Source organism: Tahibacter sp., assembly GCF_032229445.1.
Taxonomy (GTDB): Bacteria; Pseudomonadota; Gammaproteobacteria; order Xanthomonadales; family Rhodanobacteraceae; genus Tahibacter.
Genome location: NZ_JAVTWC010000085.1, coordinates 1 through 45,125, shown reverse-complemented (window position 1 = coordinate 45,125; position 45,125 = coordinate 1). Strand labels below are relative to the sequence as shown.

Below are 45,125 nucleotides of genomic sequence, written 5' to 3'. Positions count from 1 at the left end.
AAGTAGCGATCAGAATATCGCTTCTTGGCCTCCGGCCGTGCGGGGCAGCTTCAAGCTGTCCGAAGAAGTTGTTCCAGCCCGCACGGGGCCGGCCTGTTGGCATAAGGTCAGGTCGAAATATGCCCTTAGTCAAGTAACGAAGATACTCGTTCTGGGTCGATTGCCCGTGGCGAATCGGGAAGCTGCTGCCATCGGTGTAGCCCTTAGAGAGATTTAGGCCAAGCGCTAGGTAGCGGGCGAAGAGCGGTGCGTCGATAATGGAAAGGTCTAGGTCAGACTGGCCGACGGAGAAGTCGGTCTTCTTATGGATGCTGTAGCCAAGCTTCGCGGAGCCGGCTACCTGTACAGATGTAATTGGTACGCTAAAGTGCTGCGCAACTTGATTGAGGATGTCGAATTGACGTTCCTCGTGCCCTACGAACGCCTTGGTCGGGTATGTGAGAAAGACCTTTCTTGCGACTTCATTGTATGGGTGCTTGGCCGCGACCCCTGCGTCTATGGCTTCAAGGTGATTCATCTGGTAATCGCACTGTTAAGTGAGGCCGCTACAGTTCATACCCCAACTCGGGGCGTAATGGATTCAGTACTGCCTGAACATCAAGAGCTTTCTTACCCCACCGCTGCGTCGTTCTCCGATGCCGTCCAGCGCGTGCTCGTCCGAGCTACCGCCGTTACTTCGGCAATGCGGGGTCGTGTTAGTTGCGTACGGCAAGATGAAGGTGGAACGCGCGAGGCGGCGGTCACGCGCAAGCCTGGGGTTTCTCGCGGTTGTTGCCGGTATGAAGAAAGAGCCGTTTGCGCTGGTGTCGCTGCTTGTGTCGGATCATGCGCGGGATTGCGCTGAGGTCGATGTCGGTGAGGGTGTGCGCCACGTGCCCTGCGCGTGTTGGTGTCGGGGGGCGTCTGGTCAAGGGATGGGGTGTGCTGTGCGCTGCTGGCGGCGTTGGATGCATGCATGCGCCGCTCCGACGTAGGTGGCCTCTGCGCGCGCTTCCGCTGACCGCAAATGCTGTCGCCGCAGCCGGTGCGCTGAGTCGGTCCAGCGGTAGGCTCTGGCTTGTTTCACAGAACGCGCCTGTGCAGTGGCCATGACGCGAAGAAGCTAGTGTTAGCCCCACGTCCCATATGGCCCCCTGCCATGTGATGGCGGACGGCTTGGCCGCCCGCGCGACGTTGTGTGGGTCCGAGTGTAGCCGCAAGGTGGGCGGGTAAACCAATATGCATCGGAACAATTTTGTTTCTACGAAAGTGGAAAGCTGTTCACGTTCGTCAATTCGGTTTGACGCGCCGCACAAATTCGGGCGCTTTGGCTTGGCCCAGTGGTGAACGCCGTCCATGGCTTCTCGTTCTGCCGCGACACGGCGAAACCTCTCACCTTGCTGCGTGATTGCCGGCGGCGTTGGCGGGTTATGCCGCGCGGGCGCGCGGCGGCGAAACGGAGGGGCGTCGATCCTCATCGACTATCGGACAGCGTAGGGCGCACGGGCGAGGGTGGGTGTATGCCCGGGGAGAAATCCAGGCCCTTGACGCTGATCGCGATGCGGTCAGCAACCCGAGCGTTAAGGTCGCGCTGCACGGGGCTGGGCGCCTACCGCGGCGAGGTCTTTTCACGCGCGCCTCGAGCCCGACGCGTGGCCGCTATGGGGCACAGCAGTTCGACGACAGTCTGCGGCAGATCGGTGCACGCGGCGCGCACGCGTCAAGCACGCAACAGGCCTCCGACGGGTGGCACTCGCAAGGGTGGCGCAGCCCGACTGCCGTTCGCTTGACGGCACGGGCCGGCTACGTATGCTGGGCGAAATGCATTGTTGGATTTCCTGCCGTTGTTGCTTTTGCAGGTCATTAGACGGTGGCGGTCACCTGGGGCAAGCCAGTGTCCGCCAGCCTGCAACCGGCGGGAGCAAGCATCCGAGGTGCATACCGTCCGTGCCCGGCAGCGTGATCCCTGGCGAGCACGACTACACGAGTGCGCAGGCGATTTCCGCCTTGCGCTGAGGAGAACGCTGTATGAAACGCTCCGGATGGTATTCCTCGTTGTACTTCTGTGCGGTCCTGGTTTCGCTGGTGCTGGGTGCGGTAGTTCCGGGCTTGGCCAATGCGACCACCGGCATCATGACGATTACCAGCACGACCACGCTGACGGAGAACCACACCGGACAGATCCGGTTTGGTGCCAGCAACATCACCCTGGACTGCGCGGGCTATGAGATCCGCTTTGCGGCGCGCCAGCCGGCGGGCGGCTGCGGGGTCAGTGGCACGCAGACCTGTGGTATTCGTTCGCTCAACCGCACGGGCATCACGATACGGGGCTGCGATGTGGTCGGTGCCTACAGCTATGGCATTTGGATCCAGGGCACGAGCACGACGTCCACCGTGCGCGACAGCTCGGTGACCGACGCCATGGTCGGATTCCGTGTGGACGCTGCGTCGAATCTGCAGTTCTTCAACAGTGCCGCCGTTTCCAATAACGCGGGATTTGAGATCCGCGACAGCACCGACGTCATGTTCACGAGCACGGATGCCGTGTATTCGACCGGTGATGGTTTCGACATCAACGATTCCACCGATGTACGGATTCAATACGGGTTCGTGTTCGCCAATGGCGTCAACGGCATCGAGTTCGATGACAGTCCGGGTTCTTCGGTGCTGAACACCGAAGTGCTGAACAACGGCCAGCATGGCGTGAGTCTCGACAATAGTTCGGCGATCTACATCAGTGCCAACGAAATTCACGGCAACGTTGAAAACGGTTTGCGGCTCCAGAACTGCGACAACGGTACCGTTCGTTACAACCTGGTCGACAACAATGGCACCTGCAACGCCAACCAGGATGCGGCTTCGAGCGGAAATACCTGGACGGGCAACACGCTGCAGAACTGGTGCGGCACCGTGCCCAATCCGCACTGAAGCTATTCAGTGCGATCGCGTCACGTTGCTCACTCCTTGCGTTCTGCGTGCGCGGGCACGGGTGGCACGTTGGCTCCAGGCAAATCGGTTGCTGCGTCTCTTGTGAGTTCCGGCGACGACTTCACTGTGTGTCGGCATTCCACGCCGACACCAGCCCCGGCGCCGCGACATACATCCGGAACAGCGCAGCGCGCACCGGCGAATCGCCGGCAAAGCGGCGGTGCCAGTCGGCGAGGTCGATTGCGGTGCGTGCCGCATCGAGGTCGAGGCCGCGTGCGCGCAGATCGCGCATCTGCCGTGTGATATCGGCGAACAGGTCGCGCAGCTGGGTGACATAGACGGTGTCGTGCTGCACCGGGCCGTGACCGGGAACGATCAACGCCGGCTTCAGGGCGAGCAGCGCGTCGAGTGCAGCCGGCCAGTCGACGACATGCGACTGGTCGCCACCGACCAGCGGTACCGGCCAGACCACGAGGTCGCCGCTGGCGAGGATGCGTTCCTGCGGCAGCCAGACGACAAGATCGGCCTCGGTATGGCCGCGACCCACGCGGCGGATCTCGATGCGCCGCGTGCCGCGCTGGAGGATCAGGTCGCCGCCCGTCGGCAAGTCGGGCAGCACGTCGGGCGTGCCGGGCACCACGTTCATGTAGTGCGCGACGAGCGCGATGTCACTGGCGTAGCTCGCGCGCTCCTCGTCGCTGATCGGTTCGCCGGCCAGGGTCTTGCCGGCGTCGAGCTGCTTTTTCATCTGCGCCGCCGCCTGCGGTGCGCCTTCGATCATGCCCTGGCGGTTCTTCGCACCGGTGCCGGGCAGGTAGTCACGCAGGCTGGGGTGGGCGATGAACCGTATGCTGGGCCAGGCCTTGCGCCAGGTGGCGTTGCCGATGACATGGTCGTCATGCCAGTGCGTATTCACGAGATGGCTGACCGGCTTGTCGGTGATGCCCTTGAGCGCGGCAATCAGCTCCGCCGACGCCTCGGGCGCGTCGACCACGACGACGTCCTCGTCGGTGACGATGAACAGGCAGTTCGCGTCGACCATGAGTCCGGGCGGATCGGTGCGGATCGCCGCATGCACGCCGGGGGCAAGGGTTTCGACGCGAAAGCCCGGCGCGGCCGCGGCTGCGCCGGCCAGGGCCAGTAGTGCGAGCAAGGTCAGGATGGCGAGGGCAGGGCGCATGTTCGACTCCGTCGGAGCGCCCACGATCGCGGTTCGCGGTGCGGCGCCGCAAGGCCGCACCGTCGCAGCGGCTGCGCATTCGGGTAGGCCGGACGGCAGGGGTGGCGGCCGGGCCGGCGCAGGCGAACAGCGGCTGCGGGCGGACCGTCTGTGCGGGAGTCGGCAGTTATGGAGCCGTCTCACCGAATCGCCTATGATCCGGCCAGATGAGTCAGCGCCAGCCCCTCACCATCCTATTCGCCGACGTCTCGGGCAGCACCAAGCTGTTCGAGAGCCTGGGCGATGAAGCCGCCCGCCGCATCGTGTCCGGCGTGCTGCAGGTACTGGCCGAGATCACTCAGCGTCACGGCGGCCGCCTGATCAAGACCATCGGCGACGAAGTCATGTGCACCTTCCCGGGCGCGCTGAACGGCCTGCTCGCGGCGGCCGACATGCAGAAACGCGTGTCGTCCGATCCGGTCTTCAGCCGCGACAACCTCGGCATTCGCGTCGGACTGCATCACGGCGACACGCTGGTCGAGGAAAGTGATGTCTACGGCGACGCGGTCAACACTGCCGCGCGCATGGCCTCGCTGGCCAAGCGCGAGCAGATCGTCACAACGGCGTCGACCGTCAGCGGCGTGACGAATGCGGGGCCGCTGCGTACGCGCTCGCTGGGCACGGCGCGCGTCTCCGGCAAGCTGCAGCCGATCGAGATCGTCGACGTCATGTGGCAGGACGACACCTCGAACGTGACCATGGTGCAGCGCGTGGTGAAGCTCGTCGAAGCGCAGCGCAAGGCACGTCTGCTGCTGCGCTACCGTGGCCAGGCCATTGAACTCGACGAGATGGCGCCGTCGTTCTCCCTGGGGCGCGAAGCGAGCAACAACCTCATGGTCGATGCGGAATGGGTCTCGCGCACGCACGCGACCATCGAGTACAAGCGCGGCTATTGGGTCGTCGGCGACCGTTCGACCAACGGCACCTGGGTACGCCTCGGCGAAGCCGAGGAACTGCGCCTGCATCGCGACGAGATCCAGCTACGCAGCAAGGCCGGGACGATCAGCCTCGGCCAGGAAACCAGCCTCAATCCGGACTACGTGCTGCAGTTCCAGTGCGTCGAAGCCTGAGAGCAGGAAACAGGGAAGAGGAGTGAGGAACGAGTGGAGGCGCGACGCGCTCTCGCTCCCACTCATTTCTCACTTCTTTATTGATTCTTGCTTAAGCGCTTACCGCGCGAACGGATTGCGCAGGCGACCGCGCGCGTCGTTCGGTTCGTAGCGATTGCGATCGTTCTCGACGAAGCCAACCGCGGTATAGGCGTTGACGTAGTCGATCACGTCGGGCAGTGCTGCGCCGCTGGCCTCGGCGATGTCTTCGAGGCTGGCGAAGTCCTTCAGCATGAAGGTGCCGATGCGGAAATGCTTGGCGAACTCGCGTTCGCTCTGCGGATAGCGCGCGAGCTTGAAGCGGGCCTGGCGGTCGAGTCCGGGCAACAGTTCGCCCTGGGAGCGGTTCAGCACGTAGAACCAGAGCAGGCGCGAGAACGGCTGCGCGGTCAGCGTGCCCTTGGCGGCGGCGAAATCCGCCGCGTTCAGGAGTTGCCAGTCGGATAGCTGGAGGCTGCGGCCGCAGTGCGGGGCAAGCGCGCGCAGGCCGGTCGAGCTGCTGTACCAGGTCTGGCTCGCCGGATCGACCACCAGGTCCTGGGCTCCGGCGGTGACGAGGCGAGCCGGGCCGGGCAGGGTGATTCCGGTCAGGAAATCCGCGACGCTGAGCTCGCGCGCCGGGGCGGGCGGCGGCGGAGGCGCGACGGGCGGCGGAGGCGCGACGACGGGTGGCGGCGCGGGTATGGGGCGCGGCGGGGGAGGCCGCGGCGCTTCGACGGCCGGTGCTTCGACCGGAGCCGGCGCGACGCGCTGCGGGCGTGCATCGCCGGCGCGGTATTCGCTGGCATAGGCCTCGCGTTCGGGCGCGGCGGCCGCAGCCGGCGGCGTGACGCCCGACGGCAGGTTGAACATCAGCAGCAGCTTGACGACAGCCTCGAGGCTCAGCGGCCGGCCGAGCAGCAGGTCGGACTCGCGCGCCGAGTCGCGCCCGGTGAACGCCGCCGTGCGCTTGCCGGCACCGTTCGCCTTGAGCCAGGCCATGTGGCCGAATACCGAGTCGACGTCCACGACGACCAGATCGGCGTCGCGCTCGTTGCTGACTTCCCAGGACTGGCGCAGGCGCTGCGCCGCCGGTCCCAGGAAGTTGCGGAACTCGGTTTCCTCGTCCGGACTCGCGCCCACGAGCGCGATCTTGTAAGCCATTTGCGATGCTCCCCCTGAGCGTGCCGCGGTCCTGGCTGGCCCGGGCGGATGCGTGATGTTGCAATGATTGTCGCGAACGCCCCCTGGGCGTCAACTGCCGGCTGTCACGGTCGGTCATGCCGGCGCATCCCAGGGCACCTCCGGCCGCGTCGCACCCGCAGTCCGGTTGGGGTCCGGCCTGCTTCACCACGGGATCATTCAGGCCGCCGCCGGAGCCGGTGCCGTCTCGTTCTGCTGCAGGGTCCACAGCGTAGCGTAGCGTCCGCCCGCGGCCAGCAACGCCGCATGGTTGCCGCGCTCGACGATACGGCCGTGCTCGAGCACGAGGATCTCGTCGGCGTCGACGATGGTCGACAGCCGGTGCGCGATGACCAGCGTGGTGCGGTCGCGCGCGATGTCCTCGAGTTCGGCCTGGATGATTTTCTCGGTGCGCGTGTCCAGCGCGCTGGTCGCTTCGTCGAACACGAGCAGGGCCGGATTCTTCAACAGCGTGCGCGCGATCGCGACACGCTGCTTTTCGCCGCCGGACAGCTTGAGGCCGCGTTCGCCGACGGCGCTGTCGTAGCCCTGGGGCAGTGACTCGATGAAGGCATGGACGTGCGCGGAGCGCGCCGCGGCGAAGACTTCCTCCCGGGTCGCGCCCGGGCGGCCGTAGGCGATGTTGTAGTAGATGCTGTCGTTGAACAGCACCGTGTCCTGCGGAACGATGCCGATCGCCGCGCGCAGGGAATCCTGGGTCACCTCGCGGATGTCCTGGCCGTCGATGAGGATGCGTCCGCCGCTGACGTCATAAAAGCGGTACAGCAGCCGCGCCAGCGTCGACTTGCCCGCGCCGGTGGTGCCGACGACGGCTACGGTCTTGCCGGCCGGTACGAGGAAATCCACGTCGCGCAGGATCGGCCGGGCCGGGTCGTAGTGAAAATCCACATGCTCGAAGCGCAGTTCGCCGCCGCGCACGCTGAGCGCGGCCGCGCCGGGCGCGTCGCTGACTTCCTGCGCCTCGTCCAGCAGCGCATACATGCGCTGGATGTTCGACAGCGCCTGTTTCACTTCGCGATAGACCATGCCGAGATAGTTCAACGGTATCGACAGCTGGATCAGGAACGCATTCACCAGCACGAGGTCGCCCAGGGCCATGCGCCCCTCGGTCACGCCGACCGTGGCGCGCCAGAGCACGAGGGTCAGACCGACCGCGACGATGCCGGCCTGGCCAATATTCAGCACGGCCAGGGTCTTGAGACTCTTCACGGTCGCGTCTTCGAGGCGCACGAGGCTGCTGTCGAAGCGGCGCTGCTCGTGGTCCTCGTTGTTGAAATACTTGACTGTCTCGTAGTTGAGCAGCGAATCGACGTTGCGCGCATTCGCCTCGGTGTCGGCCTCGTTCGCTGCGCGGTAGTAGCGCAGGCGCCATTCGGTCACGGCGAAGGTGAAGGCGATATAGGTCACCAGCGTGCCGAGCGTGATGACGGCGAAGGTCCAGTCGTAGCGCACGATCAGGATGGCGCTGACGACGACGACTTCGAACAGCGTCGGCAGGATGGTGTAGAGCGTCCAGTCGAGCAGGTCGGAAACGGCAGTCATGCCGCGCTCGACGTCGCGCGCGACGCCGCCGGTCTTGCGGTCCAGATGAAAGCGCAGGCTCAGCGCGTGCAGGTGGCGGAACACCTTGAGCGTGATCATGCGCGAGGTGCGCGCGAGCACGCGCGCGAAGACGATGGTGCGCAGCTCCTGGAACAGCGACGAGGCCAGGCGCAGCGCGCCGTAGGCGACCAGTGGGACCAGCGGCAGCAGCAACAGGCTCGGCGCGACGTCGAGGCCGTCGATGAGCTCTTTCAACGCCAGCGGCACCGCGATCGTCGCGAGCTTGGCCGAGACGAGGAAGATCAGCGCCAGCACCACGCGGCCGCGGTACGGCCAGACCTGCGGCAGCATCAGACGCAACGTGGCGAAGACAGAACGGTCGGGTGCGGCGGCGGGTTCGGTCATAGCGAGCAGCGCGGTCGTGGGCCGCAACAGATGGGGCCGGCGCCGCCGCTATCAATCGATCGCGGTGCGAATCGCCGAACCGGTGTTGCGCTGCGGCAAGCGCGGGCATCGATGCGCGCTGGCTGCGGAAACGCCGGGCGGTGCAACCGAGCGCGTCAATGTTGTCGCGGGCAGGGAAATGCGCGCGCCAGAAGCCTGCGCCGGGCCGGATGTGCGCCGTGTCAGCGCCGGCAGCAGGTGTTCGCGCAACAGATCCGCTCTGCCCCCGAAGTGGCGGCCCGGGCGCAGCCGTGCCGCGACGTCCTCGGCGGTTCGCCGCGGGTATGATCGGGCTCCCCCTGTTCCCGAGGTCATCGTGATGAAGCACGCTCTCCTGTTTGCTGGCACGCTGCTGCTCGCCGGCGTCGCCCAGGCCCAGCAACCGGCCGCTGCACCGCAGCCGACAACGCTTCCCGCCGCTGCCGCCGCGCTGCCGCGCACCGCCGCACCCGCTGGGGCCGAGCTGTATTTCATCGCGCCCGCCGACGGCGCGATGGTCGACAAGGAGTTCACGGTGCGCTTCGGCCTCAAGGGCATGGGCGTCGCGCCGGCCGGTATCACGCTCGCGAAGACCGGCCACCATCACCTGCTGATCGATGTCGCTGAACTGCCGCCGATGAACCAGCCGCTGCCGATGGACGACAAACACAAGCACTTCGGCGGCGGCCAGACCGAAGCCACGATCACCTTGTCTCCGGGCAAGCACACCCTGCAGCTGATCCTTGGCGATGCGCTGCATATTCCGTTTGATCCGCCCATTCTGTCGCCGAAGATTACGGTGACGGTGAAGTAGTCAGCCAGCGCACGTATGGCGTGGCCGCGATGTTGTCCGCGTTGCTGCTAACCCGGTCGTAGGGGCGTGTATCGCTCTGCACCAGGCAGGAGGCAGCGTCTCACCGGGAGCGCGCAGGTACCGGCAGCAATCCCCGCTCCACGAGCCACGCACGCGCATCTTCCGCGTCGTGCTCGAACCAGGCGAGCGTGGAGCCCAGGCGGTAGGAGTAGCCCCACGCGTCCATGTCGAGCATCAGCCGTGCGCTGCCCACGCCGGGCAGGGTGTCGGCGAGCACGATCTGCAGGTAACAGGTCGCGTCTTCCTCGGCGACGGAGTCGGTGGCGTTGGTGTGGACCTGGGCGCGGCGCTCGGGCGGCTGCACGATGAGGTGACAGGCTTCGTGCAGCGCGGAGTGCACCGGCGTGTCGGGGCGTACGTAGACGGTGCTGCCGATCAGGCCGGCTTCGGGCTCGCCCCAGTAGCTGCCGGGGATGGGCGCCTCGGGCTCTACGTCGACCAGCTCCAGCGCATGTGCGGCCAGTAGCGCGCGCAGGGCGTCGCGGTCGATCTCGCCGATCGTCAGCACCCCCGCCATCGCCTCGGGCGCCGCCGCTTCAGTTTGTGCTGACGCTGCTTTGTGGAGTTTGTCGGAATGTGCAGGTGTCATCGCTGCGGTCTGCGGGCCGATTTCTCCGGCGCGGCGGTCTTCGGTCCTGCGATCTGCGGGGCGGCTGAGCCGTTGCCCGCAGATCGGGTTTCAGCCTTCGCGCGCCGCCGCGGCGGCGGCGGCCGCCGCGCTGGACTTGTCGGGCAGGGTCACGGTGAGGTCGAGCACTTCATGATCGCCGTCGCGCTTGACCTGTATGTCGACCGCTTCCTGGTCGACGTTGACGTACTTGCGGATCACTTCGAGCAGCTCGCGCCGCAGCAGCGGCAGATAGTCTGGACTGCCGCGTGCACTGCGTTCTTGCGCCACGATGATGCGCAGGCGTTCCTTGGCGATGCTTGCGGTCTGCTTGGGGCTGCCGCGCAGGAAATCGAACAGGCCCATGCTCAGCTCCCGAACAGTCGCGACAGGATGCCTTTCTTCGGTGCATCGAGGAAACGCATGGGACGCACATCGCCCAGCAGGCGCGCGACGGCATCGTCGTAGGCATGTCCGGCGTTCGAGGTTTCGTCGAGGATGACCGGCACGCCGGCGTTGGACGCGGCCAGTACGCCTTCGGACTCCGGAATCACGCCAAGCACTTCGATGCCGAGGATTTCCTTGACGTCGTCGATGCTCATCATGTCGCCGGCGGCAACACGGGTCGGGTTGTAGCGGGTCAGCAGCAGATGCTGCACGATCGGCTCGGCACCGGTTTCGGCGCGCCGTGTCTTGGACGACAGCAGGCCGAGGATGCGGTCCGAATCGCGCACCGAGGAGACTTCCGGATTGACCACGACGATCGCACGGTCGGCGAAATACATCGCCAGGAACGCGCCTTTCTCGATGCCGGCCGGCGAATCGCAGATGACGTAGTCGAAGCCCTCGTCCTTCAGCTCGTTGAGCACGCGCTCCACGCCGTCCTTGGTCAGCGCTTCCTTGTCGCGGGTCTGCGAGGCGGCCAGTACGTGCAGGTTGTCGTAGCGCTTGTCCTTGATCAGCGCCTGCTTCAACGTGCACTCTTGGTGGATCACGTTGACGAAGTCGTACACGACGCGGCGCTCGCAGCCCATGATCAGGTCGAGATTGCGCAGGCCCACGTCGAAGTCGATGACCGCGACCTTCTTGCCGCGTTTGGCCAGTCCGACCGCGACCGATGCGCTGGACGTGGTCTTGCCGACTCCGCCCTTGCCGGAAGTGACGACGATGAATTCAGTCAAGTTGCTCTCTCCACAATGGCTCTTGTTGCTTTTACGCTAATGGCCGAGCCTGGCCAGCAGCAGCTTCTCCCCCTCCAGCCATACCTGCACGGGCTTGCCGCGCAGATCGGCCGGGATGTCTTCGAACACGCGGTAATGCCCGGCGATGGAAACGAGTTCCGCCTGGAAGTCCTGGCAATAGATGCGTGCGGTCGTGTCGCCCTGGGCGCCGGCAATGGCCTTGCCGCGCAGCGCCGCGTAGACGTGTACCGATCCGTCGGCGATGACTTCGGCCCCATGGCCGACGACCGCGGTAATGACGAGGTCGGTATTGCGCGCATAGACCTGCTGCCCCGAACGTACCGGTTGCGCCTGCATCTGGCTCGCCGCGCCGCGCGTCGCGCTGGGCGGCGGCGGTGTGGCGCGCGCCGGCGGCGCCGGTTCGGCCACTGCGCCAGCGGGCGCGGCCGCTTCCACGGCGGCCACCGCGGCGTTCTCGTAGGCGGCGCGGAATTTCGCGAACAGCGGCAGATCCAGCGTCTGAGCCAGCGCTTCGTTATCGCTCGTGCCGTAGGCCAGGCCGACGGGGAGCATGCCGCTCGCGCGGATGGTCGCGAGAATCTCGCGCACGCGTCCGGCGTCGGGCAGTTGCGGCAGGTGGCTCAGGTCGAGCACGACCGGCGCGCGTTGGAACAGTTGCGGCGCGGTGTCGAGCTTGTGCCTGAGTTCCTGCGCGAGGGTGTCGTCGTCGAGGCTTTTCAGGCGCAGGTTGGCGATGCCGACCTGGCCGAACTTGAGTTCAGCCACGGGTTCGAAACTGGGCAGGTTTCGGGCCATGCCTTCAGGTCCCGACCGCGGCGCGGCGCGGCGAGGCCATGCCCTTGCGCTCGCGCTGCGCCAGCCAGGGCTGGTTCGGCAGCTGGCCGGTGGAGCTTTCGAGGTAGGTCGCCCGCACGAACTCGAAGCTGGGCAGGTTCTTGGCCAGCAGGCTCACGCGCTTGTCCAGGCCCGACATGATCTGCTGGCCGACTTCCTGGAAACCGTAGGTGCCGTGGAACAGCACCGAGACGTCGTCGCGCGGTTCGAGGAACACCTCGCACGACAGCACGGGCACGCGCACTTCGGCATAGCTGGTCACGTCTGCATAGAACACGCGGCCCAGGCCCAGGCCCCGGTAGGGCTTGGCGATGACGATGCGATCGATGTAGACGAAGGCCGGATAGTGCTCGCGAAACCAGCGATAGTTCGAACTGTCGTATTCGCTGCCTTCGCGCATCGCCATGAGGAAACCAGCGATATGGCCGTCGACGTCGGCGATACGGAAATAGTCCGCATTGTCAAAAAACCAGCGGATTCGCGTCGAATCCAGGGCAAGGATGGTCGGGCCGGCGGCGTTGTTCAGTGCAAGGACGGAATCCAGCTCGTGCTCGCGCACGTCGCGGATGGCGATGGCCATTCGTTGCTCCAGCGGTGTTGCGAGGCGGCCTACCGATGGCGCCCGCGGATTGCGGAAGTATCGCATGGGCCTGCGGCAGTGGCCATGATGCGGGGCGGCAGCGGCGCCCCCCGCCGTCAACGGCCGGTGACTTCGGGCAGATACACCGGCCGCGTCGCGGGCCTATCATCGGTGCCATGCAGATAGCTCAGATCAATCACATCCGCCTGATGCGCTATGCGGGGCTGTTTACCTACGTGTCGGCCGGGATGCCGCTGCTGCGCTATGACAGCCTGGTCACCGAACTGCTGGCCGACCAGCGTCCGCTCTGGCATCTGTCGGCCTGGGTGGTCTGCTATGCGGTGTTCGGCGTGGTGTTCTGGCTGCTGCTGTTGAAGCTCGGCAGCCGTCGTTTCGTGCCACTGAAGCTGGCGCTGCTGGCGGTGCTCGTGGCGCTGGCCGTGGCGATAGGCTGGTACAGCCAAAGCGGGCTCAGCGCCATGCTGCTCGTGGTGCAGTCGATGCTGCTGCCCTGGCTCATGCCGTTTCGCGTCGCGCTGATCTGCATGGTGGCGCAGAACTACGTGCTGGTGCCGGTTTTCGCGAGCAATCCGGGCTGGTCGATCGGCGACGCCGTGCTGCAGTCCAGCCTGTATCTGGGCATTTCCGCGCTGGTCTTCTTCACATCCCTGATCGCCAAGCAGCAGGGCGAAGCGCGCGACGAGCAGCGTCGCCTCAATTCGGAGCTGCGCGCGACTCGCGCGCTGCTGGCCGAGTCCAGCCGTATTTCCGAGCGGCTGCGCATTGCGCGCGAACTGCATGATCTGGTCGGCCACCACCTGACTGCGCTGAGCCTCAATCTCGAAGTCGCCAGTCATCTGGTGCAGCAGCCCGCGCAGGAGCATGTGCGCAAGGCCCAGTCGGTGGCCAAGCTGCTGCTCAGCGACGTGCGCGAGGTGGTCAGCCAGATGCGCGACGACGATCGCATCGACCTTACGCAGGCGCTGCACACCCTGATCGAAGGCGTACCGCAGCTCGAAATCCAGCTGGAACTGCCGCAGCGCTTCGGCGTCGAGGATCCGCACCGGGCCCAGGTGCTGTTGCGCTGCGCCCAGGAAATCATCACCAATACCGTGCGCCACTCTGGCGCGCGTACCCTGTGGCTGCGTTTCGAGCAGGACGGCGGCGAGATCGCCATCCGCGCACGGGACGACGGTCGCGGCAGTGACAACCTCAAGCCGGGCAATGGTCTGGCCGGTATGCGCGAACGCCTGGCCCAGTTCGGCGGACGCCTGGACATCACAACGGCGCGGGATCGGGGCTTTGCCCTCGACGCCTGGCTGCCCCTGGAGACAACTGCATGATTTCGGTATTGCTGGTGGACGATCAGACCCTGGTGCGCCAGGGCATACGCAGTCTGCTGGAGCTTTCCGAGGATATCTGCGTCATTGCCGAGGCCGCCGACGGGGCTCAGGCCGTGGAAATGATCCCGCTGAAAAAGCCCGACGTGGTGCTGCTGGACCTGCGCATGCCGGGCATGAGCGGCATCGACGTGCTCAATACCCTGGCGCAGACGAATCAGTTGCCGGCGACGATCATCCTGACCACCTTCGACGACGACCAGCTCGTGCTCGCCGGGCTCAAGGCCGGTGCACGCGGCTACCTGCTCAAGGACGTTTCGCTCGACCAGCTCGTCAATGCGGTCAAGGCCGTCGCCGCCGGCGGCTCGCTGGTCGCGCCGGTGGTGACCCAGCGCCTGTTGGCCGGCCTGGAGCGCATGCACAACGAGTTCGTCAGCCTCGACCGGCCCGATCCGCTGACCGAGCGCGAAACCGAGATCCTGCGTCTCATGGCAGGCGGCTACAGCAACAAGGAGATTGCCAATTCGCTGGGCGTCGCCGAGGGCACGGTGAAGAATCACGTTTCCAACATCCTCTCCAAGCTCGGCGTGCGCGACCGTACGCGCGCGGTGCTCAAAGCGTTCGAGCTCGGCATCGTCTGACGGGCCAGTGCCGCGCGCGTTGCGCTGCTTGCGGGCCGGCGTCTCGCGAAGCCCGCCACGACGCGCTCCACTTCGCCGGCTGTCGTGCTGCAAACCGCTGTTGTGACAAGGAATTACAGTTTCCCGGGAAGAAATTTCCGGGGTTGTCAAGCGACCGTGATCAGCGGGTTCAGGTAATAGCCATCGTGATCCGGAGCAAGTACCATGCGCGACTCGGCGAGCCGGTCCGCGCTGCAGTGGCGCGTGTCCGGTCTCGTTCGTTTTCGACCCTGCGATAGGCAGTGGCGGCATACAGGCCGCCCGAGCGGATTAGTCCTGGAGACATCTGGAATGACGCGTATTCTTGAGTTCATTGTGGCCGCGATCATCGTGTTCGCGCTGGCCGTCATTTTCGGACTGGCGCTGCCGTCGTCCGGGCACATCGAACGATCCGTGGAAATCAGCCACAACGGCCGCCACATCAGCGACATGCTGAGCAACTTCCGCCGCTTCCCCGACTGGGGCGCGATCCGTATGCTGGATCCCAAGGCGCAGTTTTCTCTCGAAGGTCCGGATTACGGCCAGGGTGCCAGAATCAACTGGACCAGTGACAAGCCCAATCCCGGCAACGGCAGCTTCGAAGTCACCGGCAAGCAGGGCGATACCGGCCTGACCTGGAAGGTGACCAATCCGTGGAAGGGCGAGAACAAGCACTACACGATCACGCTCGAGCCGCAGAAGAACGGTCGCATCACCAAGGTGACCTGGGCCTATGACGTGGAATACGGCTGGGACCTGATGGCGCGTTATTCGGGCCTCTACATCAACGGCGATCCGGCCACGCAGATCCAGCTCAACCTCGCCAGCCTGCAGCAGCAGATGGCCGCCATTCCGAACGTCGACTACACGCAGTACGAGGTCTTCGTGGCCGACGTGCCGGCACAGCCGCAGCTCGTCGTGCCGACCACGGCGCCGCGCAGCCTCGACGAAGTCGCCGCGGCGACCGACAAGGCGATGGAAGAAATCGCTGCGGTCATGAAGAAAAGCAACCTCAATCCGGTCGGTCCGCGTCAGACGACGACGGTGGAGTGGGGCGACGAGAACTATGTGTTCGACGTCGCCCAGGGAATCGACTCCGCGACCATCAGGATCGACGGCAAGGACTTCACCATCGGACCGGCTATCCCGCAGGCCGCTGCCGCCGAACCGGCGGCGACCGAAGAAGGCGCCGAGCCGCCGGCGCTGATGCCGGGCCAGCTGGACCGCAAGGGCAACCTGATCGTTTCCGGCAACGTGCTCGCCCGTACCGGCTATGCCGGCAAGGCGCTCGTGACGACCTGGACCGGCAGCCCCGCCGGCCTGCCGCTGACGCGCCTCGCGCTGAAGGCCTACGCCATGTCGCTGGGCTATCGCTTCAATGAAAACAGCAACCGCTATTTCGATGTGATGCTGACCGATCCGGCCGCCGTCGCCGACGATGAGCAGCAGTTCAAGGTCTATCTGCCGATCACCGACAACGTCGTCGCGAACGAGCCGGCCGCCGCACCGCCGGCGCCAGCCGCAGCAGCGGGTCAGCACTGATCCGTTCGCGCCGGTAAGCGGCATCGCGAAAAAACCCCCGCTCCGCGGGGGTTTTTTCGTTGTGCGGACAACACCGCCACGGCATGCGGCGAACCGGCGCTTCCTGCGCATGCCGCCGCCGAGTCGTGTCGTCCCGGGAACTTTCCTGCGCCTTTGCGGTACATTCCGACGCCTTCCGCCTGGGCCTACAGTGACGCGTTCCTGTGCCGGGTCGCAGGGATCGGGGGCACCGGCGCCCGCTGCCGGAAAACACATCGTCGTTCCGCTCGTTCGTGCCGACCGCGCGATCGGGGAGCGGCTTGCACTGGAATTCATGGGTGACCAGACGATGATCGAAACTTCGCAACTGACGAAACGCTACGGTCAATTCACTGCCGTCGACAGTATTTCGTTCACGGTCGAACCGGGCCAGGTGCTCGGTTTCCTCGGCCCCAACGGGGCCGGCAAATCCACCACGATGAAGATGATCGCCGGCTTTCTCGCGCCGACCGCCGGCAGCGCCAAGGTTTGCGGCTTCGACGTGGAGAGCCAGCCGATCCAGGCCAAGCGCGCGTTGGGCTATCTGCCCGAAGGCGCGCCGAGCTATGGCGAGATGACGCCGCGTGCTTTCCTCGAATTCGTCGCCGACGTGCGCGGCCTGGTCGGGGAGCGCAGAAAGCAGCGCATCGACGACGTCATCGGCCGGCTGCAGCTGGAGTCGGTGCTGGGCCAGACGATCGACACCTTGTCCAAGGGCTTCAAGCGCCGCGTCGGGCTGGCCCAGGCCATCCTGCACGATCCGCCCGCCCTGATCCTCGACGAGCCCACCGACGGTCTCGATCCGAACCAGAAGCACGAAGTCCGCGCGCTGATCAACGCGATGGCGGCCGACAAGATCATCGTCATCTCTACCCACATCCTCGAGGAAGTGCACGCGGTCTGTACGCGCGCGATCGTGATTGCGGGTGGCCGCGTCCTCGCCGATGCGACACCGGCCGAACTCGAAGCGCGCTCGCGCTACCACGGCGCGGTGTCGCTGTCGGCGGCGAACACCGGCCTGGCGCGCGAGGCCCTGGCCCGCGTCGCCGACATCGACAGCATCGAGATCAATCCGCAGAACCACCGCATCACCGCGATCCCGAAGAAAGGCCGGGCCATCTTCGTGCCGATCAGCGAGGCACTGAAATCCCAGGGTGTCGAGGTCAGTGAGCTGCAGCTCGAAGCCGGCCGCCTCGACGAAGTGTTCCGCAGCATCACGCTGCCGCATGCCACGGAGGCGCGCGCATGAATCCGGTCAGGACCGTCTTCCGGCGCGAACTCGCGAGCTACTTCGCGACACCGGTCGCCTATGTGTTCATCGTCATCTTCCTGATCCTCGCCGGTGCGATGACGTTCTATTACGGCGAGTTCTACGAGCGCGGCCGCGCCGACCTCCAGCCGTTCTTCGGCTTCCATCCCTGGCTCTACCTGTTCCTCGTGCCGGCCATCGCGATGCGGCTGTGGGCCGAGGAGCGCAAGAGCGGCACGATCGAGCTGCTGCTGACCCTGCCGATCACGATGTGGCAGGCCGTGCTCGCGAAATTCCTCGCCGCCTGGGCCTTCGTCGCGATCGCGCTGGGGCTGACCTTCCCGATCTGGTTCACGGTCAACTATCTGGGCGATCCCGACAACGGCGTCATAGTCGCGAGCTATCTGGGCAGCCTGCTCATGGCCGGCGCGTTCCTCGCGATCGGCTCCTGCCTGTCGGCGGCGACGCGCAACCAGGTCGTCGCCTTCATCCTGACCGTGGTGATCTGCTTCCTGCTGCTGATGGCAGGCTTTCCGCTGGTGCTGGGTTTCTTCCAGACCTTCCTGCCGCAGGGCGTGGTCGACGCGATCGCGGGCCTGAGCCTGTTCTCGCATTTCCAGGCCATTTCCAAGGGCGTCATCGAACTGCGCGACCTGATCTATTTCGCGCTGACCATCGGCGTCTGGCTGTACGCGACGGCGATCGTGATCGATCTGAAGAAGGCCGACTGAGGAGGAATCCGCCATGGCATTCAATCGCAAGACTCTTACCGGCAGCGCGCTGCTGATCCTCGCCCTGCTGTTCGTCGCCGTCGTGCTGGTCAGCAACGTGCTGTTCCGCGGCGCGCGCATGGACCTGACCGAAAACAACTTGTATACCTTGTCGGACGGTACGCGCAGTCTGCTGGGCAAGCTCGACGAACCGGTGCAGCTCACGCTGTATTTCTCTGACCGCAGCACCGCCGATACCGACAACCCGAGCGCGCGCGCACTGCGTGCGTACTACCCTCGCGTCCGCGAGCTGCTCGAGGAGATCGCGGCGCGTTCCGACGGCAAGGTGCGTCTCACCGTCGTCGACCCGGTCGCCTATTCCGAAGACGAGGATGCCGCCGTCGCCGCCGGCATCCAGGGACTGCCGTTCGGACCGGCCGGCGAGAACGTGTTCCTCGGTGTCTACGGCAGCAACTCCACCAATGGCGAAGAAAAGATCCCCTTGTTCGATCCGGGACGCGAGAACCTCGCCGAATACGATATCGCCAAGCTGATCCACGAGCTCAGCACCGACAAGAAGCCCGCCGTCGGCTTCATCACGGGTCTGCCGATGACGATGGGCTTTGACCAGGCCACGCGGCAGATGCGCGAGCCCTGGGCAGTCTACGGCGAGCTGGCACAGTTCTTCGACGTGCGCCAGATGAACGCGACGGCGCTCAAGACCATCGAGAGCGACATCAATGTCGTCGTACTCGTGCACCCCAAGGACCTCGGCGACGATGCGCTCTACGCGCTCGACCAGTTCGTGCTGCGTGGTGGCCACCTGCTCGTGTTCGTCGATCCGAACGCCGAGCAGGACGCGTCCGGCGCCGATCCCGAGAATCCGCAGGCGGCCCTGCTCGCCGACAAGTCCTCGGACCTGTCGAAGCTGTTCAAGGCCTGGGGCCTGGAGTACGCGCGCGACAAGGTCGTGCTCGACCGCGCCCACGCGCTGCAGATCAGCGTCGCGCCCAATGCGCCGCCCGTGCGTCACCCCGGCATCCTCGGCTTCGCGCGCAAGGACCTCAGCAGCGACGACGTGATCACCGCGAACCTGGAATCGATCAACATGTCCACGGTGGGATATTTTGAATTGTCCAAGGACACCCAGTCGAAGCTGATTCCGCTGATCCAGTCCAGCGAGCAGTCCATGAGCGTGCCGGCCGAGCGCCTGAAATTCCTCGCCGATCCGTCGGTATTGCTCACGGACTTCAAGTCGAGCGGCCAGCCGTTCGTGCTTGCGGCGCGCCTGGAAGGCCAGTTCAAGACCGCATTCCCCGAGCGCAAGGACGCCGGCCATCTGGCCCAGGCCAAGGAGAAAAACGCGGTGGTCGTGTTCGCTGACACCGACATCCTCAGCGACCGGCTCTGGGCCCAGGTGCAGGATTTCTTCGGTCAGAAGGTGCTCAACGCGTTCGCCGACAACGGCAATCTCGTCATCAACGCGGTCGACAATCTGGCCGGCGATTCGGACCTGATCTCGATCCGCGGCCGCGCCTCGTCGCAGCGTCCGTTCACCAAGGTCGCGGAACTCAAGCGCCAGGCCGAAGACAAGCTCCGGCAGAGCGAGAAGGACCTGCAGCAGAAGCTCAGCGACACCGAGCGCAAGCTGACCGAGCTGCAGAGCGCCAAGAGTACCGACCAGGCGATGGTGCTGTCGCCGGAGCAGAAGGCCGAGCTGGAGAGCTTCCTCAAGCAGAAGATCGAGATCCGCAAACAGTTGCGTGAAGTTCGACGCGAGCTCGACGCGGACATCGAAGCGCTCGGCACGCGCCTGAAGTTCATCAATATCCTGCTCGTGCCCCTGCTGCTGATCGTCGCGGCGCTGGGCTTTGTCGGCTGGAAGTCACGGCGCGCGGCGCGCTGAGGCGGAGACAGAACCATGAACCACATGAACTCGAAAACCGTCATCGTTCTCGGTGTCGCTGCCGCTGTCGCGATTGCGATCGCCGCCGGCATCACCCTGTCGCGCAAGCCAGTGGCGCAGACCGCGCAGGCTGCGAGCGAAGTGCTGCCGGGACTCGCCGACCACGTCAACGACGTCACGCGCATCAGCCTCAGCGGTCCCGGCCAGAAACCGATCGCGACGCTGGAGAAGAGCGACACGCGCTGGACCCTGAAAGAGAAGGGCGGCTATCCGGCCGATACGGGCAAGGTGCGTGAATACCTGCTCAAGCTGAGTCAGGCGCGCCTGTCGGAGCCGAAGACCACGAACGAGCAGCGCTACGCCGGGATCGGCGTCGGCGACATCGCCGACGCCGATGCCAAGGGCATGCTGGTCGTGCTCGATGGCCTGCCTCAACCTGCGCAGCTCATCGTCGGCATCATGAACCCGCGCAGCGACGCGACGTATGTGCGCCGCGCCGGTGACAAGCAGAGCTGGCTCGCCAGGGGCAGCCTCGTACCGGACAAGACGGCGGCCAACTGGCTCGACAAGCGCGTGGCCGACATCCCCGCCACGCGCGTGCGCGAGGTGGTCTGGAGCCGTCCCGACGGCAAGCCCGTACGACTCTTCAAGAGCCAACCGAGCGATACGAACTACGCGCTCGCGGAACTGCCGAAAGGACGCGAACTCGCCGCGGATTTCGCGACGAACACGCAGGCAACGGTGCTCGCCGGCCTGAACTTCGACGACGTCGTCGCCGCGGCCGAGGCGCCGCCGCCAGCCGACGGCAAGGTCTATCGCGCGACGTTCACGAGTTTCGACGGTCTCGTCGTCGACGTCACGGGGTGGAAGAAGGACGAGAAGTTCCACGCGCAGTTCGCCGCGCGCAAGGATGCCGTGCTGTTCGATGCGTCGGTCGCCGCGGCGCAGGCCAAGGCCAGGTCGGAATGGGAAGCGCAGCAGGCCGCGCAGCCGGCCGCGCCGGACAATGCGGCCAGGCCAGCGGCAGCAACGCCACCGCTCGCGGTGGCCGATCCGGCAAAGGACAAGGCGCAGCGCGGCGCCGACATCGATGCCGAGGTCGCGACGCTGAGCCAGCGCTTCGCCGGCTGGACCTTCGTGCTGCCGCAGCACAAGGCGGCAAACCTCGAAAAGTCCAGCGACGAGTTCCTCAAGCCGCTGGCTGACACGAAGTCCGAGGCGAGAAAACCGGCGGCGGCGAAATAGCGCTGCAAGAAGGCGCAACGATCGAAAATTCAAACAGCGTTCGGTCTGTCCGTACAAATCGGCGTTTGGCCTTGTTTGAAGCCGCGGGCGGGTTCCGCGGCTTTTTATTTGTACACAAAAGCGCAACGTAGCCGTATTGTGCGCTGCATCATGCCTGGATAAGATGCGCCCGTCCGATGCAGTCGCTCGGACGCTTCGTCCTACCCCCGCAGACACACCGCGCAGACGGCCTCTTCCGGCCGCACGGGCGGCTGCGTGCCGGTGGTTGGCGTCGCCGTATTCGATTGCTCCATGTAAGGAGCACCGGCCGGCTGGCCGGGCGTGGCCTCGCGGCTGCGTCCGGTCCGGATCGCTGGCCGGCAACGGTTCACAACGGAGGAACCATGAGGAAGCATCTTTTCACCGCCATCGTCATCCTGTTCGCGGGCAATGCCGCGGCCAGCGAATTCCTGCCGCTCAACGTCGGCGACGTCGCGACCTTCGCCACCGCCAGCGGCGCGACGCGCGAGATCAGCGTCGACGACAGCGCCGGCAGCTGGCGTCACGTCAACGCGTTTCCGCTGATGGGTGCAGGCTGGATCAGCTCCGAACCCACCGATTCGCGCGTCTACGCCTACAACGAAGATACCGGGGCCAGCGTGCTGCTGGCCGATTTCGCGCGTAGTACCGGCACGCGCTTCACGCTCGCGCTCGGTGGCTGCAACACCAGCGCGACCGTCGCGGCCAGGAACCTCAACGTGAGCGTGCCCGCCGGCAGCTTCCAGCGCGTCACGCGCCTGGATTTCGGCCGCAACTGCGCCGACGCCGGCCTGATCAGCGCGTGGTTCGCGCCGAACGTCGGCCTGGTCAAGTGGAGCGAAAGCAACATCGCCGGCGCGAAGGAATACAGCCTGCAGACCGCGCGCATCGGTGCGACCACGATCGGCCAGGCCGCCGCCGCCGAAGGCGTGCGCGTCAGCGCGCTGCTGCCGGGTCCGCGCGTGCTCAACAATGTCACGCCCCGCGTCAGCGCGAGCCTGAAGATCGAGAACACCGGCACGCAGGCGCAGACCTTCACCTGCCCCAGCTCGCAGCAGTTCGAGATCACGCTGCGCGATGCGGCGGGCGACGTCGTCAACGTGTGGTCGGCGACGCGCCGCTTCGCGCAGATCGTCACCACGTTCTCGGTCGCGCCTGGCGCGAGCAAGGAAGTCGGCGGCGAGATCGATCTGACCAGCCTCGTGACGAACGCGCCGCTGGACGTCGGCAGCTACACCATCGCGATCGAGCTGCGCTGCCGGATCGAACAGCAGGCGACCGCGTTCCTGCCGGTGCCGTCGTATTCGGCGCAAGGGCCGATCTTCGTCGACCAGCGCGTGACGCATTTCTGAAACGGATCGCACGCTGCGGTGGCCGTGTACCCTGCGCGGTCATTGCAGCGGCGACGTGCTGGAGTGAGGCAGGGCGCCAGGGATGGCGCGAGTTCCACTCGTTGTAAGTAATGCTTCTCCCCCGAGATCCGTGTGTCCGGCTGCAACCGGGCACGCGGATTTTTTCACTGGCCGGGGAGGCGAGCGTCAGCCCGGCAAGCCAGCGGCGCTTCCGGCGCAGACTCCAACGACAGGTGGTGAGACCAGTACCGCACGCAGGGTCATCGCACTGTTCCCGCTACGCGCGCCGCCACACCGCCCGGGCCAGCACCAGCCATCCCGCGATCAGCGCCGTACCGCCCAGCGGTGTGATCGCGCCGAGCCAGCGCGGCGCGCCGAGTGCCACGGCGAACAAGGTGGAAGAAAATACAAGGCTTCCCGCGAGGAACAGCGCGGCGGCCAGCAGGGCGGGGCGCGACTGCGCCGTCTCGCCGTAGCGCGCGGCGAACAGTGCCGCGAGCACATGCCAGAACAGATAGCTGACCGCCGTCTGCCAGGTCGCGAGCTGCGCGGCACCCAGCGTGTCGCGCAGGGCGTGTGCGCCGAACGCGCCGAACGCGACAGCGAGCGCACCGGTGATCGCGGTGAGCAGCAGCAACGGACGCGCGGCGGTCATCGGCAGGGTTCTCAGAGGTCAGCGGCGAACAGCGAGGTGATATCGCCCGGTCTTGCTTCGAAATCCCTTTCATAGCGCAGGCCGATCTTTTCCAGCAGTCGTATCGAGCGCGCGTTCGCTGGCGTGACGATCGCGACGATGCGCTTCATTCCCAGGATGTCGCGCGCATGATCCAGCGTCGCGCGCGTCGCTTCTTCGGCATAGCCGCAGCCCCAGTGCGCCGGCAGGAAGGCGTAGCCGATGTCGACGTCGGCCAGCGTGTCGCGCTTGATCAGTCCGCACAGTCCGATCGCCTTGCCGCTGCTCTTGAGGTCAACGCGATACAGGCCGTGGCCGTGGCTCGCGTACATGGCGACAGGCCCGTTGGCGATGTAGGCGCGCGCGTCGTCGAGTGTACGCACGCCCTTGTCGCCGATGAATTCGAGCCAGGACGGTTCGTTGACGAGCTGGAGGATGAATGCGGCATCCGCTGCGTCGAGCCGGCGCAGTTGCAGGCGTTGCGTTTCGGCGACCAGGGTCATGCGTCGGACCTTCAATAGCGCAGCGACAGGCAGCTCAGGCCACCGTCCATCTTGCGGAATTCGCTCATGTCGAGCTCGACCAGCGCGTGGCCGAGTTCGCGTAGGCGCGCGGCCGTGCGCCGGTAGCCGCTCGCGAGGAACACCACGTCGTTCACGAGGACCGCATTGGCCGCATAGGCTTCGTCGGATTCGACGAGCACCGGTTCGAATTCGGCGAATGCCGGATCATCGGCCAGCGCGTCGATCAGCAGCAGGCGGCGCTCACCGAGCCAGCTCAATCCGCTCTTTAGGTGCAGGATGCCGTCGACACCACGGATATCGACGATGCTGCTGGTATAGCCCGCGGCCTGCAGCAGGGCGCCGAGCTGCGCGGCGCCTTCGGCGTTGGTACGCGCCGACAGGCCGATGAAGACGTGTTCGCCGGCTTCGCAGATGTCGCCGCCGTCGACTGTGCCCGGAGCGATGATGGTTTCCAGCGGCACGCCCTGCATGCTCAGACACTCGCGGACGGCCTCGGTCTCGCCGCGGCGGCTGTCGGCGCCCGGGCGCGTGATGACGCAGCAGCGCGGCAGCAGCACGGCCGTGTCTTCGACGAAAGTGGCGTCGGGGTGGCGCGCATCGGCGGGAAGTCGCGTCAGCTGCAGCCCGCAGCGTTCCAGCGCGGCGCAATACTGCTCATGTTGCGCGAGGGCCAGGGCGAAGTCGGGTGGGCCCAGGTCTTCGCGCGTAAGGCCTTCGGAAAAGTTCGCGCTCGGCGGGCGTACGATGGCGGATCGGAACATGCTGGTTGAAAGCACGGCGGAGCTCGCGATGGCGGGCTCCGCACGTTAGCGGCTTCGGTGACGCAAGGGAAGATCGGCGGGCAGGCTAGCGTGGCAGCGCACCGTCCGCGTACTGGGCCGCGAATTCACCACTTGGCGGGATCGGCGTGATGATGTCGATCAGCACGCCGTTCGGGTCTGCGGTGATGAAATGGCGCTGGCCGAACGCTTCGTCGCGCAATGAACGCAGTATCGGCAGGCCGGCGGCAATCATGCGCGCGTGCACCGCGTCGACGTCGTCGACCTCGAAGTTCAGCAGCAACCCGGTCGCCGTGCCGCGGCCGGCTTCGGGGATGGTCTCGTGGCGCCCGTCGAGCACGGCCAGGTTGACCCCCGCATCACCGGTCAGTTGCAGATGCACGTACCAGTCGCTCGTGAACAGGGCGACGAAGCCGAAGTGGGTCCGGTAGAACTGCGCGGTGGCAGCGACGTCGCCGGTCATGAGGACGGGGTAGTAGCTCGAGACTTTCACAGGACCTCCGGTGATTGCTCTGTTCGCGTCAGACGGTTGTCGTCGGGGCTTTTCGCATACAGACTGTATGTATCGGAAAATTAACATGCAGGCTGTATGTATGCAAGAAAGGCGATCCAATCGCGAACGCACCGACGCGACCCGTTCCGCGCTGCTGCAGGCCGCCCGCGCGCTGTTCGTGCGGCAGGGCTACGCGGCCACCTCTACGCCCGAGATCTGCGCCGCGGCCGGTATCACCCGCGGCGCGCTGTACCACCACTTTGTGGATAAGAAGGATTTGTTCCGCGCGGTGCTGGAACATGAGGCCGCGTCGGTCCGCGCCGGTATCGAAACCGCGGCGCCCGTCGGCGCGTCGCCGCGCGACGCGCTGGTCGCCGGTGCCGAGGCGTATCTCGACGCGATGACGCTGCCGGGACGGACGCGGCTGCTGCTGATCGAAGGACCGGCCGTGCTCGGTCTGGCCGAGCTGCGCGACCTGGACGAACGCCACGCGGCCGGCTCGCTCGCGGAGGGATTGCGTGCCGCGGGCGCCGGTGTCGACGCGGGCGGACCACCGCTTGCCGCGCTGTCGGCGCTGCTGTCGGCCGCGTTCGACCGCGCCGCGCTCGACATCGACGCGGGGGGCGATGCGCGCGCCCTACGCAAGGCGATGCGATGGCTGCTGTTGCAGACGCTGCCGGTCGAACGCCGCGCCGCCGCCGCAGCGCGATCGAAAACCGCGAAATCGCGACGCTGATGGGCGTGCGCCGTCGGCATTGCACGCGCCGTGAACACGGCGGTTTCGTGATGCGCGGTGCGCCTGCACCGAACCCGGCTTCACCGCCGGATCGGCGTATCGGACAATGCGGTGCCACCGCAAAGGCTTTCCGATGACCGGACACCATCGCGCACTCGTGCTGCAGGGCCGTCCCCGGCAACCACTGCGCACCCTGTTGATCTTTGTGGCCATCAGCGCCGGCGTCATCGCTGTCATTGTTCTTGCGCCGTACCTGATCGCCGATGCGACGCCACGCATGCTCGTGACCGTGGCTGTGCTTTATGCCGCGTTCCGTCTGCGTCGCCGCCAGTTTCCGCCGACGATCACGGCGCAACGCGCCGCGGCCGATGTGCCTTGGCGCGTGCGCGGCGAATTCCTGGGCGCCACCGTAGGCGTCGGCGACGACAGGACCGTCATCGCATCGGCGCTGGCGCACGACGGCGGCGTGCAGCTGAGCTGCGCTGGCGGCTCAACGCTGTGCATCGCGCCGGATCATTTCGACGCGCTGACCCTGCGCGAATTCCAGCGTCTGCTGGACAGCGACGGCGAGACAGATTTCTCGACCGTACCCGTCGCCGTCGATGCGGCACGCACGCGGCTGCAGCGGCATACGACAGCGAAGGCGCAGTTCCTGCGCTGGGCGGAGCGTCCGAGTTTCCTGGTCTGGATCATCGTGCTCGTTGCAATCGAGCTGCTCTGCGTGGTCGCGCTTTCGCGCGGATAGTTCGCGCTGGCCGGGCCGCCGCAATCACGCGACGTTATCGCGTGCCTGGGCTAGAGTCGTGCGCTGAACGCAACGTTCTACTGCACGAGGAACAGCGCATGACCCGCACGAACCTGACTGTTTCGCTCGCCTTCGCGGCCGCCGCCGCGCTCGCCGCGCCTGCGTTCGCGCAGCTGCCGGTCCATGCGCCGCCGCAGCTGCAGGCGCGCACCAATCTCCTCATCAACGACAACGGCTACAACCTGCCGCCGGGCTCGTCGTTCAACAGCATCAGTGCGGACATCGACGATGCCGGCCGCGTCGCGTTCCCGGTGCAGGTCGTGCCCAACGGCACGTCGAGCAGCGGCGGCGTCTGGTTCGGCCCCGGCGATGGCACCGGCAGCGTGACCTTCCTCGCACCGCAGGACGCCCTCATCAGTTCGTCGCTGCGCATGAACAACGACGGCCTGGTCGTGTTCACGCTGGTCGAAACCCCTGCCGCCGACGGCATCTACCGCTACGACCACGGGCTGCAGAACGCCGTACGCGTCAGTACCTCCCCAGTGTTCGCGAACAGCTATGGCTCGCCCGGCATCAACGCTGCGGCGCAGATAGGATTTCAGGCGAATTTCGCCAGCGGCCGTGCCTATGCCTCGGTGCCGGCTGCAGGCGGCGCGAGCGTGCATGTGACCGATGCGGCCCTCGATCCGGGCAGTAGCTATACCTTCCTCTACACGCCGAGCTTCGACGACGCGCGCGAGATCGTCGCCAAGGTCGCGACGTCCGCCGACTTCACCAGCAACACGGAAATCCGCCGCTTCGCGGTCGACGGCAGTTCCACGCGCGTGGCGGCGAACCGTGGCACCGATGGGGCCTCGCCGATCCGCCAGTTCGACAATTCCGTCGCGGTCAGCGACAGCGGACGTGTTGCGTTCATCGCCACGCGCGCGGACGACAGCCGCCGCGCCGTCTATCGCGCCGACGGCGCGACGCTGACCCCGATCGCTGTGGTTGATCCGGCCGGCACGATCCGCGAACTTGAGTTCTTTGCGCCGACCATCAACGACGCGGGGCTCGTCGCATTCCGCGCGCGCGATGCGAACGGGCAGGCCATCTATGTCGGCGACGGCACGACGCTGCAGCGCGTGGCCGGCAAAGGCGACGCCGTCGCGACCGATCTCGGGGCCGGCCAGATCGGCCAGAACAACAACGACTCGGTATTTTCAGGCGCGCCCATGCTCAACAACCGCGGTGATCTCGTGTTCATCGCGACCCTGCATCCGTTCGGACAGAACCAGGTCGAGTGGGGCACCGGCGTGTTCGTCGCCAAGGTGGCGGACCAGCTGTTTGCCGACGGCTTCGAGCAGCAGGCACGCTGATCGCGCCGGGGCGCCGCGCAGGGAGGCGGCGTGCGCCAGGTAGATCGGGAAGCGCCGCGGGCCCTGCGGACCGGAAAAACCAAAGGGCGCGGCATATGCCGCGCCCTTTGGGTATTACGCAACGCAGATCGCGTGGTTACGGTGTGCAGCGGTACAGCGGATCGTTCTCGAAGCCATCACTGAACAGCAGGTCGCTGGTAATGCGCATCTCATCGAGGAACGCACCGGCGAACTCGGCGCTGCCGTCGGCCGTCGCGCGCCAGCGGATTCGCACATTCTGGCCTGCATACGAGGCCAGGGTACGAGTGAACGGCTTGAACACGGCGATTGCGGAAGCATTGTTCGGATCCGCGTTCGAGGCTGCCGTGCTGACGCCCGTGAAGGCGCCGTGCGTGCTCGCATAGCCGCAGGCGTTGATCGGCGGGGTCAGCGTTTCGGCCAGTGTGCTCGGATAACCGCCGTCGGGCGGCAGGTCGTTCCAGGTCGCCCCGTTGTCGGTCGAGATTTCCAGCACCATGCCGTCCCACTGGTACTCGAAGTTGTAGCGCGCCTTGAAGTTCAGCGTCGCGCCCGCCGGGATCAGCATGGACGGCGTGGTCACCGCAGCGCAGATATCGGACGGATAGTTCACGTTGTCGTAGCCCGAGTGATAGCTCAGCGTGCCCGCGCTGGCTGCCGTATTCGTCACGTGCCACGGCGAGTCCAGCGTCGAGAAGATGCGGTTGTCGCCATCGTCGACGTAGGTGCTGCCGCGGATGCCGGACGGACCGATCGGCGTGCCGTTGACGATCTGGCTGGTCGGCGCGGAATTGCCGAGAGAGTCGGTCGCGGTCACGCGATAGAAGTACGGACTGCCGAAGCTGACGGCGAAGTCGTCGTACGTGGTCGTCGTCACGGCCGGCGCAAGGATCGACGGCGCGGTGAAATACGGGGTCGCGTCGCGCTGGACCGCATACGTCACACCGGGAGCTGCCGGGCAATTGGATGGCGCCGCGGCCCAGGCCAGACCGATCTTGCAGGTCGAGCCCTGGGTCGAGGTCACGGCGAGGCTGTCGTGATCGAATTCGGGCTGCAGGGTGCAGGCTGCGGTCGAGGTCACGTCGACGCAGGCGGATACGTCACCTTCGACATCGCCGGCAATGCCGCGAACCTTGTAGGCATAGACCTGGCCGGCGCGCGGCGTGGTGTCGAGCAGCGGGCTGGCCGTGCCATGACCCACCATGCGGAAGTCCGCTGCACTGGCCGCGGCGCAGGTGCCGTTGGCGCGATAGAGCTGGAACCCCTGGGCGCCACCGGCGCTGCTGAACGACACGCTGACCTGGTTGGCGCTGTTGACCGCGGCCAGCGCTGTGGGCGCCGGGAAAGCCGCCACGGCCGGCAGACCGAACGCACCGGAGACCGCCAGTGCATAGCCCTGACGATTCGTATTCGGACGCGAACCGCCCGGTACCGAGATGCCCTTGACGCGGAAGGTATAGCTGCCGGCCGTTGGCGCCGTCAGGCGGAACTGCTCCACCGTGTTGCGCACGTCCCCCGTGCCGCCGGTCGTGGACACGCCGCCCGTGAACACATTGCCGAGGTAGGTTCCGCCCGGACCGATGACTTCGAGGTCCAGGTTGTTGACGAGGCTGAGCAGGCTGCCCTGCTGCGCTTCGGTGTCGTACCAGGTCAGCGTGGCGCGCAGTTCCTGGCCGGCGGCGACGTTGGCGATGGTGTATTCGTTCTGGTCGCCGGTCTTGAGGCCGGCGGCCTGCGGACGTTCGAAGAGGCGCAGGCGGCGGCTGTCGTCGCCGCCGGTCAGCGTCGTGGCGAACCACAGGTTGGAATCCAGCCACATGCGGCCCCAGCCGTACCCGTTGCTGTTCCAGTTCGCCGCGCTGATCGCATTGGTGCCGTTGAGGATCACGGCCTTCATTGCCATGCCGCTCGGGCTGTACTGGTCGGCTGCCGTAGCCACGCCGCGCGGATAAAAGCCATCGGCGAAGAACTGGCGCAGCAGCGCAGCGTTGCCGGATACCGTCGGCGCCGACATCGACGTTCCGCTGAGGCTCTTGCTGAGCGGTGCTTCGGGAGTCGCGTTGGTGGTCGTATCGCCCGAGGCGGAAATCGTCGACGAACCCGGCGCCATCACATCGGGCTTGCGCCGGCCGTCCGCGGTCGGGCCGCGGCTGCTGAAGCCTGCGACAGTGACGGAGCCGCCATGGCCCAGCGCGCCGACCGTGATCGCGTTCTTGGCGTTGCCCGGCGAACCGGTGGTCTGGTTGCCCGAGCCTTCATTGCCGGCCGAAACGACGAAGATCATGTCTTCGGCCTTGCTCAGCGCGAAGTCGGCCTCGAAATCGTTGCCCGAGTAGATGCCGCCGGTCGCCGCGCCCCAGCTCGCGCTGTGGATGCGCGCACCGCCGGCGTAACCCTGCTGCAGGGTGCCGGTCAGGTCGGTGATCGAAAGGCAGCCCGAGGTGTCGTTGCCGATGTCGAGGAACAGCAGCTGCGCATTGGGCGCCATGCCGTCGGCCAGTTCATGGTTGGCGGCGGTAGGTGTCGAAGCGAGGTATGTGGTTGCGCCGAACGTGCCGGCCGCGTCGCCGAGCACCGTGCCGCTGGTATGCGTGCCATGGTAGCTCGTCGAGCTGCCGCCCGGACAGGTGGAGTTGTTGTCGAAGGCGGTCGCCCCCGGCTGTACCCAGTAGCCGATGACTTTCTGCGTCGGCGCGAGCGTGCCCGGGGTCGGCGGGGCCGGCGTCTGTGCGGTCGCGACCGCAGTCACCGGGCCGGTGCCCTTGTCGATCGTCGTGAACCAGGCTTCATTGGCATCGGCGCCCGAGTCGGACACGGCGACGATCTGGTTGCTGCCGAAGATGCCGTGATCCCAGATCGGCGTCTTGCCGGCCTCGACCGCGCCGTTACCCGGCTGGTTGACCAGGCTGTTGGCCTGGATGGCGCTGACGGCGCCGGCGTTCTCGAAGCCGGGCTGCCGGTACTGTGCAATCCACGACACGCCTTCCAGCGCCGTGGCGCCGCGCACGAGCGCGTCGAGCTGGGCCGCGCTGACGTTGGCGCGAACATACGGGTTTTCGTCGCGCGCATTGACGACGGTGATGCGTGCGCCCGGTGCCGCCTTGGTCAGGCCTTCAGCGATGCGTTCGGCCGACTCGCCGGAAAAGGCGAACACTTCCACATCGATACCGCCGGCCGGAGAGGCGACGAGGTCGGCGCGGGCGTCGGTATAGAGTGCCGGATCAAGCTTCATGCCCGGCTGGTACAGACCCGACCAGCGCACGCCCTGCTGACGGCCGAGCGCGTCGAACGTCGTGCGTTCGTCGAGCTTCACGATATAGGCATTGTTCGGCACGTAGCCGAGGATGCGCACGCCCTGCTTCTCGAGCCTGTCACGCGCTGCGGTGTCGCCTTCGACGAACTGCACGATCGCATAGCGCGCGAGCGATACGTTCGGCGCGGCGCCGGTCGACGCGAAGTCCACCTGTTCCTGAGTGGGATCGAAAGCGCCCGCGCGCGTGAGCAGCAGTCGGGTATTGGTGACCATGGCATCGGTCAATTGGTCCGGAGTGACGGTCTGCGGCGAGACGAGTCGAGGTCCCTGCGCGTAGACCGCGCCGGCAACCATGAGCAACGAGATCGCCGCGGCTAAGCGGTGGCGTTTCATGTTTCGATACTCCCTGGGAAGACGGATGGCGCGTGCGTACAGCGTCATCGAGTATGCGAGTGCCTCCGAACCGGGAAATCCATCTGGCGCCCTAGGTGCGGCGTCGTTCTTCAGGCGGAGTGCCGAAGGTCATGGTGGCGCCGAAGGTGGGCTTCGTGGCAATCAGAAACTGCATAATCATCAGTTCGATAGCGTATGGATTTTGCTTCCGCACGCATGCAAACCGGCCATCGATGAAGCGAATGCCACTGGCAAGCAGAGCCGTTCAGGGAAGCATCGTTCAAGCATGGTCGCAGCGCGGATTCCGCGTTGCGATCGCCTTCGCGCTAGCGGGCAAGCAATGCGGTGATCTCCACAACAATCGCTTTCGTCATCCACGATCTCTGTCGGTATGGCCGGACAATAGTCAGGTTGCCTGCGCCGGTGTCGCTGTCTACGGGTGCTCGAAGTCATCGCTCAACTGGCGATGCGTTGTCACGACGAACCTTCGCCATGTCGTGCGGGGCGTCAGGTAGTGCCGCTCCGGGCCTTCGCTAACCGCACGCGGTTGGCGCGCCGGTCAAAGATGCAATAGCGACCACTCAGCAGCGGCAATCCGAGCACGTTCTGGTTCGGCCAGCCTGGCACCTGGCGCAGCAGCAGGAACAGGCTCTGGCCTGCATGCAGGGCATTGCGCTGCCAGTAGTGGCTGGGTTCGCAGCGCAGGCAGGTTTCGCTGCCGTCAGGCGCTTCCAGGCGCAGATGCAGGGCGGGCCAGTCGGCCTCGTCGATGGCCGCGTTCGGCAGGCCCTGTTCGATCTTGTAGGCCTCGTTGAAGCGGGCGACGAGGCCGGGCAGGCGCGCATCGTGCGCCGCGAAGGCATCCATCACCGCGTCGTAGAGCGATGCTTCCAGCATGATGAAGCTGCTGCCGGTATCGATGATGGCGTTGCTCGCGTAGTTCGCCTGGTATTGGGGCAGCAGCGCGGGCGCGGGCAGCGGTGACTGGTCGCCGACCTGCAGTGAGATCAGGTTCGCGTTGTAGTAGATGTCGTGGACGATGCGCAGGTCGGCGAAGCCGCCCTCGTAGAGATCCTGGCATTCCTCGCCGCCGCCCAGCACGAGCGTGCCGCGATTGAGCGGATCGCGTTCCAGGGTTTGGGCCGTGGCTTCGTCGTCGAGCACATGCACGATGGCGCGGCCGATCTGCAGCGCGAAGCGGTCGCGGAATACCCCCTGTCTTTCCAGCGCGCTGAACAACGGCTCCAGCTCCACGCGGGGTTGCTGGTCGAGGGTCTGGTGGAACTCGGCCTGCTGCTGCGCATCGGCGGCGGCATAGGGCCAGGGCCAGGTCAGTGCCGGATCATGGCCCTGTGCGGCGAGCAGGGCGGACAGATCATGCGCCGGGTCAAGGTGTCGATAGGCCATGCCCCAGATGCCGTCGGCATCGCGGAAAAAGTCCGCCGCGGCGTTCTCGACATGGGCGAAGACCGCATTTTCCACAGTGCGAAACTGTTCACGATCGCCGAAGCCGACGCGCGAACGCAGTACGGGGCCGGCCCAGTTGCCCTTGCCGTAGGTGATCTGCTGTGCCAGCGCGGTCGCGCTCAACGCCGTGTCGCGGCCGGGGTCATAGCGGACACCGGTCACGGCCAGCGAGCTGCTGCCCGTGTCGAGCAGCACGTTGGCGCGACAGCCCTCGCTGCCGAGCTGCAGCGCGACGCTGTAGCCGCCCTTGGCGTAGGCGAGGGTCGTGGGCAGCTTCAGCAGTCCGGCGGTTGCGCGCATGGGCAGATATCCAGGCGAGTGAGGAAAGGGAGAAAGCCACGCTTTGCTTTCTCGCATTTCCCGCGACTTCGCGCCAGCGCCATCGCGATGTCGGACGCGCTACGCGCGGCCTGCAACGCCGGCCAGCGCGCGTGACGGCACTCAGCCGGCCTGCTCGCCGGCGCGGTGCGCGATCCAGGCGCCGATCAGCGCCGAGGTGTAAGGAATCGCCTGCGCGCCGAGGATGACCATCCACAGCTTGCCTTCGGTGTACTGGAAGCCGAACGACAGCATCATGCCGACGATCGCGCAGATCAGTGCGACGAACATCAGCAATTCCTCGCGTACCGAGCTGAACGCACTGGGCCGGTTCGACAGGCGCCGGCTCTTGGCCGTGCGCACGAACTCGCCTTTTTTCTTGATCAGGCCCATGAAGATGCCGCGCGCGATCGCGTGGCTCAGCGCCATGCTCGCGATCGCGGCCATGATCGTGTCCTTCCACGAACACGGTACGCGCACGCGATACAGCGCGATGCCGAATATCGCCTTGGAAATGAAGAAACCCATGATCGGGATCAGGAACAGCTGCAGCGGCAGGTTGAAGTACTTCGGCAGCGACAGCATCAGCGCGGTCCAGAACAGCGCCATCATCGTGAACACGAGATGCAGCGCGTCGGCGAACCAGCTGAACCAGCCGGTCAGGAAATGGAAACGCTGGCCGGCGCTGAGCGGGCCCTTGCGCGTGAGCCAGCTCCAGCGCCCCTTGAGGATCTGCATCGCGCCGAAGGCCCAGCGATAGCGCTGCGACTTGTACGCGGTGAAGTCGGCCGGGGTCAGGCCGCGACCCATGATCTCGTCGACGTAGACCAGCTCCAGACCTTCCTGCATCAGGCGCAGGCCGAGTTCCGCGTCTTCGCAGATGGTCCATTCCGACCAGTTGCCGGTGCGCTCGAGCACGTAGCGCCGGACCATGGTCATGGTGCCGTGCTGGATGATGGCGTTGCGCTCGTTGCGATGATGCATGCCGATGCGGAAGAAGCCGTCGTATTCCCAGTTGGTCATGCGGCGGAATTCGTTGTGTTCCCAGTCGCGGTGCGCCTGCGGGCATTGCACCACGGCGATTTTCGGATCGTGGAAATAGCCGGTCAGCGCCTTGAGCCAGTCGGCGCGCACCGCGTAGTCGGCATCGACTGCGGCGATGACTTCGGCGCGCGGATCGGTTTCGGTCAGGCCGAAGTTCAGTGCGCCGGCCTTGAAGCCGGGCCACGGGCTCAGGTGGAAGAAGCGGAAGCGCGGGCCGAGCTTGGCGCAGTGCTCTTCCACCGGCTTCCACACCGCTTCGTTCTTGGTGTTGTTGTCGAGCACGAGAACTTCGAAGTTCTCGTAGTCGAGCGCGGCGAGGGAGTCGAGCGTGAGGATCACCATCTCCGGCGGCTCGTTGCAGCAGGCCAGATGGATGGAGACGAAGGGCTGGCGCTCGTCGGGCGCCGGCGTCAACAGGCCGTAGCCGCGCAGCCAGCTGCGGCGCCAGATCACTTCGGTGAACTCGAACGCGTTGATCAGCAGGATGCCGATGATGGCCAGCTGCGCCGGCATCAGCACGCCGAGCATGGCCCAGTCGATCGGATCCAGATAGAAGGTGTACGGCACCGTGGTCGACCACACCAGCACGCCGGCAGAGAGCTGGATCAGGCTGAGGAAGAACAGCCGCCCGGCGACGCGGAAGCGCGTGAAGGCCCAGGCGAACCAGATCATCGGAAACAGCGCGAGTCCCGACGCGGCGAACGCCTTCCATGGCCAGCTCGGGTCTTCGATGACCGGACCGACCATGGAGAACTTCGGATTGCGGTCGGCGCCGAACACGCCCCAGTAGGCTTCCGCACGGCCGCCGGTTTCTTCCTTCCACGGCTGGTCGAACGCTTCCATGATGTAGTAGTCGAGCCCCTGGTCGCGTGCGACGTTGAGCCACTCGCGGATGAAGTGGGCCTCGTCGGCCAGGGTCGGATCGGCGAAGCGCTTGCGGTCGCCGTAGCTCGGCCAGCCGATTTCGCCGATGACGATCTTCTTGTCGGGATACAGCCGGCGCAGCTCGTTGTAGTTGCCGAGCGCGAAGCCGATCGCATCCTTGCGCGGCACGCCTTCCCAGTACGGCAGCAGGTGCAGCGTGATGAAGTCGACGTGTTTGACCAGCTCGGGATACTTCAGCCAGATGTGGATCGGTTCGGCGGTCGAGACGGGCTGGCGGATGGCGGCGCGCGCGCGGTCGAGGTAGTCGATCATCTGCTCGACCTTCAGATCGTCGCGCAGCATGGTTTCGTTGCCGATCATGACGCGGTCGATGTTCGGCCAGCGCCGCGCGGCGCTGATGACGGCTTCGAGTTCGATCTCGTTGTGTTCCATGCGCCGGTCGAGCCAGGCGCCGGCCAGGACATCCAGGCCCAGGTCGCGTGCCAGGCGCGGGATCTCGGCACTTTCCAGCGAGGAGTAGGTACGCACGCGCTTGGCGTGCTTGGCGATGATGCGCAGGTCCGAGGCGAGCTCGTCTTCGTTCGGATAGTTGTCGCGCAGCGGACTCTGATAGCGCTGGAACGCGGAGAACGCAAAGCCTTCGATCTTGCCTTCCCAGTTCGCGATCTGCGCGGGTCGGTTGATGTAGGCCCACAACGCGATGTTGAGCCCCACGATGACGAGAGCGAGGAGGACGGCACTCCACAGCGATTTCAGGACAGCAGCGGGCTGTGGATTGCTCAAGACAAACCTCGGAAAGAGCAGCGGTCATGCAAAGTGGCGCGCAGGATAGCCCATGCGCGAAGCCGCTCACAACGCGACCTCCGGCGCGGTCTCAACACCATTTTCAGGAGCTTGGCGGGGTATGCGTGCGTGCTGCCCGACGGGCGCGCCAGCGGTTGAGCACGATCGGCAGCAAGGCGAGCAGGGCCATGCCGAACATCGGGCCGATGAACCAGGGATCGGCGAGCAGATGACTGTCGATGGTGCCGTTGCGGGCGAGGTTCTGCGCCAGGCCCGCGCCGAGCAGGCTTTCGATCGTCGTGGTCACCGAGCCGCCGACCGCCGTGGCCAGTACGAACAGCCAGGGCGGGCAGCGCAGCCAGGCCAGCGCGACGGTGACGCCGCCGAATGGGAACACAGGCACCAGGCGCAGGAAGAAGGTGTAGCTGTGCGGGTGGGCGTGATAGCTCTGGCGCAAACGCTCGACCAGGGCTGGTGCGCGCCCGGGCTGGTCGCCGCTGAAGGCGAAGCGGCTGGCCGCATAGAGCACGCTGGCACCGAGAATCACGCCGATCGACGACAGCACCGCGCCGAGCAGTCCACCGAACAGCATGCCGCCCGCAAGGATCAGTACGACCGTGCCCGGAATGCCGGTGGCGATGGCGGCGGTGATGATGCCGACGTGGACCAGCGCAGCAAGCAGCGGACGCGTCGCGATCTGCTCCTGCAGCAGATGCTGCTCCGCGGCGATCCCGCTAGGCCCGAAGCGGTCCAGCACGCCCGAGGCGAACAGCCCGACACCGATCAGGACCAACAGCAACAGCGGAGCGAGCGAACGTAGACGTTTCATGCCTGGGGTGTCGTTTTGCCGCGTAGGGTATTGCAGCGCTGCGTGCTGGCCGGCGCAGACGGGGGCCGACTCGCCGTGCTGCAGCGACCTGATCGGGAGCGTGCGCTGCAAGCGCCGCAAAAAAAAGGGGGCCGGTTTCCCGGCCCCCTCGCGTGAAGCTCGGCGCTGAGTCTAGCCGATCACGGCGCGGTCTCGAAGCCGTCGCCGAAGATGCGGTCGGTGGCGAGCACGAAGACCAGGCCGTCGTGGTCGGACACGCCGATCGCGATGTTCGGGCAGCCCGGAGGGACTGTTGCCGGCAGCGTCGGAATCACATTGCACAGGCGTTCCCATTCGTTGGGCGCGTCGTTGGCGGCGCGGCCATAGTCGAAGCCGGCGAACAGGCGGCGCGCAGTGACGTTGAGCAGGGCATGGTCGAGCGACTGCTGGGTCGGCAGGTCGCGCGTGTTGAAGCCCTGGAAGGTGCCGAAGTTCTCGGTGAACAGGAACGAGTAGCGCTCGTTCTCCGGCACCGACATCACCGCGTTCCACAGCGACGGGCTGACCACGGTGTTGCCGGCGTAGTCGAGCAGGTTGGCGGCGTCGTCGTGCTTGCCTTCCATCATGCCGAGCATGTGGGTCCAGCCGTCGCTGAACTGGTAGTCGTTGAAATCGCCGACGACGGTGAGAATCCGGCCCGGATGGGCGAGCTGGAAGGCCTGGATCTGCTCGGCGTGGTACTTGCCCTGGTTGAAGCGCTTGAGACGGTTGCGGTCGACATCGGCCTGGACGCAGCTCGCGCCGCCGGTCTGGTCTACGCAACTGCGCGACTTCGGATGCACGACCATGACGCCGAACGGAATGTTGCCGTTGGCGGTGAAGGTCGCCTCCAGCAGCAGCGGCGGACGGTCGTGCAGCAGCGCGGTCGGGCTGCCGGTCGGGTCGTTCCAGGTCAGGGTCTTGCCGAGCTGGGTGACGGTGTCGATCGTGACGCGGTCGTTGCGCACGAGGAAGCCGACGTCGATGCCGCCGATGTCGTTGCCTTCCTCCAGGCGTGCCGAATAGACCACGCCGGTGTCGGCCTGGATGCGCGTCGCCAGCGCCTGCAGCACGGCGAGGTTCTCAACCTCGACGACGCCGAGGACATCGGGCAGCAGCAGCACTTCGCTGACGTACCTGGACAGACGCGCGACCTTGTAGTTGAAGCCGTCGACGGTCGGGGTCGGCGCTAGGCAGGGGTCCGAGCCGGTGCCGTTGTTGGTCGTGTCGCAGTAGCGCAGCATGTTGAACGAACCGATGCGCAGATCGGCGGAGCCGTTGGAGGCGCGCACCGGACGCGGCACCTGTGCCGCTTGGGTCACCGTGAATTCGGTCGCCCACAGTTCGTAGTCGCCGAAGTCGTAGCCCATCACGCCGGTGGCGGAAAAGCGCGTGCCGCCGGTGATCGGGGTGTCGACCGGCACGGCGCCGAAATAGTCCGCGTCGAGTTCGAACAGCTCCGGATTGCCATCCCACTGGCCCGCGGCCAGGTTGCCGGCGGTCGGCACGAGCGGATACAGCAGACCGGGCTCGCGCACGCCGCGGCGGCCGTTGGCGGTGATGAACACCTCGGCGAAGGATTCCGTCGCGGGCGAACCGAAGCGCTGGTTGCCGGTGCTGACGAGACCGTCGGCGATATGCACGCGCATGAACTCGAAGCACTCGTAGTTGCTGCCGCTGGTGACACAGGTCGGGTTAGCCGGATCGGATGAGGGCACGGTGGCGTTGAACTCGACTGCGGTCGGCAGCGGATTGCCCGAACTGACGAACGTGACGGTCGCTGAACCGATCTCGGTCAGGCCATTGAATTCCAGCGCGGTACCCGAGACGTTGACCATGTCGCCGACGAACACCGTCGGCGTGCTCGACGTGAACACGTAGATGCCTTCGGATGTATTCGGGTCGGCATCGGCGCGTGCGTCGGGCGCCTGCATCGTGAAGCCCTGCGGTCCCCTGCCGGTGACGACGTTGTTGAGCGTCAGCACGGGCTGGTTGACCAGCGGGCCGGCGAGGCCGGTGCCCTGGATGTCGTGGATTTCGACCGCGTCGTCGTTGGTGATGGTGCCGGTGGCCGTCAGCGTGGCGCCGGCGGTGGCGTTGACCAGGTTGCTCAGGGTCACAGTCAGCGTTTCGTTCGCTTCCGCCGTGGTGTCGCCGTTGACGATGACGAAAAACGAACCTGTGGTCTGGCCGGCGGCGATGCTGGCGCTGGCATTGACAAAGGCGATGTAGTCGCCGGGTGCGGTGGCGGTGCCGTCGGCCGTATTGATGGTGAAGTTGACGCCGCCAGCGGGGGCCGGGCCGCTCAGTGTCAGCGGGAACTCAATGCCGGTCTGGCCGCTGTTGCCCTCGACGACGCTGGCGTTGCCGACGGTCAGGGTCGGGAATGCGTCGTCGTTCGTGATCGTGCCGATGCCCTGGCCATCGGCGATCTGCGTTCCGATCGGCGAGAGGGTGAGGTTGACGAAGAACTGCTCGTTCGGCTCGACTGTGGTATCGCCGTTGACGGTGATGTCCACGGTGGCCGTGGTCTGGCCCTGCAGGATGGTGACGGTGCCGCTGGCGGCGAGGTAGTCGTTGTTCGCGACGGTGGCTGTGTCATCGCCCGTGCTGTACGACACGACGTAGCCGCCGGCCGGCGCGGCGACGCTGGACGTGATGGTGAACTGCGCCGCGACCGTGCCGCTGTTGCCTTCGGTCACGCTGGCATCGTTGATCGACAGCTGCGGCAGTACCGCGTCGTCGTTCGTGATGGTGCCCTGGCCCTGCGTGTCCGTGCCGGTCGCGCCGGTGATGCCGGTCACGTTGACGAGGAAGGTTTCGTTGGGCTCGATGGCCGAGTCGCCGTTGACGGTGACATCGAACGTGTAGCTGGTATTGCCGGCGGTGATGGTCTGTCCGATCAGTGACCGGGTGACATAGTCGGCGTCGGCCGTAGTCGCGGTGCCGTCGGCGGTCGCGATGTCGAAGGTGACGCCGCCGGCCGGTGCCGGTGCGTCCAGACTCACGGTGAAGCTAGCGAGCACCGTGTTGCCGGTCGCGCCTTCGACCACGCTGACGTCGTTGATCGTCAGGTTCGGCGGCGGAATCGTGCCGCTCGGTGTCAGGCTGAAATCGTCGATCGCCAGGCCGTCGTCGGCGCCGCTCGCGTTGAAGTCTCTCCAGCGGATCCAGAACGTCGTGCCGTTCGCGATCGTGAGGCCGCTGATCGAGGCGCTGACCGCGGTGCGGTTCGTTGCGAGATTGCCGTCGAGTGCGCCGGCCGTCGCCGCGGTCTTGATCGGATTGGTGAGGTTCAGCGAGGTCGCGGCGATCCACGTGCCCGTGCTCAGGCTGGTCGCGTCGGTGCTGTATTCGAAGTCGAGGCGGTCGTCGCGCGCGGCCGCGGTGTTGCCGATGCGCCATTGCTCGCCGGCGAATGCGATCGCGAGCGTGTCGATGGTCGCACCGGTGTTGTTCGTGAATGCCGCGCCCAGCGACGGAATCACGGTGCCGCTCTGCAGGCCGCCGAACGCGCGTTCCGTGTTGGCGCTCGCGCCGTAACTGTAGGTGTTGCCGCCGTTGTCGGAGCCTGTGCTGGCGGCATAGGTCGTGTTGGCGCTGCCGCCGGTTTCGAGGAACGCCCAGCCCGCCGGAACCGTGGTGTTCGTCGTGCCGGCGTTGGCCAGAGTATTGAAGTCCTGCGTGTAGGGAGAACCCAGCGCGGTAAGGCTGACCTGCGCGCTGACCGGGCCGGCAAGCCCGAATACCGCGAGCGCAAGCGCCCAGCGTGCCGGTGAAACGACAGATTTCATACGCGAACCCCTGAACAAGTAGTGCCTGGAATGGGCCCGGGCCATGCTCGGCTCCGGCATCGTCGACGACGAAACGACCGCTCCGCCACGGTGCTCCGGCATACGGCGATGCCGCTGGCAGAACGTGGCGAACGGGCCGTGGGCCGCGTCGGAATCCTGCTTTCGTCGCGCGCCGCGCCTGCGGCCGCGCTTTCCCGCTGCGTACGGCCAGTCCGGCCGCTACGTGCGGCTGGTCCGCCGCCACGGGACAGAAACGTCCAGCCTGGACGCCCCCATCGAAAGATCGCGCAGGCTAGCACGGGCTTTTGACGATTTCATGTCCATGCGCCGTACCTGCCGCCCAGTCCGCCAGACACGTCTTGGACGCTATCCGGATGTTTACGCGCTGCGCGTCGCGCATGGGGACGAAAGCGCGGCGGCGCTGCGCCGCCGCGCCGCGCTGTTCAGGCCAGCAGCGAGCGCAACATCCAGGCAGTCTTCTCGTGCGCCTGCATGCGCTGCGTGGCGAGGTCGGCGGTGGGCTGGTCCGAGGCCTTGTCGGCGATCTGGAACAGTTCGCGCGCGGTGCGGGCGACGGTTTCATGGCCGTCGACGAGCTGGCTGACCATCTCGCGCCACTCCGGCACGCCGGTTTCTTCCTTGATCGTCGACAGCTTCGCGAACTGCGAGCCCGAACCGGGTGCCATCACGTCGAGCGAGCGGATGCGTTCGGCGATCTGGTCGAGCGAGAGCCACAGTTCGTTGTACTGCGTCTCGAACATCAGGTGCAGCGTGTTGAACATCGTGCCCGTGATGTTCCAGTGGAAGCCGTGGGTCTTCAGGTAAAGCGTGTAGCTGTCGCCGAGCAGGCGCGACAGGCCCTTGGCGATCGCTTCGCGGTCTTTCTTGGCAATGCCGATATCGATACCCATGTGCAGACTCCTGCTGTTGAGAGGTGTGTCGTGGCGAGGCCTGGTCTTGTCAGGCCTGGTGTTGTTCGGGCGAGACACTTTACCGCGCCGGCCGGGTCGCCGGACCCGCTGACGACGATGGTCGCGACAGGCAGACGCTATGATTACCGGTTCCTTGGGCCGCGGCCCCGAGTCCTATCTGTGATGGCTGACAAGAATCCTCCTCCTGCGGCCGACGCCGCCCGGCCCGTACCGCATCCGGCCGCCGCGCGGCTGGCGGCGCAACGCAAGGCGCTCGACGGCGTCCTGGTGCGCGATGCCGCGCGCCTGCTCGGCCGTTGGCGCCGTTTCAACGACAATCCGGCGCAGGTCAGCGACGAGCAGCTGACGCGACTCGCTGCCGACATCGCCGCCTCGTGCGCGCGCCGCGCCGCGCGTGCCGCGCGCGTTCCCGAGATCCGTGTCGACGAAAGCCTGCCGATCGCGGCGCGCGCCGATGAGATCGTCGCGCTGATCCGCAAGCACCAGGTAGTCGTGCTGGCCGGCGAGACCGGCTCGGGCAAGACCACCCAGCTGCCCAAACTCTGCCTGGCCGCGGGCCGTGGCGTCGCCGGCCGTATCGGCTGCACCCAGCCGCGCCGCATCGCCGCGCGCAGCGTCGCGCGCCGCGTGGCGCAGGAACTCGGCAGCGAAGTGGGCAAGCTCGTCGGCTTCCAGGTGCGCTTCAATGACCAGGTGTCGGAAGAATCGCTGATCAAGTTCATGACCGACGGCATCCTGCTCGCCGAGACGCAGAGCGATCCGTGGCTCAACGACTACGACACCATCATTCTCGACGAGGCGCACGAGCGCAGCCTCAACATCGATTTCCTGCTCGGCTATCTCAAGCGCCTGCTCGCCAGGCGGCGCGACCTCAAGCTCATCGTCACCTCGGCGACCATCGACACCGCGCGCTTCGCCGCGCATTTCGGCAACGCGCCGGTGGTCAGTGTCGAAGGGCGCAGCTATCCGGTCGAGGTGCGCTGGCGTCCACCGGTCGCCGAAGCAGCCGCGACCGGCGGCGACAAGGGCCGCGCGACGCCTGATCGCACCGAACTGAGCCTGACCGAACAGATCGTTGCGGTGGCCGACGAGATCACCTCGGAAGATCCGCGTGGCGACGTACTGATTTTCCTGCCGGGCGAACGCGAGATCCGCGATGCGCACCTGGCGCTCGCGCGGCGGCTTTACCGCGCCACCGAAGTGCTGCCGCTGTATGCGCGGCTGTCGGCCAATGACCAGGACCGTGTGTTCAAGCCCGGCCCGCAGCGGCGCATCGTGCTCGCGACCAATGTCGCGGAAACCTCGCTGACGGTGCCGCGTATCCGCTACGTCATCGACAGCGGCACGGCGCGCGTGAAGCGCTATTCGCCGCGCACCCAGCTCGAACGCCTGCACATCGAACCGATCTCGCAGGCCGCCGCCGAGCAGCGCAAGGGACGCTGCGGCCGGGTTGCCGCGGGGGTGTGCTTCCGGTTGTACGGTGAGCAGGATTTTCAACAGCGGCCGCGCTATACCGACCCGGAAATCCTGCGCAGCTCGCTGGCCGGCGTGATCCTGCGCATGCTGAATCTCAAGCTCGGCGAGGTCGACGAATTTCCATTCGTCGAGGCGCCGCCGGAGCGCGCGATCGGTGACGGCTACCGGCGCCTGACCGAACTCGGCGCGATCGACGAGCACAAGCGCCTGACCGCGGTCGGCCGCACCATGGCGCAGCTGCCGATCGATGTGGCGCTCGCGCGCATGCTGATCGAGGCGAAGCAGCGCGGCGCGCTGCGCGAACTGCTGATCCTCGCATCGTTCCTCAGCATCCAGGATCCGCGCGAGCGCCCGGCCGATGCGCGCCAGGCCGCCGATCAGGCGCATGCGCAGTTTGCCGACAGCCGTTCGGACTTCGTCGCCGTGCTCAAGCTGTGGCAGGCGCATGCGGGTGCGCACGAAGAGCTGAGTCAGGCGCGCCTGCGCGACTGGTGCCAGGCGCGGTTCCTGTCCTACCTGCGCATGCGCGAATGGCGCGAGCTGCATCGCCAGCTGCTGGTGCAGGCGGAGGAGCTGGGCTGGGATCTGGCCCGCCTTTCTCACCCCCCTTCTACTGCGGCCGCCGATACGCTCGCCCTGACGCGCACTGCTCCCTCGTGTCGGCTCGACGTAGTGTCGGCTACGCCTTCGCCGTCACTCAGTCCGCGGCGCGCATCAGGACGGCGTCTCGACGGCCTCGCTACGAACGGGCGTGAAAAAGGCGGGCTAGCCGGAGGCCATCTGACGCCGCCGCCATCGGCGGCCGATGCCGAGGCAGCCACGGCGCCGCTGCTCGATGCGCCGGGTTACGAACAGGTACACCGCTGCCTGCTGTCGGGCTGGCCGACGCAGGTCGGGCGCAAGGACGAACGCGGCCAGTATCGCGGTACGCGCGAGCGCCGGTTCCAGGTGTTTCCGGGTTCGTTCCTGGCCAAGTCGCCGCCGCAATGGCTGCTGGCGGGGCAGATTATCGATTTGCAAAAAGTGTACGCAATGCTCAATGCGCGGGTCGAACCCGAGTGGATCGAGCAGCAGGCCGAACATCTGGTCAAGCGCAGCTGGCGCGATGCGCACTGGTCGCGGAAGCGCGGCGCGGTCATGGCCTACGAGCAGGTCAGCCTGTTCGGGCTGATCCTCGTGGAAAAGCGCGCGGTGCAGTACGGCGCGCAGGAGCCGGCACTCGCACACGAAGTCTTCCTGCGCGAAGCGCTCGCGCGCGGCGAGATCGATGCCAAGGCCGATTTCGTGCGCGCCAATGCGCGCGTGCTGGCCGAGGCGCAGGAGCTCGAAGCCAAGCAGCGCCGCGCCGGTCTGGTCAGGGACGAAGCGGCGCTGGTCGCTTGGTTCGCCGGCAAGCTGCCCGCCGACATCAGCACGGCCGCGGCGCTGGACGGCTGGTACCGCCGTGCTTCGCCGGAGGAACAGGCCGCGCTGCGCTGGTCGCTGGATGATGTTCTGGGCGGCCAGGCCGGCGTTGCGGCACAGGACTATCCGACACGGCTCGAGGTCGGCGGGCACAAGCTCAAGCTCGAATACCGCTTCCTGCCGAACGATCCGGCCGACGGCGTCAGTCTGCAGCTGCCGCTGGCCTACGTGAACGCCGTGCCGGCGGCGCGCTGCGAGTGGCTCGTGCCGGGCCTGCTCGTCGAAAAGGTCGCTGAACTGATCCGCAGCCTGCCCAAGGTGCTGCGGCGCAATTTCGTGCCGGCACCGGACTTCGCGCGGGCCTTCGCCGCCAGTGAAGCGGTGCGCGACGAACCGCTCGCGCGCGTGCTCGCGGCGTATCTGCAGCGCGTCACCGGCGTGGCTATCGGCGAGGCCGACTTCGCCAGCGCGGAGCTGCCGGCGCACCTGCGCATGCATTTCCGTGTCTATGACGAACAGGGGCGCACGCTGGAACAGGGCCGCGACCTCGCGCTGATCCAGTCCAACTGGAGCGGTGCCGCGCGCGCCGGGGTCTCGCGGCCGGCCGGGGGGGCCCAGACGCGCGCGGGTGTCGAGACCATGGAATTAAACCGCAATCCAGACACTATCGTCAGCCACGGCCCCC

34 protein-coding genes are annotated in these 45,125 nt (G+C 66.3%); 15 read left to right on the top strand and 19 right to left on the bottom strand.

From position 1 onward, the window contains the following. Positions 1 to 517 (bottom strand): hypothetical protein (locus RUU78_RS14905; RefSeq protein ID WP_313917951.1); only part of this gene is annotated, 517 nt, incomplete at its 3' end. Positions 518 to 2,007: 1,490 nt separating this feature from the next. On the opposite strand from RUU78_RS14905, the gene RUU78_RS14900 reads away from it, so the two are divergent. Then, the gene (locus tag RUU78_RS14900) at positions 2,008 to 2,907 is read left to right on the top strand and encodes a right-handed parallel beta-helix repeat-containing protein (RefSeq protein WP_313917949.1); all 900 of its coding nucleotides are present in this window, start codon (positions 2,008 to 2,010) and stop codon (positions 2,905 to 2,907) included. Between the two features lie 121 nt (positions 2,908 to 3,028). On the opposite strand, the gene RUU78_RS14895 is transcribed toward RUU78_RS14900, so the two are convergent. Next, the gene (locus tag RUU78_RS14895) at positions 3,029 to 4,087 is read right to left on the bottom strand and encodes an MBL fold metallo-hydrolase (protein ID WP_313917947.1); all 1,059 of its coding nucleotides are present in this window, start codon (positions 4,085 to 4,087) and stop codon (positions 3,029 to 3,031) included. Between the two features lie 206 nt (positions 4,088 to 4,293). Between RUU78_RS14895 and RUU78_RS14890 the strand changes: the two genes are divergently transcribed. Further along, on the top strand, positions 4,294 to 5,196 hold the full coding sequence (locus RUU78_RS14890; RefSeq protein ID WP_313917944.1) for an adenylate/guanylate cyclase domain-containing protein: 903 nt from the start codon (positions 4,294 to 4,296) through the stop codon (positions 5,194 to 5,196). Positions 5,197 to 5,295: 99 nt separating this feature from the next. Here RUU78_RS14890 and RUU78_RS14885 read toward each other — a convergent pair whose 3' ends face one another. Together RUU78_RS14885 and RUU78_RS14880 are read right to left on the bottom strand one after the other, a co-directional pair. Continuing rightward, the gene (locus tag RUU78_RS14885; RefSeq protein WP_313917942.1) at positions 5,296 to 6,378 is read right to left on the bottom strand and encodes a hypothetical protein; all 1,083 of its coding nucleotides are present in this window, start codon (positions 6,376 to 6,378) and stop codon (positions 5,296 to 5,298) included. Positions 6,379 to 6,576: 198 nt separating this feature from the next. After that, positions 6,577 to 8,364 (bottom strand): ABC transporter ATP-binding protein/permease, encoded by a 1,788-nt coding sequence (locus RUU78_RS14880; protein ID WP_313917940.1) that lies wholly within the window; start codon positions 8,362 to 8,364, stop codon positions 6,577 to 6,579. A gap of 358 nt (positions 8,365 to 8,722) precedes the next feature. Between RUU78_RS14880 and RUU78_RS14875 the strand changes: the two genes are divergently transcribed. Next, positions 8,723 to 9,196: a DUF4399 domain-containing protein gene (locus RUU78_RS14875; protein ID WP_313917938.1), complete on the top strand. Its 474-nt coding sequence runs from the start codon at positions 8,723 to 8,725 to the stop codon at positions 9,194 to 9,196. 100 nt (positions 9,197 to 9,296) lie between these two features. Here the strand turns inward: RUU78_RS14875 and RUU78_RS14870 are convergent, their stop codons facing one another. The 5 genes from RUU78_RS14870 to RUU78_RS14850 form a co-directional block, all read right to left on the bottom strand. Further along, the gene (locus RUU78_RS14870) at positions 9,297 to 9,773 is read right to left on the bottom strand and encodes a hypothetical protein (protein ID WP_313917936.1); all 477 of its coding nucleotides are present in this window, start codon (positions 9,771 to 9,773) and stop codon (positions 9,297 to 9,299) included. Between the two features lie 162 nt (positions 9,774 to 9,935). After that, the gene (gene minE, locus RUU78_RS14865) at positions 9,936 to 10,229 is read right to left on the bottom strand and encodes a cell division topological specificity factor MinE (RefSeq protein ID WP_313917934.1); all 294 of its coding nucleotides are present in this window, start codon (positions 10,227 to 10,229) and stop codon (positions 9,936 to 9,938) included. Between the two features lie 2 nt (positions 10,230 to 10,231). Then, positions 10,232 to 11,044 carry a septum site-determining protein MinD gene (gene minD, locus RUU78_RS14860; RefSeq protein WP_313917932.1) on the bottom strand — a complete coding sequence of 271 codons (813 nt, stop codon included), beginning with the start codon at positions 11,042 to 11,044 and terminating at the stop codon, positions 10,232 to 10,234. 36 nt (positions 11,045 to 11,080) lie between these two features. Continuing rightward, positions 11,081 to 11,860, bottom strand: coding sequence for a septum site-determining protein MinC (minC, locus tag RUU78_RS14855; RefSeq protein ID WP_313917930.1), 780 nt, complete (start codon positions 11,858 to 11,860; stop codon positions 11,081 to 11,083). A gap of 4 nt (positions 11,861 to 11,864) precedes the next feature. After that, positions 11,865 to 12,479, bottom strand: a complete 615-nt coding sequence (locus RUU78_RS14850) for a GNAT family N-acetyltransferase (protein WP_313917928.1) — start codon at positions 12,477 to 12,479, stop codon at positions 11,865 to 11,867. Between the two features lie 176 nt (positions 12,480 to 12,655). Between RUU78_RS14850 and RUU78_RS14845 the strand changes: the two genes are divergently transcribed. The 8 genes from RUU78_RS14845 to RUU78_RS14810 all read left to right on the top strand — a co-directional run bounded on the left by RUU78_RS14845 (position 12,656) and on the right by RUU78_RS14810 (position 22,518). Beyond that, entirely contained in the window at positions 12,656 to 13,822 is a 1,167-nt protein-coding gene (locus RUU78_RS14845) for a sensor histidine kinase (RefSeq protein WP_313917927.1), read from the top strand. Beyond that, positions 13,819 to 14,460, top strand: coding sequence for a response regulator transcription factor (locus RUU78_RS14840; RefSeq protein WP_313917925.1), 642 nt, complete (start codon positions 13,819 to 13,821; stop codon positions 14,458 to 14,460). Before RUU78_RS14845 ends, RUU78_RS14840 begins: the two co-directional genes overlap by 4 nt. A gap of 330 nt (positions 14,461 to 14,790) precedes the next feature. After that, positions 14,791 to 16,020 (top strand): hypothetical protein, encoded by a 1,230-nt coding sequence (locus tag RUU78_RS14835; RefSeq protein WP_313917923.1) that lies wholly within the window; start codon positions 14,791 to 14,793, stop codon positions 16,018 to 16,020. A gap of 328 nt (positions 16,021 to 16,348) precedes the next feature. Then, positions 16,349 to 17,287 carry an ABC transporter ATP-binding protein gene (locus tag RUU78_RS14830; RefSeq protein ID WP_313917953.1) on the top strand — a complete coding sequence of 313 codons (939 nt, stop codon included), beginning with the start codon at positions 16,349 to 16,351 and terminating at the stop codon, positions 17,285 to 17,287. Then, complete coding sequence (locus RUU78_RS14825) at positions 17,284 to 18,018, top strand: ABC transporter permease subunit (protein WP_313917921.1); 735 nt, start codon at positions 17,284 to 17,286, stop codon at positions 18,016 to 18,018. Before RUU78_RS14830 ends, RUU78_RS14825 begins: the two co-directional genes overlap by 4 nt. Before the next feature lie 13 nt (positions 18,019 to 18,031). After that, entirely contained in the window at positions 18,032 to 19,903 is a 1,872-nt protein-coding gene (locus RUU78_RS14820) for a Gldg family protein (protein WP_313917919.1), read from the top strand. Between the two features lie 15 nt (positions 19,904 to 19,918). Next, positions 19,919 to 21,148, top strand: a complete 1,230-nt coding sequence (locus RUU78_RS14815; RefSeq protein WP_313917916.1) for a DUF4340 domain-containing protein — start codon at positions 19,919 to 19,921, stop codon at positions 21,146 to 21,148. 383 nt (positions 21,149 to 21,531) lie between these two features. Further along, positions 21,532 to 22,518 (top strand): BsuPI-related putative proteinase inhibitor, encoded by a 987-nt coding sequence (locus tag RUU78_RS14810; protein WP_313917914.1) that lies wholly within the window; start codon positions 21,532 to 21,534, stop codon positions 22,516 to 22,518. A 277-nt stretch (positions 22,519 to 22,795) separates the two neighbouring features. On the opposite strand, the gene RUU78_RS14805 is transcribed toward RUU78_RS14810, so the two are convergent. From RUU78_RS14805 to RUU78_RS14790, 4 genes are all read right to left on the bottom strand, one after another. After that, positions 22,796 to 23,173, bottom strand: coding sequence for a DUF423 domain-containing protein (locus RUU78_RS14805; RefSeq protein ID WP_313917911.1), 378 nt, complete (start codon positions 23,171 to 23,173; stop codon positions 22,796 to 22,798). An 11-nt stretch (positions 23,174 to 23,184) separates the two neighbouring features. After that, positions 23,185 to 23,694, bottom strand: coding sequence for a GNAT family N-acetyltransferase (locus RUU78_RS14800; protein ID WP_313917909.1), 510 nt, complete (start codon positions 23,692 to 23,694; stop codon positions 23,185 to 23,187). Between the two features lie 11 nt (positions 23,695 to 23,705). Then, positions 23,706 to 24,476: a dimethylargininase gene (locus RUU78_RS14795; RefSeq protein ID WP_313917907.1), complete on the bottom strand. Its 771-nt coding sequence runs from the start codon at positions 24,474 to 24,476 to the stop codon at positions 23,706 to 23,708. Between the two features lie 85 nt (positions 24,477 to 24,561). Next, complete coding sequence (locus RUU78_RS14790; protein ID WP_313917904.1) at positions 24,562 to 24,987, bottom strand: VOC family protein; 426 nt, start codon at positions 24,985 to 24,987, stop codon at positions 24,562 to 24,564. 10 nt (positions 24,988 to 24,997) lie between these two features. On the opposite strand from RUU78_RS14790, the gene RUU78_RS14785 reads away from it, so the two are divergent. From RUU78_RS14785 to RUU78_RS14775, 3 genes are all read left to right on the top strand, one after another. After that, positions 24,998 to 25,723: a helix-turn-helix domain-containing protein gene (locus RUU78_RS14785; RefSeq protein WP_313917902.1), complete on the top strand. Its 726-nt coding sequence runs from the start codon at positions 24,998 to 25,000 to the stop codon at positions 25,721 to 25,723. Between the two features lie 133 nt (positions 25,724 to 25,856). Further along, the gene (locus tag RUU78_RS14780; protein ID WP_313917900.1) at positions 25,857 to 26,468 is read left to right on the top strand and encodes a hypothetical protein; all 612 of its coding nucleotides are present in this window, start codon (positions 25,857 to 25,859) and stop codon (positions 26,466 to 26,468) included. A 98-nt stretch (positions 26,469 to 26,566) separates the two neighbouring features. After that, positions 26,567 to 27,826, top strand: a complete 1,260-nt coding sequence (locus RUU78_RS14775) for a choice-of-anchor tandem repeat NxxGxxAF-containing protein (protein WP_313917898.1) — start codon at positions 26,567 to 26,569, stop codon at positions 27,824 to 27,826. A gap of 136 nt (positions 27,827 to 27,962) precedes the next feature. Here RUU78_RS14775 and RUU78_RS14770 read toward each other — a convergent pair whose 3' ends face one another. The 6 genes from RUU78_RS14770 to RUU78_RS14745 all read right to left on the bottom strand — a co-directional run bounded on the left by RUU78_RS14770 (position 27,963) and on the right by RUU78_RS14745 (position 41,539). Continuing rightward, entirely contained in the window at positions 27,963 to 31,490 is a 3,528-nt protein-coding gene (locus tag RUU78_RS14770) for a S8 family serine peptidase (protein ID WP_313917896.1), read from the bottom strand. 507 nt (positions 31,491 to 31,997) lie between these two features. Beyond that, the gene (locus RUU78_RS14765; RefSeq protein ID WP_313917894.1) at positions 31,998 to 33,257 is read right to left on the bottom strand and encodes a pepsin-like aspartic protease; all 1,260 of its coding nucleotides are present in this window, start codon (positions 33,255 to 33,257) and stop codon (positions 31,998 to 32,000) included. A 141-nt stretch (positions 33,258 to 33,398) separates the two neighbouring features. Further along, positions 33,399 to 35,987, bottom strand: coding sequence for a glycosyltransferase (locus tag RUU78_RS14760; RefSeq protein ID WP_313917891.1), 2,589 nt, complete (start codon positions 35,985 to 35,987; stop codon positions 33,399 to 33,401). 103 nt (positions 35,988 to 36,090) lie between these two features. After that, a complete protein-coding gene (locus RUU78_RS14755) occupies positions 36,091 to 36,816 on the bottom strand; it encodes a VTT domain-containing protein (RefSeq protein WP_313917890.1) in 726 nt (241 codons plus the stop codon). Between the two features lie 179 nt (positions 36,817 to 36,995). Beyond that, positions 36,996 to 40,628, bottom strand: a complete 3,633-nt coding sequence (locus RUU78_RS14750) for a Calx-beta domain-containing protein (RefSeq protein WP_313917887.1) — start codon at positions 40,626 to 40,628, stop codon at positions 36,996 to 36,998. A gap of 443 nt (positions 40,629 to 41,071) precedes the next feature. Beyond that, positions 41,072 to 41,539, bottom strand: coding sequence for a Dps family protein (locus RUU78_RS14745; protein ID WP_313917885.1), 468 nt, complete (start codon positions 41,537 to 41,539; stop codon positions 41,072 to 41,074). 183 nt (positions 41,540 to 41,722) lie between these two features. On the opposite strand from RUU78_RS14745, the gene hrpA reads away from it, so the two are divergent. Next, the coding region (gene hrpA, locus RUU78_RS14740) for an ATP-dependent RNA helicase HrpA (protein WP_313917884.1) at positions 41,723 to 45,125 on the top strand (3,403 nt) is incomplete at its 3' end.

Coding starts and splice junctions, on each gene's coding strand:
- RUU78_RS14895 (WP_313917947.1), bottom strand. CDS start 4,087: ATGCGCCCTGCCCTCGCCATCCTGACCTTGCTCGCACTACTGGCCCTG.
- RUU78_RS14780 (WP_313917900.1), top strand. CDS start 25,857: ATGACCGGACACCATCGCGCACTCGTGCTGCAGGGCCGTCCCCGGCAA.
- RUU78_RS14825 (WP_313917921.1), top strand. CDS start 17,284: ATGAATCCGGTCAGGACCGTCTTCCGGCGCGAACTCGCGAGCTACTTC.
- RUU78_RS14830 (WP_313917953.1), top strand. CDS start 16,349: ATGATCGAAACTTCGCAACTGACGAAACGCTACGGTCAATTCACTGCC.
- RUU78_RS14900 (WP_313917949.1), top strand. CDS start 2,008: ATGAAACGCTCCGGATGGTATTCCTCGTTGTACTTCTGTGCGGTCCTG.
- minC (WP_313917930.1), bottom strand. CDS start 11,860: ATGGCCCGAAACCTGCCCAGTTTCGAACCCGTGGCTGAACTCAAGTTC.
- RUU78_RS14835 (WP_313917923.1), top strand. CDS start 14,791: ATGACGCGTATTCTTGAGTTCATTGTGGCCGCGATCATCGTGTTCGCG.
- RUU78_RS14815 (WP_313917916.1), top strand. CDS start 19,919: ATGAACCACATGAACTCGAAAACCGTCATCGTTCTCGGTGTCGCTGCC.
- RUU78_RS14850 (WP_313917928.1), bottom strand. CDS start 12,479: ATGGCCATCGCCATCCGCGACGTGCGCGAGCACGAGCTGGATTCCGTC.
- RUU78_RS14845 (WP_313917927.1), top strand. CDS start 12,656: ATGCAGATAGCTCAGATCAATCACATCCGCCTGATGCGCTATGCGGGG.
- RUU78_RS14810 (WP_313917914.1), top strand. CDS start 21,532: ATGAGGAAGCATCTTTTCACCGCCATCGTCATCCTGTTCGCGGGCAAT.
- RUU78_RS14750 (WP_313917887.1), bottom strand. CDS start 40,628: ATGAAATCTGTCGTTTCACCGGCACGCTGGGCGCTTGCGCTCGCGGTA.
- RUU78_RS14770 (WP_313917896.1), bottom strand. CDS start 31,490: ATGAAACGCCACCGCTTAGCCGCGGCGATCTCGTTGCTCATGGTTGCC.
- RUU78_RS14775 (WP_313917898.1), top strand. CDS start 26,567: ATGACCCGCACGAACCTGACTGTTTCGCTCGCCTTCGCGGCCGCCGCC.
- RUU78_RS14885 (WP_313917942.1), bottom strand. CDS start 6,378: ATGGCTTACAAGATCGCGCTCGTGGGCGCGAGTCCGGACGAGGAAACC.
- RUU78_RS14805 (WP_313917911.1), bottom strand. CDS start 23,173: ATGACCGCCGCGCGTCCGTTGCTGCTGCTCACCGCGATCACCGGTGCG.
- RUU78_RS14745 (WP_313917885.1), bottom strand. CDS start 41,539: ATGGGTATCGATATCGGCATTGCCAAGAAAGACCGCGAAGCGATCGCC.
- RUU78_RS14890 (WP_313917944.1), top strand. CDS start 4,294: ATGAGTCAGCGCCAGCCCCTCACCATCCTATTCGCCGACGTCTCGGGC.
- RUU78_RS14765 (WP_313917894.1), bottom strand. CDS start 33,257: ATGCGCGCAACCGCCGGACTGCTGAAGCTGCCCACGACCCTCGCCTAC.
- RUU78_RS14755 (WP_313917890.1), bottom strand. CDS start 36,816: ATGAAACGTCTACGTTCGCTCGCTCCGCTGTTGCTGTTGGTCCTGATC.
- RUU78_RS14800 (WP_313917909.1), bottom strand. CDS start 23,694: ATGACCCTGGTCGCCGAAACGCAACGCCTGCAACTGCGCCGGCTCGAC.
- RUU78_RS14880 (WP_313917940.1), bottom strand. CDS start 8,364: ATGACCGAACCCGCCGCCGCACCCGACCGTTCTGTCTTCGCCACGTTG.
- RUU78_RS14875 (WP_313917938.1), top strand. CDS start 8,723: ATGAAGCACGCTCTCCTGTTTGCTGGCACGCTGCTGCTCGCCGGCGTC.
- RUU78_RS14870 (WP_313917936.1), bottom strand. CDS start 9,773: ATGGCGGGGGTGCTGACGATCGGCGAGATCGACCGCGACGCCCTGCGC.
- minE (WP_313917934.1), bottom strand. CDS start 10,229: ATGGGCCTGTTCGATTTCCTGCGCGGCAGCCCCAAGCAGACCGCAAGC.
- RUU78_RS14795 (WP_313917907.1), bottom strand. CDS start 24,476: ATGTTCCGATCCGCCATCGTACGCCCGCCGAGCGCGAACTTTTCCGAA.
- RUU78_RS14820 (WP_313917919.1), top strand. CDS start 18,032: ATGGCATTCAATCGCAAGACTCTTACCGGCAGCGCGCTGCTGATCCTC.
- RUU78_RS14840 (WP_313917925.1), top strand. CDS start 13,819: ATGATTTCGGTATTGCTGGTGGACGATCAGACCCTGGTGCGCCAGGGC.